The following is a 56,937-nucleotide window of genomic DNA, read 5'->3' on the forward strand; positions in this document are numbered from 1 at the left end:
TGTCTCTGACCCTGCACCAGACCCGGATCACGGCCCGGCACCGGCTAGAGGCAATGACCGATGCGTTGACAGGCCTTTGCAATCGTCGGGCCCTGTTCAATGCACATGGTACAAAAACCTTCCACGAGGATATGGCGATGTTGGTCTTCGACATCGACCGTTTCAAAACGATCAATGACCGCTACGGTCATGCTGTGGGTGACGAGGTCATTCGTAATATTGCTGCCGAACTGAAAGCAGCCATCGGTCTTTCCAGCGTCACCCGCCTGGGAGGCGAAGAATTTGCCGCTGTGCTGGAAAATGCTGCGCCAGGGCGGGCCGAGTGGATCGGCGAGCGAATCCGGCGCCAGCTTCAGGATCGCGAAGTCGTGGTGGATGGAGACCGTTTCGTGGCAACGACCAGTGTCGGCATTGCCTATGGCACGGCATCCGGCCTGACCTTCGATGAGATTCTCAACCTGGCGGACAATGCTCTCTATAACGCCAAAAGGCTCGGTCGCAACCGGGTGGAAACGGCAGTGGCAAACTGGGAGAGTGGCCCGTCGGTGGAAGCCGACAGTGCCTAGAGGTTGTCCAGAAAAAGCGGAACCGGTTTCCCGAAACGACAAAATGCCGCCGAAAACAAAGGGCGGTTCGGTCCTAAAACAAGCCCGCTTATCCCCGGATATATCCTCTGGCCTGCCTTCCAGCTTCCTGCTATGGGCATGGGATGCGTTAAAGCCGCGCGGTTAAAGGCAAGCTGTCTATTCCGTCGCAGCCCTCGCCATGTGATTGCCGGAGCGACTGCGGTCATCCCGGCTGAGCCATTTGCGCAGAAGACAGGAGCACCGATGACCCAGACTTCCTTTTCCGATCCGGCCGTCATGGCGGAATTGCTGGCAAAAATGCTCTGGGAAATCAAGGCCGTGCATTTCAATGCCGCTGAGCCTTACAAGCTGGCTTCCGGCATGCGCAGCCCCGTCTATATCGATTGCCGCAAGCTTCTCTCCTATCCGCGTGTCCGTTCTGCCGTGATGGATTTCGCTGTCGCCACGCTGCTGCGCAATGCCGGTTTTGAGCAATTCGACTGTATTGCCGGCGGCGAGACGGCGGGTATTCCTTTTGCCGCTCTGCTGGCCGATCGCCTGGCGCTGCCAATGATCTATGTGCGCAAGCAGCCCAAGGGCCATGGCCGCAACGCCCAGATCGAGGGTCATATGCCTGACGGTGCCAGGGTGCTTGTTATTGAAGACCTGACGACGGCGGGCGGCAGCATGTTTACCTTTATCGATGCCGTGCGGGCCGCAGGTGGTGTGGTTGATCATGGCATCGCTCTGTTCTTCTACGGCATCTTCCCGGAAGCTCATCAGCGTTTCGAAAACGGCAACGTCAAACTTCATTATATCGCCACCTGGCGTAATGTCCTGGCCGTGGCCCGCGACCAGAAACTGTTTGATGACAAAACCTTGTCGGAAGTGGAATCCTTCCTGGATGCTCCGCTGCAATGGTCCGGTCGTAATGGCGGGGTCAGTACGCTGGGCTGAAACCGGCGGCGAAGATTTGCCGACAAGGCTGGCATTTCTTCGCTTTCTGCTCTAAATCGATTGAAACCTATTCAAAAGCCCGGTTTGGGAGGCCAGAATGATCCTGTGTTGCGGTGAAGCCCTGATTGACATGTTGCCACGCGAAACGACGTTGGGCGAAAAAGGCTTTTCGCCCTATGCAGGCGGTGCCGTCTTCAACACCGGCATTGCGCTTGGACGCCTGGGCGTGGCCTCAGGCTTTTTTACTGGCCTTTCCGATGACATGATGGGTGATATCCTGCGCGACACCCTGCGGGCCAGCCATGTGGATTTCAGCTATTGTGCCACCTTGTCGCGACCGACGACCATTGCCTTTGTCAAGCTGGTCGATGGCCACGCCACCTACGCTTTCTACGATGAAAACACTGCTGGACGGATGATTACCGAGGCCGACCTGCCAGCCCTGGGCGAAGACTGCGAAGCGCTGCATTTCGGTGCAATCAGCCTGATCCCCGAGCCCTGCGGCTCGACCTATGAAGCGCTGCTCACCCGCGAGCACGAGACCCGGGTGATCTCGCTTGATCCCAATATCCGCCCCGGCTTTATCAAGGACAAGGCCGCTCATATGGCCCGCATCCGCCGCATGGCGGCACTTTCCGACATCGTCAAGTTTTCCGATGAGGATCTCGCCTGGTTCGGCCTGGAAGGCGACGAAGACACGCTTGCCCGGCACTGGCTGCATCACGGGGCCAAACTGGTTGTCGTCACCCGCGGTGCTGATGGTGCGGTCGGCTATACAGCCGATCACAAGGTCGAAGTGCCGAGTGAAAAGGTCACAGTGGTCGATACGGTCGGCGCTGGTGACACATTCGATGCAGGTGTTCTCGCCTCGCTGAAAATGCAGAACCTGCTGACCAAGCAACAAGTCGCAAAACTGACGGAAGACCAGATCGCCAAGGCCTTGGCGCTCGGCTCCAAGGCCGCAGCGGTGACGGTATCGCGAGCCGGGGCAAATCCGCCCTTTGCTCATGAAATCGGGCTTTGATTTCAACGGGTATTTCTAGGATTTGTCAGGTTCAATCTGAACCTGACGGACTCTATAACGCCCATGCAGAATTCTGGAGAACGACCCGGTAACCATCCGGGTCTTCGAATGTCCGGCCGAGGTTATCCCAATAGGGATTGTAGGATGTGACAGGTGGGAAACCGGCCTTCCGCATTCGGTTGACAACCGCCTGCCACGCATCCTCCTCCGGCAGATAAAAGACCAGCAGATTGTCCTGCGTTGGTGCCCGTCCGACTGAGTGCCCGATATGATGGGTGAATTCCAGGTGATATGGCCAGCGCTTATGGCCGAACATCACGCCGTTAAAGCCATTATGGTCGCGGAACGAGGCAATTTCCTCAAAGCCCATGCCAGATTGATAGAAGGGCCGAAGCCCTTCTATGCTGTCAGTCGGTCGCGCCACCCGCAAAATTGGGGCGGACATGATTATCGATCCAGATGGCTCAACACAGCCACCAGACCTGCCGTGGATGCATCTTGCCCATCGGTTCCGGCCTTGCCCTGCACCACCGGCAGCAGGCCGGTTGCCAGTTCCTTGCCCAGCTCCACGCCCCATTGATCGAAGGAATTGATGCCGAACAGCACGCCTTCGACAAATACCCGGTGTTCGTAGAGCGCAATCAGGCGACCGAGCGCGAAAGGGGTCAACTGTTCATAGACAAAGGTGATCGATGGGCGATTGCCGGTAAAGACCCGGTGCGGGGCGATATGATCGGCCTTGGCCTGGTCCATGCCGGACTTCAGCAACTGGCCCTTGGCCTCATCCAGCGTGCGGCCCTTCATCAGGGCTGCCGATTGAGCCAGGCAATTGGCGATCAGCAAATCGTGCTGATGGCGCAGTTCCGGCTCGAACCCCTTGGCGGCAATCATAAACTCAGCCGGGATCACGCTCGTGCCCTGGTGGATCAGCTGGTAGAAGGCGTGCTGGCCATTGGTGCCGGGTTCGCCCCAGACCACCGGACCGGAATTGCCCTTGACCGGGCTGCCATCGATGGTCACGCCCTTGCCGTTCGATTCCATGTCGAGCTGCTGGAGGTAGGCCGGGAAGCGGGACAGGCGCTGATCGTAGGGCAGGATAGCGCGGGTCGGGTAATCCAGCACGTTGCGATGGTGATAGCCAATAGCGCCGAGCAGCATCGGCAGGTTTTCCCGGAACGGCGCGGTGCGGAAGTGCATATCCATGGCATGGGCGCCAGCCAGGAATTCCACGAAATTATCGGCACCGACAGCAATCATCAGCGGCAGGCCGATGGCCGACCAGATGGAATAACGTCCGCCGACCCAATCCCAGAAGCCGAAGACCCGGTCGGAACCGATGCCGAAGGCAGCGACCTTATCGAGCGCGGTCGAGACGGCGGCAAAGTGATCACCAACGGCGTTTTCACCCAGCGCCGAGGCAATGAAGGCCCGGGCCGTTGCGGCATTGGTCATGGTTTCGATAGTGGTGAAGGTCTTGGAGGCGACGATGAACAGCGTGGTTTCCGGCTCCAGCAGTTTCAGCGTATCGGCGATATGGGCGCCATCGACATTGGAGACGAAATGCAGGCGCGGGCCGTCGTGAAACGGTGCCAGCGCCAGCGTTGCCATGGCCGGGCCGAGATCTGAGCCACCAATGCCGATATTGACCACATCGGTGATCTGGAGGCCGGTCGAACCGGTAATCGTGCCTTGGCGCAGGCCTTCCGCAAACGCCGACATGGCGTGCAGCACGGCATTGACATCCGGCATGACATTCTTGCCATCGACCACGACAGGCGTGTTGGCCCTGTTGCGCAGTGCCGTATGCAAGACGGCGCGGCCTTCTGTAAAGTTGATCGCTTCGCCGTTAAACATCGCTTCGCGCTTTTCAGCCACGCCACCTTGCGTGCAGAGCTTTTCCAGCAGGGCCATGATCTCGTCATTGACCGCGCATTTGGAGTAATCCATCAGCAGGTCGTCAAAGCGACTGGAAAACCGCTCGAAACGTTTGGGATCGCTTGCAAAAGCGCCGCGAATATCAGTGGCGGCGGTGGCCGCGACGGTGGACTTCAGCTGTTCGACGATAGCGTACATTCGCATACTCCAATCCAATCACGGACGGGAACCTACTGCATAATTCCCAAAACCGGAATGTTTTAAGGAGAAAAATAATCCGATAGAAATGAGGGGGGATTACGCTCTCTCCCTCGCAAGGCAGAGAAGACCGACGAGGGGGGCAGAATGCCCCATCTCGTCCCTGTCTGTGTGGTGTCTTTAAGGTCTCAGATCCTTACGCAGAATCTTGCCGACATTGGATTTTGGCAATTCTTCAAGAAAGGCCACATGGCGGGGGCGCTTGTAATTGGTCAGGTTTGCAGCGCAATGGTCCTTAACCTGCTGCTCCGTCAAGCTCGGGTCCTTGCGCACCACAAACAGTTTGACGGCTTCACCGGAATGCGGGTCCGGCACACCGATAGCCGCGGCCTCCAGCACGCCGGGATGCATGACCGCGACTTCCTCGATCTCGTTGGGGTAGACATTGAAGCCGGAGACCAGGATCATATCCTTCTTGCGGTCAACGATCTTGGTATAGCCGCGCGCGTCCATAAAGCCCATGTCGCCGGTGCGGAAAAACCCATCCTCGGTCATCGCCCGCGCCGTTTCTTCCGGTCGTTGCCAATAGCCTGCCATGACCTGCGGTCCGCGAATGCAGATTTCCCCGACCTCTCCCAAAGCCAGGCTTTGGCCCTGTTCATCACGGATATCGACATCGGTGGAGGAGATTGGCATGCCGATGCAGCCGCTGAAGTCCTTGTCGTTCATGCGATTGGCGGTTGCCACCGGCGAGGTTTCCGACAGGCCGTAGCCTTCGGTGATCGGGCAGCCGGTAATTTGGTGCCACCGCTCAGCGATCGGTCGCTGTACCGACATGCCACCGGCAAAGGTCAGTTGCAGATGGGAAAAGTCCAGCTTGCGGAAGGCCTCATTGTTCATCAGGGCGTTGAACAGCGTATTCAAGCCGATGATGATGTTGAAATCATAGCGGGACAATTCCTTGGCAAAGCCTGGAATGTCACGCGGATTGGCGATCAGGATATTGTGGCCACCGCAGGCAATGCCCATCAGGGCGTTCACGGTCAGCGCAAAGATATGATAGAGCGGCAAAGCGCAGATAAAGGTCAGCGTTTCGGGTCTTGGGCGGGTATCGAAAGCGGACCCCAACCACAGCGACATCTGCATGGTATTGGCGATGAGGTTGCCATGGGTCAGCACCGCTCCCTTCGAAACCCCTGTCGTGCCGCCGGTATATTGCAGAAAGGCGATGTCATTGCGGGAAAGGGGTTCTGGCCGAAATCTGGCGTTCCCACCTGCCGCCAGCACCGATGCGAAGCTTCGGGAATTGGCAATCGACCAGGCCGGCACGAGCTTCTTCACCTTGCGAACGATGAAATTCACCAGATGGCCTTTCAGGCCAAGCATGTCGCCCATGCTGGTCACGACCACGCGGCGTAGGGACACCTTGTCCATCACCGCCTGTACCGTGTGGGCAAAATTCTCCAGCACGAAAATCGCAACCGCGCCGGAATCCTTCAGTTGATGCGCCAGTTCGCGCGGTGTATAGAGCGGATTGACATTGACGACGATCATTCCGGCCTTGAGGATGCCAAACACAATCACCGGATTTTGCAAGACGTTGGGCATCATCACAGCGATCCGGTCGCCTTTGCTGAACCCTTCGGCTTGCAGCCAGGCGGCAATTTTCGTCGCCTGCTCGCCAAGCTCCTGAAAGGTCATGGAGCGGCCCATGCTGGTGAAGGCCTTGCGGGACGCGTAGGTCACGCAGTTTTCATCGAACAGTTCGGGTAGCGATTCGTGATCGAGGGGCGGCAGTTCCGCAGGCACCGAGGCGGGATAGTATGCAAGCCAGATTCGGCGCGCCGCAAAATTGCTTTCAGGCCTGGACAGAGTATTCATTCCTCACTCCCTTTTTCGACTTCCTGCCCCTCCCTCCTCAAGGTGATGACAGTGCGCCTGACCACGCACTCCAAATATGGAACTTTGAGCTCCAGGAATGCAAGTCCAACGTTATAGTAACTTTGACGTAAACGTCAATTAATCCCCAGCGAAAATAATGTGAAATCATTTTGTTCCATGGCATCGAAGATGCTCACGCATAGGCATGTTCGACAACAACCGATTGGCGACCAGTTTCGCATTGAACCAACCTCCCGGTGATGCGTTAGCTCCTATGAGACTTCACGCAAACAAGGAGGAAAGTGCCATGGTTTTCAAACCCGCTAAAACTTTCGGAGAGACCCCTGAGATCGTTGAGGAAAATCCGCCTCTGGCGGAGCTGGAAACGGCCGTTGCCTCCCAGCTTGCGGGTTCAGACGGTATCGATGCCTCTGATATCGAGGTGATAGCGATCGGCAATGAGATTTGCTTGCGAGGCCTTGTCTATTCCGAGAGTGAGGTCGACCGTGCCGTTGAAGTGGCTCTTTCGGTTCCCGGTGTTTTCAAGGTCTCCGTCGATCTTGAGATTGTCGACCGCACGATCCACTGACGCGGATCGCCATACGTAGCACGTGGACATGTGGCACCATCCCATACATATAAAGGCCCGGGAAAACCCCGGGCCTTTATTATTTCAGTTGTGATGCGCTATCGCAGATCAGGTTTGAATCGTCCGCAAAAGCGCCATGCTGCGCGGCAGCAGTTTGAATTTTTCGCCTTGCTTGACCTTTTCGCCCTGACGCTCCGGATCGCCGGTGATCAGTTCAAGCACCCGTTCTCCGCCGCTTTCCTTGGGAATGGTGAAGATGGTGTCTTCATCGAGCGGATTGAACAGCATCATGATATCCGACCAGATGCCTTCTTCGACCTGGAGGTCTTCGCGGTGAAGGCGGGTGATCAGCGCATTGCTGTTTTCCCAGTTTTCCGAGGTTTGACGGCCGCCGCTGACGCTGTACCAATCAATCATCATGCCATCGCGCCAGTTCTCCCGCCGCAGCAAGGGCTGCTCCTTGCGAAGGGAGATGACCCGCTTAGTGAAATCACGCAGGGCATCGGCGCTGTCGGGCAGATTTTCCCAATGCAGCCAACTGATTTCGCTATCCTGGCAATAGCCGTTGTTATTGCCCATCTGCGAACGACCGAATTCATCACCGGCCAGCAGCATCGGCGTGCCATGGGAAAACAGCAGAGTGGCCAGGAAATTGCGTTTCTGGCGCTCGCGCACCGCATTGGTGCCTTCGTCATCGGTCGGACCCTCATGGCCATAATTATGGCTGCGATTGTCGTTGTGACCGTCGTTATTATCCTCGCCATTGTCTTCGTTGTGCTTGCCATCATAGGAAACGAGGTCGTTCAGCGTAAAGCCATCATGGGCGGTGATGAAATTGACGCTGGCCCAGGGACGGCGACCGCGCTGGTCATAGAGATCGCCGGAGCCCAGCAGTCGCGCCGCGAAATCCGGAGCGCAATTGTCGCCGTTCAGCCAATACTCGCGGCAACTGTCACGGTATTTGTCGTTCCACTCCGCCCAACCCGGGGGAAAGCCGCCAACCTGGTAGCCACCTGGACCGATATCCCAGGGCTCGCCGATCAGCTTGACCCCGGCAAGGGTCGGGTCCTGGGTGACGGCATCGAAGAAGCCACCACGCTCATCGAAGCCCTCAGGTTCCCGGCCCAGAATCGTGCCAAGATCGAAGCGGAAACCATCGACATGCATGTCATCGGCCCAGTAACGCAGCGAGTCCATCACCATCTGGAGAACCCGCGGATGGGAGGTGTTCACCGTGTTGCCGGTGCCGGTATCATTGATGTAATAGCGGTGATTGTCCGGCAGGGTGCGGTAGTAGGAAAAGTTGTCGATGCCCTTGAAGGACAGGGTCGAGCCAAGTTCATTGCCTTCCGCCGTGTGATTGTAGACCACGTCGAGAATGACCTCGATGCCACCATCATGGAAGGCGCGAACCATGTCGCGGAAGCCCTGGATGCCGTTGGCGCCGTAATAGCGATGCGCAGGGGCAAAGAAGCCAATGGTGTTATAGCCCCAGTAATTTTTCAAGCCCTTGTCCAGCAGTGGTCCGTCATCCGGGAAGGCGTGGATCGGCAGCAGTTCGACAGAGGTAATGCCAAGGCTCTTGATATAGTCAACCGCCGCCTTGTGGCCGAGGCCTTCGAACGTACCGCGCAGTTCCTGCGGAATGGCGGGATTGAGCTGTGTGAAGCCTTTGACATGCGTTTCATAGACGATGGTGTCAGCCCAGGAAACCTGAGGACGGCGATCATTGCCCCAATCGATCTGATTGGGATCCACGACCCGGCATTTTGGCATGAAAGCCGCGCTGTCGAGATCGTTGAAGGACAGATCCTTGTCAGGATCGTCGAAATGATAGCCAAAGACTTCGGGCGACCAACGGATATCGCCCACCAGTTCGCGGGCATAGGGATCGAGCAGCAGCTTGTTATGATTGAAGCGATGGCCGTTTTCAGGCTCAAAAGGCCCATGGACGCGGAAACCATAGAGCGCTCCGGGCTTCAGCCCTGGCACAAATCCATGCCAGATCTCATTGGTGTAATCAGGCAAATCCATCCGGGCGATCTCGATGCTGCCGCTGGGATCATAGAGACATAGCTCGACGCGATCAGCATGGGCGGAAAACAGGGCGAAATTAACCCCTTCGCCAGTGTAGCGGGCACCCAGTCGTTGCCACTCGCCGGGAAGAATTTTGAAGTTACTCGTTTGGATGTCCATGGTCGCTCTCAGGGCTTGTCGCTGCGGTGCAACAGTAATTCCCTCGCCATGGCTTTGTTCCTTAAGGTCTTCAGGAACATTTGGCAGCTTGATCTGTTGGTCATTGCGCAGACGGCCATCGGCTTGCGGCGGCGCTCAACGCTTGCAGGGCGCCAATCCGGGTGCAATGGCAGAGGAGGTTGCATGCATCAGAATAAAATCGACAACGATAAACGTGTGGCGCTGGTCACAGGCGCGGGCTCCGGCATTGGGCGGGCAGCCGCGATCAGACTTGCCCAGGATGGTTGCGCCGTCGGGCTGCTGGGGCGCACCAAGGATGAATTGGAGCGTGTGGCCGAAGACATTGCGCACTTGGATGGCAAGGCCATAGTTCTTGTCGCAGATGTCGCTGAAACTGACTCTCTGCGGGCAGGGGTCGAAACACTGATCGCATGGCGTGGCCGGCTCGATATCGTGGTGGCCAATGCGGGGGTCAATGGCGTCTGGGCGCCGATTGATGAATTGCAGCCGCAGGAATGGGACCAGACGATGGCCATCAATCTGCGTGGCACCTACCTGACTATGCATCTGACCGTGCCGCATCTGCGCCGCAATGGCGGCGGCAGCATTGTCGTTGTCTCCTCTATCAATGGCACGCGCACGTTCACGTCTCCTGGTGCCACAGCTTATAGTGCCACCAAGGCCGGACAATTGGCCATGGTACAGCAATTGGCGGTGGAATTGGGCCCCGACCGCATCCGCGTCAATGCGGTTTGCCCAGGCGCCATTGAGACTGAGATCGATGACAACACAAACAAACGCTCTACCGAACGTCTCGACATCCCACAGCCGCCACCACATCAGGCCATTCCTCTGACGCATGGTGTGCCAGGCACCGCCCAAGAGGTTGCCGATCTGATCGGCTTTCTGACGTCCGATGCGGCCCGCCATATCAGTGGTACACCCGTCTGGATCGATGGGGCGCAAAGTCTGATACGATAGAATGCTATTGGTTTATTTTAGTCGAAATAAGTAAAAGTGGAGTTTGATGATGCAACTGTTTTAACTGTCGTTAAGATTTGCGTATTTTAATCATTTGTTAAGCATGAACTACTCTTTTTGATCCAAAGTTGAACAAAGACCGGGTTGGCGCGTTACCGGCTCAGACAAGGAGACAATGTCATGAAGCCAGAGCCTGAAACGATCCTGATTGTGGAAGACGATGCATTCATTTCGATGGATGCGGCCGATAGCGTTGCCCATGCGGGGGCCAATGTCGTGACCACGGAAACGGTCAGCGACGCGCTTCTCTGTCTCGAAGCCAACAGGATTACCGCCGCGATCCTTGATTTCCAGGTGCTGGACGGAAAGATAACGCCGGTGGTGGAAAGACTATGTCGCTCCGGCATTCCCTACCGGGTCGTATCAGGTTCGCCGCTTCAGGAAATCGTCGCCTGCGGCATTCCCGCCGACCGGATTATCGCCAAGCCGGCGGATTATGTGAATGTCATGGTCCAACTGGTGCGAGAGCGTCCGTGGTCGGCACTGCGGGCAACCAGCTATTAATATCGGTTTTCCCGAAACAAAGTCATAGATCAGGTTTTCGAATAAGGCCGCCAATTGCCATCGGTCGCGTAGTCGACCTGCAAAAAATACAGGCCCTGTGGCGGCGCCACCGGGCCACAGGCCTTGCGGTCGCGGGCCTCCAGCGCGGCGCGCACATCCTGCGGCGTCATCTTGCCTTCTCCCGCCCTTTTCAAGGTGCCAGCAAAAGATCTAATCTGGTTGTGCAGAAAACTCTGGGCGGAAGCGCGAATCTCGATGAGATCGCCGTTGCGGCTGACATCCAGACGGTCCAGCGTGCGCACCGGGCTGATGGCCTGACAATGAACCGAGCGGAAGGTGGTGAAATCGTGATTGCCAACCAGCATTTGCGCCGCCGCATGCATGGCTTCGTGGTCCAGCGGCTTTGATACCCACCAGGCGCGATTGGCCTCTAGCGCCAGCCGGGACGGGCGTGAGATGATCCGATAGAGATAATGCCGTTTCAACGCCGAAAAACGCGCGTCGAAGGCGTCAGGAACGGCTTCGCAAGCCAGAATTGAGATTGCTTCGCCAGCCTGTGCCAGATGCGCGTTCAAGGCATTGCGCAACTTGTACGGCAGCCATTGACGCGAAAGATCGACATGCGCCACCTGACCGCTGGCATGAACGCCGGAATCGGTGCGGCCCGCACCCCGGATCGCAACCGTTTCCCCCGTCAGGCCAAGCACTGCCACTTCCAGCGCACCCTGCACGGAGGGACCATTGTCCTGCCGCTGCCAGCCGACATAGGGCGTGCCGTCATATTCCACGGTCAGCTTATAGCGTGGCATCAGGTTCCGGCCTTTGCCGAGGTAAATACCGCGCCTGCGCTTATGGGCGTGCCGCGCAGGAATTCCACGGCATCTAGCGGTTTGCCGCCAGCTTTTTGCAGTCGGACAAGACGGACTGCACCCATGCCACAGGCAATGGTCAGGGCGTCGTCCAGCACGGTGCCCGGCACGTTTGCGGTGTCCGTGACCTCTGCCATCTGGCTGGCTAGAACCTTGATACGTTCCGGCTTGCCGTTGATGTCCGCCTCGAACCAGGCGCCCGGAAAGGGCGACAGGCCGCGAATGCCGTTGTGAACCTGCGTGGCGGGCTTTGAAAAGTCGATGCGGGTTTCGGCCTTGTCGATCTTGGCGGCGTAGACGGTGCCGTCTTCTGGCTGGGCTGTCAGCGGCAGGTCGCCTGCCTCCAGTTTGGCCATGGCTTCAACCATCGCCTCCGCACCGATCTGGCTCAGGGCGTCGTGCAGTTCACCGGCGGTCATGTCGGGGGGAATGGTCAGGCGGCACGTCAGCGCTATTGGGCCGGTGTCCAGCCCCTTGTCCATCTTCATCACCATCATGCCGGTTTGCGTATCTCCGGCCATGATGGCGCGCTGGATCGGCGCTGCACCCCGCCAGCGGGGCAGTAGCGAGGCGTGGCCATTATAGCAGCCCAGCCGCGTGCCGGTCAGGATGGCTTCCGGCAGCAGCAGGCCGTAGGCTACGACCACGGCGACATCGGCCTGATGAGCGGAGAAGGCATCACGATCGTCCTGCGCTTTGAAATTTAGCGGGGTCAGCACCGGCAGTCCGAGCTTTTCGGCCTGCTGATGGACGGGCGATTTGGTCAGATCCAGCCCCCTGCGTCCGGCCGGGCGCGGCGGCTGGCTATAGACCGCAACAATCTGATGGCCCGCGTCGTGGAGCGCATTCAGGATCGGCACCGAAAATTCCGGAGTCCCCATGAAAATCATGCGAAGAGCCATGGATCAAGACCGATCTTCTAGAGGTTATCGGGGAGGACGTCGAAACTGGATTTTCCAAAAAACACGAGCCAAGACGATAAGGCCTGCAACCTGCCGGATTCAAGATGAACCCTATCGATTCTAGACCGTCACCTTTGACTTTGCCGCCTTGGAGAATTTCTTGATCACCATCTCACGTTTCAGCCGCGAAATATGGTCGATGAACAGGGTGCCGTTCAGATGGTCGATTTCATGTTGCAGACAGGTGGCAAGCAGGCCATCGGCCTCGATCAGCTGTTCCTTGCCGTGGCGATCCAGTGATTTCACCGTGACGGCTGCCGGGCGCTCCACCTCCGCATAGTAATCGGGAATGGAAAGGCAGCCTTCCTCATAGGTGGAGCGGGCCTCAGAACTGCCAATGATTTCCGGATTGATAAAGACCAGCGGTTGCTTGTCTTCGCCTTCCTTCGAGACATCGATGACCAGAAGACGACGAGGTACGGCAATCTGAACGGCAGCGAGGCCGATGCCGGGCGCATCATACATGGTCTCGAGCATGTCATCGATCAGCCGCTCAAGGTCGGCATCGATCCGCTCAATGGGTTGGGAGACCTCGCGCAGCAGCGGGTCAGGCAAAATGATAATCGGCTTTGTCGTCATGAATCTCCCCATAAACCATCCCGGTTTTCAAGGAAATCAAAAAAATGCGGTAAAAGCCATGCCTTTGACTGGAGTGCGTGGTTGATCAGTTCAGGACTCGGCGCAGATCCGGGGTGTCCAGAGAAAAGGCGGGAATGGCGACGTCGAATGTTTCGGCATCGTCGGTTTCCATTTCGTAGCGACCGAACATGATGCCGGATGGCGTGTCCAGTGGACAGCCTGACGAATATTCAAAACTTTCACCCGGCGCCAGGCGTGGCTGTTCGCCGATCACGCCCGGACCGCTCACCTCGTCCACCTGGCCATTCTGATCTGTAATATGCCAGTAACGGTTGATAAGCCGCACGGCCACATTCGACTGATTGACGATGACGACCTTGTAGCCCCAGACATAGCGACTGTCTTCCGGGTCGGACTGTTCCGCCAGATAAAATGGCTCGACTGTGACCTCTATATCTTGTGTCAGCGCGCGATACATGAAAAGAGACTTCTTGACGCTTTGGTAAGCATACATTTGCAAAAGCCGATAAGGTTATGGTTTGTAGCAGTGTCGTTGCATGGAAATAATCCTGCGTTAATAAAGACCATTAACAGACTTAATTTCCAGTAAAAAATAAGGGTATTAGAAAATTTTTTAGAGTTTAAAAAAACTGCTGCGGCAAAATTAGGGAAAGACTGGCACCACTATATCAGGTTTCTCCATGAAGGATATGGGTGTTTCAGATCGGGCTACGGCGCGGCCCGTTTTATAAAATGCACAAAGGACGCTGTTGCACTTCATAACTGCTGCATCTTATGCGGTTCAGGTGGCGCGTCACGCCACCTGAAATCTTACAGCTTGAGAACATCTCAAGCCTTTCCGTCCTCGGTATTCGCGCCCATCACGCGGAAACGGCCTCCAGTGCCTGAGCGAAGTCCTCTACCAGGTCTTCGGCGTCTTCAATGCCGCAGGACAGGCGCAAAGTGCCGCCGGACATGCCGAGCGTTGCACGGGCCTCGTCCGTCAGGTTCTTGTGGGTGGTCGTGGCCGGGTGCGTGATCAGGCTCTTGGCATCGCCGAGGTTGTTGGAGATCTTCACCACTTGCAGAGCATTCTGGAGGGCAAAGGCCGCCGCCTTGCCGCCCTTCATCTCGAAAGCCACCAGGGTGGAGCCGCCCTTCATCTGCTTGGCAACGATGTCAGCCTGCGGATGGTCGGCGCGGCCTGGATAGATGACGCGGGCAATCTTGCTGTTGTCAGCCAGAAAATCGGCGATACGACCGGCATTTTCCGTCTGTTGCTTGACGCGCAGCGGCAGGGTTTCCACACCCTTCAACAGGGTCCAGGCGTTGAAGGGGGACATGGCCGGACCGGTATGGCGGAAGTAATCCTGGAGCTTTTCCTCAATCCATTGCTTGGACGACAGCACGATGCCGCCCAGGCAGCGCCCCTGGCCGTCGATATGCTTGGTTGCCGAATAGACGACGACATGGGCGCCAAGTTCCAGCGGGTTTTGAAAGAGCGGGGTGGCGAAAACATTGTCGACCACCACGGTCGCGCCGACCTGGTTGGCAAGCTTGGCGACGCCGGCAATATCCACCACTTCCAGGGTAGGATTGGTCGGGCTTTCCAGGAAGAATACCTTGGTATTCGGGCGGATGGCGTCTTCCCAATTCTTCAGGTCGCGGCCATCGACCAGGGTGAAATCCACGCCATATTTGGGTGCCAAGGTTTCGATTACCCAGCGGCAGGAGCCGAACAGAGCGCGGGCGGCGACAATATGGTCGCCAGCCTGAACCTGGCAGAGAATGGAGGCTGCAACGGCAGCCATGCCGGAGGCCATGGCGCGGGCATCTTCAGCGCCTTCCAACAGGCACATGCGCTTTTCGAACATGTCATTGGTCGGGCTGCCGTAGCGGGCGTAAATATAGCCTTCTGTCTCACCCTTGAAACGGGCTTCAGCCGCTTCCGAGCTGTCGTAGACGAAGCCCTGGGTGAGATAGATGGCTTCGGATGTTTCGCCATAAGGTGAACGCAGCGTGCCGCCATGAACGAGTTTGGTTGCTGGGCGCCAGTTGTTAGCCATGCTGTATGAGCCTTTCGAACACAAAAAAACCGGTCGCGAAATACGGACCGGTTTGCACGTGTCCGATCTTTTTAGCCAATTGTTTAACGTGGCTGCAAGCCGACCGGCCAAATCACCACGGGATAAGATTTGCTTACGCCGTTCTTTTGCTTGCGTCAATTCCCGGAGTTTGGTTTTGTCATATACTATATGCCGAGGTTTTACAGGCTGCGGCATGTTGCGCGCGCATTGTTCGGCGTCGGCGCTGCAAGGAAGACATAATGAAGCGGAATGCGGGCATATTGGCGGATCGCGCCATCGGCGACTTGTTTGGCTCGGGCTCACTTTTGAGCGAAACCATGCTCGATCAGGACCAGATCCAGCCGGCGAGCCTCGATCTGAGGCTGGGCTCCAAAGCGCTCAGGGTGCGCGCCAGCTTCATGCCCGGCCCCAACAGCACCGTGGCGGATAAACTGCAACGGTTGACCCTGCACGAAATCGACCTCGACCATGGCGCTGTCTTGGAAACCGGCTGTGTCTATATCGTGCCGCTGATGGAGAGCCTGGATCTGCCAGCGGATCTGTCAGCCTCCACCAATCCGAAAAGCTCGACCGGTCGCCTCGACATCTTTACGCGGGTGATGGTCGATTACGCTCAGGAATTCGACAAGATTCCGGCAGGCTATAAGGGCCAGCTTTATCTGGAAATCAGCCCTCGGACCTTTCCGATCATCGTGCGGCGTGGCTCTCGCCTGTCGCAGATCCGCTTCCGCATCGGCCATGCGATTCTGAGCGATAGCGAACTTCTGGATCTGCACAAGACTGAGACGCTGGTGGCCAGCGAGACGCCCAATGTCTCGGGTGGCGGCATCGCGCTGTCCATCGACCTGAAAGGGACGGGGCCGGACGGGCTGGTTGGCTATCGCGGCAAGCATCATACGGCGGTGATCGACGTCGACCGCAAGGCTGCCCATGATGTGCTTGACTTCTGGGAACCGCTCTACAGCCGTGGACGTGACGAATTAATCCTCGATCCCGACGAGTTCTACATTCTCGTTTCACGCGAGGCCGTCCATGTCCCGCCACTCTACGCCGCCGAAATGACCCCGTACGATCCGCTGGTCGGCGAATTCCGCGTTCATTATGCTGGCTTTTTCGATCCCGGCTTCGGCCATGCCGGGGCCGGTGGCACTGGTAGCCGCGCTGTGCTGGAAGTGCGCAGCCACGAAGTGCCCTATATCCTTGAGCACGGCCAGATCATCGGGCGCCTGGTCTATGAGCATATGCTCGAGCATCCCGCAGGCCTCTACGGCACGGGCCTCGGCTCCAACTATCAGGCCCAGGGACTGAAGCTCTCCAAGCATTTCCGTGCCGCCTGATCTGCGCTTTCATGCTTGACATCAACGCCCAAGTGTAGGAACTCTCGGGCATCAGGCGGGTGTAGCTCAATGGTAGAGCAGCAGCTTCCCAAGCTGAATACGAGGGTTCGATTCCCTTCACCCGCTCCAAACGTTTTTTCAATGACTTACGTCCGTTTTTCGCGGTCAATTTCCTGACGGTTTTACAGATGGTTTTACAAACTCTGTTCTCGATCTGGCCTCGTTGATTTGCCTGATCATCTCTTTGGTGGCTGCTGTTCCGCGCAAGTCGTGGAAGTGTAGATCGCGTTCCTGGAGGCCGGATTTTACCTTTGCAGTCCAGAACGAGCTTGCACGGCCGTCCTGCGTCCATGGCTTCTTGAATGAGTTGGTAAGGATGATCGGCGACCGCTTTGGGATGCTGGCCAGGATCTCATTAACGGTATCGTAGCGCGGGATGATGGCTTCGCGCTTGTGTCGGCTTTTGCCGGTGGAAATGATGATGGCATCTTCGCGGACATGCGACTAGCATAACTTGACGAGGTGCCGACGCGCAGGCCGGTATGCGCCGCAAGATCGACTGCCCAAGCGACTTCATTCGAGCATTCAGTTTTCAGCTGCTCGATGTCGGAATCGGTCCAGATGATCTCGGCGCGGTCGTTGCTGTAAAGATGCTTGATGCCTTCGCAGGGATTTGATGCAATCTTGCCCATGGGATCAACGCCATGGGACAGGATGCGCGATAGCACTTGCAAGCCTGTGTCTGCGCTTCTGGGTGTCTCGCTATATTGGCCGCGCCACCGACGGATGATGGGGCGGATACGCTCGTGACGGTTGAACTGGGCGATGCTGAGATCACCGAAATATTCGGATATGCGATCGATCCATGGCGTCCAAACGCGTCTGGTTGAGGCTGCCAGCTTGTTGAATTCAGACGCTTTGTAGTTGGTAATGATGGACCGGAATTTGCCGCTTTCCGGCGCGGCGCGTGTCGCGACGACCTCGTTATATGAGGCCATAAATTCGTGGGTGCCTGGCTCGCCTGTCAGTTTGGGGCCGCCGCGCCAAGCATAATAATAGATCTTTCCTTTGGACTTTACGTGGTGAATTCCCTTCAATTCAACTATGACCATGCCTTCGTTCAAACTCCGCAAGTTCCCTGTCCAGATCATTCTGCTCATTTTGAGAAGTAGGTGTAAAGTGCCAGCGAACCGTGCCATCGGGCATGGTGTCCATTGCGGTGGGTAACAGTCCGCTCTTCTGCAGCGCGCAGAGAATTGTTTTGATGTCGCTGGCTCGGAACGACTGGCGTCTGGTCATGTCCTAACGTCCTCGCATGTAAATGCCCGCTTTGCCTACTCACGGCGGCGGGCTTCGTTTTTCTGCTGACTAGCTCCAGGTGATCGGGATGCGGGCGGACACAAAGCCGGTTGCGGCATACGTGGTCGATCTCTTTTTTGCCGGGAATGAAACCGAACTCGTTGCTCCACATGACAAGATGGACGGCAACCGTCTGCCCACTGAGCGACATGCGCGGATAACCCGCGCCGCGTCCTTCGTTGCCGGAGGTCGGACCTGACCAGATCCAGCAACCCGTTCGCGGGTTTTCAATCACACGAGACATAATTCGTTCGCGGATCTCGTCGCGGCGGCTTGCATCAGGCATCGGAGGTTGCCTCCGGTGATTTGTAGCTCGATGATGATAGAACGGCGGCGGTTTTGTGAGCAGTGACGAGGGTCTTTAGCCGCTCGTTTTCCGCCTTGAGTGCGGCAACGCTTTCCCAGGCGGCAAAAGGATCGCTGGGCTCGCCAACTTCGGCTGCGTGAATGCGTCAGTGCACTAGCAGTAACTCTGCATCGATCTGCGATTTGGGACGCTGTTTCCAATTGTTAGTTAACTTGATTGCGTCAAACGAAATAACTGGCACATCTGGTCGTGCTGCTGCCAGTTGTGCCGCAAGATAGCTTTTGCCGGCTCCGTTCGGACCGGTTACAATCAATCTTTTCAACGTCATTGTCCTGACCAAGAATGCGGTTGATAATAATAAATTCTTGTTACCTTGCAATAACAACTTCTGGTAATGATTCGTGGCTATAGAATTCCTTTAGTTTTTATTTGATGCTTATCTAAAAATAAGGTTGCTTTGGTGTCACTGGCGGACCAATTACAAAATATCCACCTTAAATCCGCTTTCCTAGCTTTAGGATAAGTCTGTTATAAAACGGATCACTTGGCCGAGCACAAAGGTTTCCGCATCAATGCTCATTGCCTCGTGTTGGGGATTGGTTGAATATGGTTCTAACCTATCAAGATTTGACATAAACCGCTTGAAGGTAGCTGTTTCATCTTTTTGAAAGATATAAAATTTGCGGGGCAGCAGTTCTTTCGCAGATGCATTGACAATAATCGTAGTACCTTCCGGTGCAACGCTGATTCATGGAATCACCTTGTACGGTAAGTGCGAAATATGCCGGTGGCTTTCGGCCATGAACTGAAATTCGCTCTGCGCTGGCTTGATGTTCTATGAAGCCCCTCTCAGCAAAAGGGCTAGCTGCGACCCAGCTTATGAGCGGAATCTGGATCGGCTCCTGTCCAATATCAGAATTTTTCTCTCCGAAAGCCAGCCAGCCCGCTGATACATTCAGGACGTGTGCTATTTTTTGGATACTATCTAGCCTTGTCATTTATCGCCCTTACCTCAATATGCGGAGGCCACGCGATGATGTTGTCGTTAGGTCATCCCTTGAGCTTCCAATCGCGCAGGCTCTCCTCTCGGCCGCGCGCAGCCCGCACCCGGGGTGATGTTGGCGCCGTGCCTGGTGCGGGCAAGTTTCGGTTTGCATGCGGGCCTCCCTGAGTATCTGACGGCCCATTCCTCACATTTTTGATCAATTCCCACCACGGGAAAAACGCCGGAGATTTCCCGGCGCGGGAAAGGTTTTGTCTTATGCACACAAGCGCTTGGTTTCATTGCATCAAAGCGGCGCAACGCGACCTGATTAGGTTGGTTGGCGGTATCGAGCGGGCGTCGGAGATCTCGTCGGTGTCTGCCAGCCATATCGGACGGATGAACAACCCGCGTGATACGGACCTGATGCCGATTTCGGTTGTCTATGCCCTGGAGAGCGAATGCGGGGTGCCGGTCGTGACCTCGGCTATGGCGGAATTGAACGGTCGCCGGTTGACAGACCCGGCAAGCGACAAGGCCGTAGAGCAGGGTGTCGTCGTTGCCTATTCGGAGATGGTGCGCCGGGCTGGTGATCTGATTTCCGGTGGCGCGGTGGCGATCTCCGACATGGTGGTGACACCTGCCGAAGCCACCAAGATGGATCGGGATGCAGCGGAATTGGAAGTCGGTCTTGCTGCGCTTCGCAAGGCGCTGGCCGGTGTGAAGGCGAGGGGCGGCGATAAGCTTGGCCTGCGGATCGTGGGAGATCAGCCATGATCGACGCAACCTTGACCCCGCTGTTCGAGCGGCCCTTGAGTGCGCGGGCACGGGCCTTCCTGCGCAAGCTCAAAATCCATGGGGGTCAGCTGATCGTGCCTGATGGTCCTGAGCGGCAGTTGGCGAACGACTGCCGTGCCTGCGGCTATGTGTTGATCCGCGAGGATCAGAAGACGGTGCTTCTGACCGGTCTCGGGCAGGCCTATCTTGATCGTCTGATGAGGGCGAACTGATGGCCGGTTATGCGTCAGTCAAGTTTCCCAAGCCCGGCTCTGCCGGGCTTTCCCTTATTCTCGCAGTGAACACGGTGGCCGCATCATGCAAGATGTGAACCGCCAGCGCGAAGCCTCGACGGTGAATCGGCTCAAGGGGTCGGCTGAGCGTCTGAATAATTATGTCTGGACGCTGGAAGCCGATCGCGGCGGGTTGCGCCTGATCGTGCATCGGCTGATGGGCGAGCAGGTGCATATTGCCACCATTCATCCGGCCGCCTTGCATGACGAACGTGACCTTATCTTCTGGGCGCTCGATCATTTGCGCCTGTTCCTCCGTCTGTTTGATCGGGCAGCGATTGCGGTGCGCGATCTGCGTGGTGAGCTGGAGGCGCAGAACAATAGCCAGCCAGCGGGCCGATAGCACAAGCCGAACCACGCGGCGCAAGCCTCCATTCTGCTGTTCCATGCTGCCTTTCACCGGTTTCTGAGCGCGACTGTTGGTTTTCGCGCGGAACTGAGCCGGTTTTTCCACCGAGAAGTGAGCCAGCTCTAAGTATGGTTTTCTGATCAGGCTTTGGTCAAGAGGCTTGCCTTTTCTCCTCTCTTCTGTGCCGCTGCGGCCGAACTGGCCTTGAATCGGAAGCTGTCGTTACCGGTTTCCAGGATGTGGCAACGATGGGTCAGGCGGTCGAGCAAAGCGGTCGTCATTTTGGCGTCGCCGAAGACAGTTGCCCATTCGCTGAAGCTGAGGTTGGTGGTGATGATGACGCTGGTGCGCTCATAAAGCTTGCTTAACAGGTGGAACAGCAGCGCTCCGCCTGAAGCGCTGAACGGAAGGTATCCGAGCTCATCCAGGATCAGCAGATCGAGGCGAACCAGCGTCTCGGCAATCTGACCTGCCTTGCCCTTGGCCTTCTCCTGTTCGAGTGCGTTGACCAGTTCGATCGTCGAGAAAAAGCGGACCTTCCGGCGATGATGCTCGATTGCCTGGACACCGAGAGCGGTCGCAACATGTGTTTTGCCTGTGCCCGGTCCGCCGACGAGCACGATATTCTGGGCTTCGTCCATGAACTCGCACCGATGCAATTGGCGCACCGTCGCTTCGTTGATCTCGCTGGCGGCGAAGTCGAAGCCGGAGATGTCTTTGTACGCAGGAAAGCGAGCAGCCTTCATGTGATATGCGATGGAGCGGACCTCACGTTCAGCCAATTCAGCCTTCAGTAACTGGGACAAGATCGGCACGGCCGCATCAAAGGCTGGAGCCCCTTGCTCGATCAGGTCCGTGACGGCCTGAGCCATGCCATACATCTTCAGGCTACGCAGCATGATGACGACGGCAGCGCTTGCGGGATCATGACGCATGGCGACCTCCCGCGATTTGGACGCGCAGACCATCGTAGCGCTCTACATTGGCTTTAGGTTCGCAAAGCAAGGTCAGCGCCTGTGGCGTATCGATGTCAGGGCCGTCAGTCGTCTTACCGTCGATCAGCCGATGCAGCAGGTTCAGCACATGCGTCTTGGTCGCCACACCTGCATCCAAGGCCATTTCCACAGCCCTGACGACCACCTGTTCGTCGTGCTGAAGGACAAGAGCAAGGATATCGGCCATTTCTCGATCACCGCCGGGGCGGCGCAGCATCTGCGCCTGCAACTGTCGAAAGGCCAGCGGCAATTCCAGGAAAGGGGCGCCATTGCGCAGTGCACCAGGTTTGCGCTGGATGACGGCAAGGTAGTGCCGCCAGTCGTAAATCGTTCTCGGTGGCTTGTGATGATCGCGCTCAATGATCCGCACGTGTTCGCATAACACATTGCCCTCCGCCACAACGACCAGCCGTTCGGGATAAATCCGCAGGCTAACCGGGCGGTTGGCAAAAGATGCTGGCACGCTGTAGCGATGACGCTCGAAGGTGACCAGGCACGTTGGCGACACACGCTTGCTTTGTTCGACGAAGCCGTCAAATGCGGTTGGAAGCGCCATCAAGGATGCCCGCTCACCAGCCCAAACATCGGCAATCGTGCCGGGCAAGGCACCGTGCGGCGTCTCCCGCCACAGGTCGTGGCAATGCTGTTCCAGCCAGGTGTTCAATGCCGCAAGGTCCGCAAAGTCCGGCATCTGTTGCCACAGTCGGGGACGAGCATCTTGAACGTTCTTTTCGACCTGACCTTTCTCCCAGCCGGCCGCCGGATTGCAAAACTCAGGTGCAAAGACGTAGTGGTTCGTCATCGCCAGGAAGCGGACGTTGACCTGCCGCTCCTTGCCCCGACCGACACGATCGACCGCCGTTTTCATGTTATCGTAGATGCCGCGACCTGGTACGCCGCCGAAGACCCGGAAGCCGTGCCAGTGGGCGTCGAAGAGCATCTCGTGCGTTTGCAGCAGGTAGGCCCTGACCAGAAAAGCCCGACTGTGCGACAGTTTCATATGCGCCACCTGTAGCTTCACTCGCTCGCCACCAATGACGGCATAGTCTTCACTCCAATCGAACTGGAACGCTTCACCGGGACGGAAAGACAGCGGAACAAATATACCCCGCCCCGCCGTCTGCTGGTCAGCCCGCCACTCACGCGCGAAAGCAGCGACCCGGCCATAAGAGCCGGTAAAACCGAGAACCACCAGATCCGCATGAAGCTGCTTCAGCGTTCGGCGCTGCTTGCGCGACCGCCCTGCCTCGGTCTTCAGCCAGCCAGAAAGTTTGTCGGCAAAAGGATCAAGCTTGCTCGGTCGTTCCGGTACCGTGAACGTCGGCTCAATCGCACCAGCGCTCAAATACTTCGCGATCGTGTTGCGTGACAGCCCAGTGCGCCGGCTGATCTCGCGGATCAACTGCTTCTCGCGCAGCGCCATCCGACGAATAATATTTAAAAGTCCCATGTGGATCACTCCGTTGCCCCCGTCGCTCACCGCGTTGGGGGAAGGTTCACATGGCTCAATTCTCAATGGAAATTATCCGCCTAACCGGCTCAGTTCCGCGTGGAAACCAACAGCCTGGTACAAACTCTGGCCCAAGCCCGGCAGTCCCGAATTTGCCCGCAATGCCTGGTTTGCGCTGTCGGCTGAGGAGCGGGACGCCTGCAGTGAGCGAACACCAGCCTATCTGGCCTGGGCAAAGCGCGACGACCTGACAGCGCCCGCCGTTTACCTCAAAGCACGGACATGGACAGACCTGCCAGACCATCTGGCTGCCACACAGGAGCCAGCGCGCGTTGTCGCCAAGCCGTGCGGCAAGCTTTGGATGGGACGTCGCTTGGAGGCCCTGCTGTCAGACCCGACCGGCCCGTTCTTCATCACGGCTTTCGATGAGCGGCGGATTGCCACCGGTGCGATCAGCCGGGAAGCGCTGATCTGGGAAAAGCGCCGGGAGCACGGCTGGCCGTTGGTGGTCAAAATGCAGGACCGCGCCCTTCGCGGCGAACCGTTTGTCACCTCGGCGGATCTGTTGCCGCTGGTGGCAGGCTTTGTCGGGGTCAAGCCGGACAGCGACCTGTTTGCCGCTTGGCGGCGTCTCCATGAGCGGCGGGGATGGATGTTTATCGATGGTCGGTGCGAGTGGAATTACTTCCCGCCTGTCGACCCCGCAGAGCCCGATCTCGATGCGGCGGTCGAGGCCGCCCTTCAGCACTTCAAAATCAGCCTCAGCGAGGGACGCATCCATGATGCAGCATAACGGCAAACTTCTGAATAGCGTCTCGAACGAAAGGCTTGCGAAGCTGACGGACGCCAAAGCCCTTGAGGTCAAGCGCCAGCGCCAGATCGCCATGGCCAGGCGTGACCGGCCTGACTTCGACCAACTGGCTCGATGGGTGGTGGCGAGCTGCAAGATCGGCATGGAGCAGGTTATCCGCGATAGCCTTGGACAGCAGGCAATTGAATGCTGGTGCCCCTGCGAGCGGCTGAGACTACCACCCAGACGCGGCAAGCCAGCGATCGTCGTCCAGCGGGCGCTATTTCGGGGATACGTGTTCGTGCAGGTGATCTCGGACAATGAAGCCTATGTCGGGGGCATGCTGGCCTCCAAGCTGCGGAGCCTGATGGGCCAGGATGGTAAGCCCTACCTGATGCCGGAATCCTTGATGCGTCAGCTGCTCCTATCGGCCAAGACTGCGGAGAGAAAGCATATAGAAGCGGGCGACGTACCACCGATGCCGGATGTACTGGGCAAGCAGGTGGCGATCCGCTCTGGCCCGTTTGCCGACTTCGTGGTGACGGTGCGCAAGGTGCTGTCGAAGCGTGGTCAGGTGGTGGTTGACGTGCCGCTGTTTGGCGGCATGAGTGAGATCACCATGGGTATTGATGCCATCGCGACCTGAGGTCATCGCTTGCAAGGTGAAGCTCCCTTGGCCGATGGTCAGATAGCCCGGGGCCTCGGGGGCAGGGGGGTAGGTTAGCCTTGAACCCGATCCGCTTCCCGCACCGGCGTCAGTCATTCGTGTGTAGCGAGTGGAAATTGGAGGCAAAAAGCCATTATTCAGAAATGGGTTGGTGTAAATCTGGACGGGCGATCAGCCAGTAGGTCGCTCCAACCAATAGGCCGATTAACCCCGGTGCCAGTAGGCGCATTGGCTCGTGGAGGAACGCATCGCTGAGCTCTCTTCCGACAATGTTTATTTCAAGGTTATTTCGATATGCAAACGAGAACCAAACTGTGGCGATCCCAGTGCATCGAAGTATGACGCCCGAACAAAACCCACTGACGATGTAAGGCGTTACACGTCTCAGCCCTCGGGCGTTAAGCGCCAGGCCAATTGGAACGCCAACTATCAACATGATGAGATAGGCCGCTGGTGCGCCAACTGCCAAACTCAAAGTAACAGCTTCTGTCCTCGACATGGTCGATAAAATCGGATCCGAAGATGCCGTGAGGACGATGGTTCCGACAACGCATATGGGCAACCACAGCGGGGCGACGATCAAGGCGATCCACGTTCTCTTAGTCATATTTTCCTGCCCATGGTGAAGCCAGATGTTGAGCCGACCTTGGTATAATAGATTTCGGTATTGGATAGCCGCCAATAGGCGGTATTGGTTATCTCGTTATGATCCTCGTCCTGAGGTGGGCCAAGGACGGCTTTCATCTCTGCGAACAGGGTATCTTTGTTGGTGAGGCTGTAATTGCACGCTTTGCCGGGATTAACGCCTTTGGCGATCCAGAAACTTAAGCTGCTTCCTGCGGTCTCGTCGCGCCATCCGACGACCTCGACGGTGACCTTGTTATAGGTCTCGTAAGACGACTTCCAATTCTTATCTTCCGGCATCCGAGGCCAGCCAAGCAGATCTCCCTTTTGCATTGCTTCTTGGACAGTTGCTGATCGGCAGACATCGAGGGCCTGCGCGACGGTCACCTCATTCGCCGGGGCTTCGATCGCTGCAATCAGACTGATCACGACACTCTCAGTCAGCCGGAACGGGAGGCGATGAGAAATTGCTGCAAACAGTGCCAATGTCGGTCCTCACGGATGCCGGGAAGAAGAAGTCTCTAATCACCGCTATCGTCACAGGTAAGTTTTTGGTGCAGCGTCACGGCCTGCGGACTGCGCAGGGCAGGATCTTCGCCGTTTTGACGGCCAGCACCATGCGGATGCGCTCCTCCTCGGCCATGCGCCGCGCTTCTTCGTAACCATATTTGGCGACATTGAACGAGCGCGTGAACTGCCGGCGACGGCGCTTTCCCGCAGGGACCGGTGTGTTATCATCAACGGCGATCTCGATACGGGCCATCCAGATGTCGGATCTATGCGCCCCGGCGCGTTCGATATAATAGACGCCCGGCACGCTGCTGCCTTCGGACCTGTTCTTGCGCACCAGCATGCGCATATCCTTGTTGGTCAAAGGAGGCACGACCCTCAGAACTGCATCGCGGTAAGCTTGTGCCACCTCCAGCGCCTGTTCCTTGCCGCCATAGGTTCTATCGCTAAACGTCATCTGGATCGTTTTTCCACCGCGGGTTAGATGGACCAACCATGCATTTTGACGATGGCGGTTCGTATCCACCCGATGGATCGCGTACATTGCCTCATCGTGGAAGCGGGTTTCTGGAGAAATTTTTGGTCCTACTCTGGTCATCGTCTATTCTCAGACACTAGGCCAATTAAATTCGAAGCGGGCCAGTCATCGACTGGATTTCTTTCTGCCATGGCTGATGCTGCGACAGTGACTAGATCTGCCATCATCAGAGACTGGGGCCTTATGCAAAGAAGTCATTAGATTTAGCCCTATCTGAACGTGATGGTCGTGAAGTCGTCTGTTAGACCATCCCACGTACCAGTCGCAAAAGCAGTGATCGAGTGCCCTGTGCGTGGTTCTTCATCTAATCGTCCTGTAGTGACCCCGATGTTTCCGAACAGCACTATACCAACTGATAGGCTGGCTCCCCCATTCATTTCCTCTAGTTGTCGAAGGACATCAATCCCGTTCCCTTGGAAAATCTGAACGCCCCTGAGAGTAACATTCTCGAGATCGTAAAAGGCTTCAATTTCTCTCACGCGGTTTTCGCGATAACGAACGATCGGAGCCTTGGTGCCTCGTTGCTCATTGAAGCTTCCGGGTCGTAGGCCTCGACTTGATCGGTCGGGTGCGCCTACTATTGCTGAGACCTCTTCGGCTGTCATACCGAAACGGATCGGCCCCATCCTTTCGAAAGGTATCACGTCCCAATTCATCTACAGTTATCCAATAGTCCGACTTTAACAATTAACGGCCATCCCTTCTGCCCGCGTTGTTTTTGCCATTTTCTCCATAGATTCAGAGCGATTTAGCGGACCACACATCGGTCTTATACCTTGAGTATCAGGGCGCGCCTACGTTCAGTGCTCTAGAATCGTCCCCGCAATAATATCCACATAGTGTGTAACGTTCGCTCGCGACCTCTCTTCATCAATTTCAGCATCGGAAAATCGGCGCTCTCGAGAGATCTTCAGTGTTATAGCGAAACTGGTTTGAAAATGCTCCGTCAATCGACACGGACTTCACCGACTCCCTCGGCAATTAAACCGCCATGAGCGGTTGCATCCGCTACACGGGCAATGGCACGACCGTTAATTCGTGCAATACTGGAGCCAGACGTAATCTTATCGACATGTCCGCTGCCAGTGCAAATGGCATCATCTCCAACAACGGCGATCGGGACACCATTGAGGCGGACAAATCCTTGTCCGGTGATTACAGGCCCCCCCATATGGCGCGTCGGCCCTGGCTCAACCTTAGGACATGAATGCATGCTACCTATAACAGCTATCGGATTACCCATTTCAAACCTCTCGCGTTGGTTTTCTCACTCTAGATCTATCCAGCGCTGTCTATTGTCTTCACCGAGGACATTTTTCTCAACCAGATCCATTCTGGTGGTCTCGTTAAGACCCGTCTTCAACAATATTGAATAAAAATACTGTCTGTCTGAAGCGTTCATGGATGATGAAACTAAATCAAATCGGTAGAAACGGAACGTATTTCTCGGGCTGTTGATCCGTAAAAGCGAGAGACCTTCATGCATCTTCTTGATGTGTCTTTTCCACCGATCAGGATCTCCCAAAAACCCTTCCTCCTGCAGATACTTGACCATTCTAGGGATGTAATTTCTCTCCAAATATATCAATTCTATTTGCTGCATTTGATCCGCAGATAGCATGTCACAACCTCAGGCATAGGTTAGCAGCGTGTCAGGATGCGGCAAATCGATCGGCGGCTTTTGATGACCGATAACCGCTATTGCCTGCTCGAATTCGATTTCGCTCTCATATTCACCACGCATTGAACGTATAGCGCTCTCGTCCATCGGTTGATGCATGCTGGCCCACACACGTTTTCCTAAATCCCACACAACTTCCTTGGCATGCTGGTCGAGTTCCGCAGAAACGTCACCCCAAAACCGCGCAAGTTCTCGGCGTTCGGATCCCAGAGTTAGTAACGTGAAAAATTCGATCTCAAATATCATATCTTCATTCGAATAATGTCCGAAGCACCTCTTGTCCCATTCTGTTAGGGGCGCAGTTAGTCGTTGCGTAAGCATATCCTCGACAATCGGATGTCTTACCATCTGCCAATAGCGGCTTGCGACGTCTTCACCCCAGGATTTAGCGGACACCGAGGTTTTTAAGGCGTTCGCAAGGTCTGGCCAGGTACGCTCCCATGCGTTCAGTTCTGGGAGAACAGAATCGGGATCGCACGGGAATTTCTCTGCCCATTCAACAAAAGCACCCGATTGTCCGACGCCAAGTTTCTTCTGCAGATCATCAATAGCGAGATCCCACAATGACAATGATTTATCAGCGCTGAACCCGGTCCGTTCGATCGCGAAGCGTAACGACGGCCTTAACTGCGTGACATTGAAATCTGTCAGGCCAATTTTTGATATAATTCCATTATCTATGACGTCCATGCTGAGAACGACAATTATTTTTTCCCATATCCAAGACTGTTCTGAGCGTCTCATAATTCGTCTTCCTCATGGCACTGGAATAGCGTTTCGTGGTGGAAAGAGCCGGGATCCTTCGGAAATCACTAGGTACGTGATCAGTGCAGCTCCGGTAAGGCCAGTGATCTGCTCCCAACGCTTCATATCGAACAGACCCGGCTCCTCGACGGCATCCATTTTCAGCTGATCAATAGTAGGATTCGGATGGTTGATCCACGCTTTGGCATCGTTTCCGATCGGGGCCTTGTCACCACAATTGTTATCGGAAAAATCCTTCATGACTTTCGCGATTTGATTTTTTAAATTGGTTATAGCCTCGTCGTGCCCGGCCCAGCCAGCCCGGGTCCCGTTCAACTGATCCATAATCCGCTCTGCTAATCCGCGCGTCCCTGTTTCCGCCTTTTTTTGAAAAACCAGTCGGCGAACGATTTTTCTTAGCTCTTCACATACATCTTCGGGAGGGCAGTTCGGACAGAACTTGCTAGAGGCGGCCGCGGCCATTCAAACTATCTCCGCTTCTTTGTTGACAAATCGGCAAAGCGCATCATCGTACTGAAAGAATTCGATACTGTTATCACCGGACGGCACCAGAAAACGAGGCGCAACAGTGCCCAACAGTTTAGCCTGATCTTCGTTCAGAACTTTCATAAACGAGGAAAAATACATTGCGTCCGCAATTCGCGCGTACACATGGTGCCTTCCATGACGCCAGTAGTAGAATTTGAATAGGCGGGACCTAATCCGCTCGATCGTATGGTTCGATTCCAACCAGACCATAGCGCCGGCGGAAGCCGCATCTTCTATCAAGAGCTCAAGACGAGGACAGACACCGTCAATCTTCACCAGAAAAGGTGCAACACGCAAATATGATGTTGATGACCAACCGTTGAGCAAACTTACGAATGGACTGTCGAGCGCTTCCAATCGAGCATACAAATTAGGTACGTTTATTGCGTCGATTAGCGCATGTGATTGCTTCTGATCAGTCAGCCTTAAAAACTGTTGGAGCTTACTCACCGAACACAATCCCCCTAGAGGTTTTCATACAACTTTCACTTTTCAATCCGCTTTCAATATCGAGTGAATTCGTGATGATGCGGACTGTTTTTCCTGAGATTATCACTCCCTTATCATTTATCTCTATCATTCCGCCCGGAGTTGATATGACTACCTTTTCTTCTGAAACAATTATATTCTTTGCAGCAGTTATTTGGACAACGCGCTTAGCGTGTATATCTATATCTTTATCGGACTGCATTAGACGATAGACACCGGTCTTCTCCTGGTACTCTTTACCAACAAGTGTCTTTTTAGCCTCGCCGACATTTTCGATCGAGATCTGCCCGACATTCGTCACCTTGCTCACCCCGATCTGCTCGGCGCGAGCAATACCGACGCTGTCGGACTTAAAGCTGCTGACGATGGTGTTCATGATGCCGGGCAGCGGGAACAGGTTGGAGGCGTCTGAACCGACGCCTGTTCCGGATCCAGCCAGCGCCGTACCGGCGTCCGCGCGTGGGCTCGGGCCAGAGACGACGCCTTCGCGGGCGGAAAGACCACCGGCGCCGAGAAAGCCAAGGGCGGAGGAGGCGAGTGACGTGGCAAAGCTGGCAATGCCGGGACCACCACCCGCGATCTGGGCGGCCTGTGCTAGCAAGCCGGCGGTCTGGCCTGACAGCGCCTGCACGCCTGCCATGGCCAACATCGCCATCGGCCCCGTGCCGCCAACGACGGTGTTCACAGAGCCGCCGATTTCGTGCTTCTGGTTGCCCGCGACTTCCACGGCGCGGTTGCCGCCGATGGAGGCGACCTCATGCCGGTCGACGCGCTTGGTGCGGTCATTGAGCACTCGGGTCGTCTGATCCTTCTGGGCATGGAAGAACATGTTCTCCTTGCCGTTCTCGTCCTCGAATGTCATTTCGTTGAAGCCGCTGCCTTTGTGGGTGTTGGAGCGCAGCACCATCCGGGTCTTGTTGGCCGGCAGATCGTAGGGGACGGGATTCTTCGGATTGGGCACGACCCCAATGACCAGAGGCCGGTCTGGATCGCCGTCGACGAAGGAGACCATCACCTCCATGCCGATGCGGGGAATGACCTGCGCGCCCCAGGTGCCACCACCCCAGGCCTGGTTGACGCGGATCCAGCAGGTGTCGGAACCATCCTTCTTGGCTCGCCGATCCCAGGGATACCAGACCTTGATGCGGCCATACTGATCCGTGTGTATCTCTTCGCCGGAGGGACCGGCCACGATCGCCACCTGCGCGCCTTCGATGCGCGGACGTTTGGTGTCACGATGCGGGGTTAGCGGCACGCGCGAGGGAATGGCTTCGAATTCGTTGCGGTATTCCGGATCGTTCTCCGTCGTCTCATAGGAGCGGTCGACCACCCAGTGGGTGATCCTGGTGATCACATGCTCTTCGTATTGATGTTCGGGATGCGGCTCCTCATAGGCCGTGAAGCGCCGGCCGGCTTCGAGAAAGCGGACATTGGACTTGCCCGTCACCCGCTCATGATCGGCCTCCACCGCCTGCATGCGGAAGGTCTCGGCCTGTTCGGCTTCCTTCACATCGCTGATGCGGGCGGGATATTCGTAAAGCTCGCGCTTGGCGGCCCCAGGCATCTGGATCAGCGACGGCGTGACGTTCAAAGGCACGGTGCTCGGCGTCTCGAAATTCCAGTCGGCGCCGGCGCGCTGGCCGGGGATGAAGGCAAACTGCCGCATCCACTCGTTGATATGGTTGCGATCCGATGAGCCTTGCGCTAATCTCACCTTGTCGACGCCTTCTGCGGAGGGCGAAGGCTGACTCCAGGCGACCTTGCTGTCGCTGACTTTGATGCGGTGGACACCCACCTCATGTTCGAACCAGTAGAACAACCCGTCCTCTTCGAACCGGCGCAGCAGGTAATCGAGGTCTGTCTCGTTCCATTGCACGCTGTACTCACGCGCAGGCGGCACTTTGTGTAAAGGGGCATAGGCAGCCGCGGGAAGCCCATGTTCCGATAGCAGCGTCTCCAGCACCTGCATGGAGGTCATGTTCTGCCAGATGCGGCAGTCGGAGCGACGCGACAGCAGCCAGAACTGCGGCTGGATGGTCAACGTATAAGACCGCAACCCTCGTGTGACCGGCGGCCCTTCGGACAGATTGGTGACCAGGCCGTTGAACGGCCGGCGCACGCCGCCCTCATCGAATTCGCCCTGACGGATCTCCAGTGACACATCGACCAGCTTGCCGATCAACTCTTCTGGCTTGACGGCCTCACGCTTGGCGCGCACAGATATAGTGATCTCGAACAGGCGATTGACGCCTTCGTCCACCGTCATCCGCTCCGGCAGAAGCTGGTCTTCGCCCAAGGGAGAGGATAGTCTCAACACACGGCTAGCCTGGATGAAGTCGGTCGGCGACAGAACGTCGTCCATGGATGCCCCCATATAACGTCATCGAAAATCGTCAAAACAGCCCGGTGGCGCGAGCCCACTGTTTCAATCGCGCCATTGATGACGACAATAGGTCAGCCTCCCAAAAGGTCAAGGTCTCGACGGTGGTTTTTGTTGATGCAGCGCGTATGGGTTGAATGTCTACCGATAGGTGGGGCAGACCGGATTCCGGATAATTTCCCAAGGATCAATCCCCTGACTCGATCTGTCGGCTCCGGAAGTGTTTTTAACACGGTTTTCGAAATGGCGAGTGGCGCACGTTTAGGCCCCGAGGAGGCAGAGTGGTTTATGTTGCGTGTGTCAAATGCGAAGCGCCGGTTCCTGTCGGCGTTATATGCCCGCGCTGCGGGGCAAAGCAGCCGGAACCGCATGAGATACGTGCCCAAAACAGGCGTATAATTTTGGCAATAGCGCTATCGGTGATGGTGGTCGTGCTTTACTCTGTACTGCATCAATACCTACGCTAAGGTCTCCGGGCGGTCGCCGGAAACTTATGAAAGAGAGTTTGGCCTGACGTTGGATTTCCAGCCACGTTCTCCCAAGAGCTGACGTGCACCCCGATTTTGGGCCAGCGGGAGCTGGAATTTTCCGGGGTTAAGGCTCATGTTGGCGCAGGTGCCGATGAGCCGTTCATGAGCGAAATCGGCACCTTGTTGCCGATCGCGCTGTGTGGCCGGAACTCGTTATAGTCTCTACGCCAATCCTCCATCTTTGCTCTTGCGTCGTCAAGGCTCATAAGCCAGTGGGCGTTCAGGCACTCTGCCCGCAACTTGCCATTAAAACTCTCGATGTAGCTATTGTCCGTCGGCTTGCCCGGCCGCGAGAAGTCAAGCACGACGCCTCTATGATAGGCCCAGAGATCGAGGTCACGAGAGATGAATTCGCTGCCGTTGTCCACCCGAATGGTGGCCGGGTAACCGACCTGCCGGCATATGCGTTCGAGGGTCTGCACGACGTCCTTCCCTTTATAGTTGAAGCGGGCATCTACCGCCGGAGAGAAGCGCGAGAAGGTATCGACAACCGTGAGAACCCTGATCTTGCGACCAGTGGCCAGTTGGTCATGCACGAAATCCATGGCCCAGACGTCGTTCGAACGGGTGGCTGCGGTGCGGTCCGATCGCAGCTTTGCTTTGACGCGCCGTTTTGGCACCTTGTTGCGCAGTTGCAGGTCCATCTCCTTGTAAAGACGATAGATTCTCTTCGGATTCACCACCCAGCCGTCACGCCTGATCAAGACATGCACACGACGATAGCCATAGCGCACACGCGTCTGGCAGGTATCCTTGATCTTCAGCTTCAGTTCGGCCTGATCGCCGCGCTTGGACTTGTAGACATAAAGGGACCGGTCGATCTTCAACACGGCGCATGCGCGTCGGATCGAAACCTTCCAGTCCGTCTTGATCCTGTCGACAAGATTACGCTTGCCGTCAGGCCTCAGAGCTTTTTTGACAGCACATCCTGGAGCATGGCCTTGTCCAGCGAAAGGTCGGCGACGATCCGCTTCAGCTTGGCATTCTCTTCTTCGAGTTGACGCAGGCGCTTCATCTCCGAGGGCATCATGCCGGCGTATCTTTTGCGCCAATTGTAGAACGTCACATCGGAAATTCCTGCCTTGCGGCAGACCTCGCCAATGGGCGTTCCATCTTCCGCCTGCTTCAACACAAACGCGATTTGCGCTTCCGTAAACTTCGAGGCCTTCATCAAATTCTCCTCTTCTTCCCAAAAGGGATCATAAGTGGAAAATTCCAGTTCAAAATGGCCCAATTTATGGGGGGCACGTCAGTTCAATGCCGTCGATCCCGGTGCGGTGGGGGCGATGATTGCGATTGGTCCGGAGTTTGCCGCAGGCATAGCGGAAGGCGTTTGCGAGGATGGATTACTGCGCATGACGCACCTCCTCTACCTTGGCGGACGGGTCGATCAAGGCTCCATCATCGGCAGGCACGTATTTTCCAAACCGTGGATCCATATATCTTGCATTGAGATACATGAGGCCGGTTTCGGGATCGAAGCGCTCGCCGATATAGTTTTTCTGGGTGGTCATCGCCTTGTTGCTGGTCTCGCCATAGGCGGCATAGTCGGTGCTTTCGACGACCTCGCCCGCTATGTTGGTCACGAAGCGGACCGAAGACAGATGGTCACGGTGCAGGAAGTAGGCATTGTTGCCGACCAGCTTGATGTCCATATGAGGATAGCGCGTGAAGGCGTTCGCGGCCATGTCGAACTCGACATCCGCATTGTAATATAGAGTTGTGCCGTTGCTGCCGATCTTCTTGGCGCGACGCTCCGTCGGGGCCATAAGCAAAGCTGGTCGTGGAGCCGTATAAAAAGTACGGCAAGGCCAACGTGACATCGCTCGTTGAGCGGGTGAGCCGCTTTACGGTTTTGCTAAGCAACAATGATCGGCAGTCTCGTCCGGTCATGGATGGCATCATCCGGGCACTGAAGGGGCTCCCTCACCTCGCCCGGCGAGCGCGGAAATGGCTTTAGAGAGACGTCGACCCCTTGTCCTTAGCCGACGCCGATCTGATGGAGATCTGCAATCGGCTCAACACCACGCCGCGCAAATGCCTTGGCTATCGAACGCCGGCTGACGTATTCCGCAAGAAACTAATCGCTCAGATTCGACATGACAGGTAGCTTGAAAGCCCCGCAAGTCGCGCTTCAGCGTGAACTCACAATCTTATAATTCCGGTGCTGGATAGTGCTCAAGAAAAAACACCTCACCAACTGGGCATGCTGGATAAATCCATTCGGCCCAATTTTCCTTAAGCCACGCAGTCGAAAGCATTTTTGTGCCTGTCAAAATTGCTTCAGGTGGTGGCCTGACAAAGGTATGGCCAGCACTATATCCGGTCGCTACCATGATCCCCAGAGGTCGTTCAGATACGGAAGTCTCTACGACCATAAAATCCACGACATTCTCATATGGATATTGTCCGCGTACCCGAAAAATCGCACCACGGGCGATCGCTTCAAAATTGAGCTCTATAAGTTTCTGCATCTAAATCTTCAGATCGTGTCTGCCTTTTGTGTCCGGCTTTCCTGTTTGATTACCGTCAATGTCAAACTCTCCTAAATGTTTACCCCTTTTGTCTGCTTTTTCGAATCTACCCTTTTCAGTATCTATTGACCAATAATCTTTCTTCTTATCTTTATATACATCTCTACCATTTACTTTACTTATTTTTGCATCTCTCTGCCATCCATTTTTAGAGGCAACATCTTTTAGAGTATCCTTAATTCTAGCTACCCTTTCACCCGTACTATAACCCTGAATGCTTTTTTCAAAATCTTGAGCATTATCATAGCAGTTGCCATTATGTACCCAAAGCGCTGTTTTGCCTGCGAAAAAAGTATGGTCTTTTTCAATCTCAAGATTAAAGGCATGCAAAGGCTTAGAAGATAAATATTTATGTGCACTAATCCTTGCAGTTTTTCCGCCAGATACCACCAGAAGCTGCCCAACGGAAAGACTTCTCGCACGGACAAAACCTACGCCATCTACAAAAAACGGATGGCGACCATCGGAAAGAATTGTCTCCGTGACATCTGTTCCATTTTTCTTTTTCGTCACGGTCAAAATGGTGGTGTCTGGATCGACGTTCTCATAAGTTTTGAGAACTCTCTGAAAATTCTCCTTGCCAGACCCCTCATTGCGGGCAAGGACAAAATCGCCAACCTTAATTTCGGAAATAGGAACTAGGCCAAATTTAGTAACTACAGGAGTTTCAGGTGCTAGACTGCATGCTACACCCCACATCTCTCTAGCAACTTTGCGCTCAACGGATATTCCATCCTCAGCTCTCTTGGCAAGCTTTGCGGCCGTTGCATAATCACCTGGGCCAGGCATTGCACCGAATAACGAAAGGCCAGCACCAACCAAATCACCCCTCGCCAAACTAACGGCTGCATTAACAGCGTCGATAGGAGCGCCTACGACTGGCGCCATCCCCCCAATGTCCAACGCAGTTTGAATGTCATTCAAAGTGTCTTCAATTGAGGGAGGTTGAAAACCCGTGTTCCAAGATCCATTTCCCATGTGCCCATTCGGGTCGCTCTTGTTGACCGGGTCATTTGACGCATATGCATATCGGTTAGTGCCGACCCCTTCCTTTGTCGGATCCCAGTCATCTGGCGAAATAAAGCGACCGAACCGTGGATCCATATATCTGGCATTGAGATACATAAGGCCTGTTTCGGGATCGAAGCGCTCGCCGATATAGTTTTTCTGGGTGGTCATCGCCTTGTTGCTGGTCTCGCCATAGGCGGCATAGTCGGTGCTTTCGACGACCTCGCCCGCTATGTTGGTCACGAAGCGGACCGAAGACAGATGGTCACGGTGCAGGAAGTAGGCATTGTTGCCGACCAGCTTGATGTCCATATGCGGATAGCGCGTGAAGGTGTTGGCGGCCATGTCGAACTCGACATCCGCACTGTAGTATAAGGTCGTGCCGTTGCTGCCAATCTTCTTGGCGCGCGCTCCGTCGGGGCCATAAGCAAAGCTGGTCGTGGAGCCGTTGGCTGTGACCGAGGCGACACGATTGGCGAGGTCGTAGTTCAGCTGGCGGCTACCGTCATTGATCATATTGCCGTTGGCATCATAGCTAAAGGCGACACCGTTGAGCGATGTCGGTGCATGCGGTCGGGAGGAACCGGCTGACGGATAGGCAAAACTGCCGGCCAGACGTGAGCGGCTGATCAGATTGTCATTGTCAGCGTAGGTGAAGGTTTCGCTATAGGCGGGATTGTTGGCCCGGATGGCTGTCGCGACCCGACCGAAACGGTCGTAGCTGTAAGTCCAGTCATTGGCCGTGCCGTCTTCATCAATGCTCGTGATACGACCGGCGGCATCGCGGCTGTAGCTCGCGCCCAACAGCCGGGTGCCGGCGGAATTCTGGGTGACGATACCCGTCAGCCAGCCACGCTCGGGCGAATAGCTGAAGGTCGTTGTCACGCCATTGGCATAGCTGATCGAGGCCGTCTGCCCATCCGGCATATAGGTCGTGCTGTTGATGTAGCCCGGGATCGTCAGCAACTGACCCTTGCGGTCGTAGATCCAGTGGGAAGACGAGGAGCCAATCGTCAAGCTTGGCCGATCATTGTAGATCTTATAGATCGGCCGCTTGCCTTGGTCGTAGGCAGTCGAATCGTCGTGGGCGATTGTGTCAACGGCATGGAACTTCTGAACCTCCAGGCCATCAGCATTATAGTTAAACTTCTGCACCATGGTCGGGCTTTGTGCAGTCGTCAGTTGGCCGAGGTTATAAACGCCAACTCTTTGCTCATCATAGCTGTTTTGAGCGAGCAAACTTCCGGCATCACCGGCAATGTTTACATTATAGGCCTTTTTCTGAACGATCCTCCCGATCGAATCATAGCTGATGGTAATCCTGGCGCCGCGGGCATCCAGCTGACTAGTCAGTCGGTTCGCATTGTCATACGCATAGTACCAGGTGCCCATATCCGGATCGGTGACAGAGAGGCGATTACCCAGCAGATCGTAGCCATACCACCATGTGGCACCATTATTATCCTGAACCTGGATCATTCTATGGGCATCATCGAAGGTTGCGGCATGGATCCAGCGCGCAACGATACCTCCGTCCGTGGCGGGGGCCGAACGCTGGACAATGCCGACCGTATCGCCCGCCGTTGACGTGAACGTCTGGGTCTGGATGCCGATCTCATCGGTGACATAAGTTCCGAAGATCGTGACATTCGAGGATCGGTCGATTGAGCCGACAAGGGCATAGTCGTAGATTTTTGCTGTTCCATCTGGATTTGTCGCCCTGAGTGGGCGTCCATTCCAGTCATAGGTGGTCGTGGTTGAGTAGGCTGTCGTGCCTTCTGCGAAGGGTCGGGTGACGCGGGAAACGTTACCGCGGGCGTCGTAATCCGTGTCGACGATCGTTGATGGATTGATGGAATCACCGAACGTATAGGTTCGGCGAATGCGGCCGAGGCCATCAAAATAGGAATCGACCTGTGAATCGCTGGCACCATTCGGCATGCTGGTCATCTTAGCGATGTGCTGCGACGATGTTCCCCAATTGTAATAGGCCGTGCGTTCATAGGCGCCAGTGACCGCGTTAATCGACTGGGTCTGCCTGCACAACGCGTCATAGGTGTAGCCGGTCCCAACACCGTTAAAGTCATAGGTATTGGCAGGAGCCGAGCAAATTCCATTATAGTTCGCGGTCTTCAACAGGCCATTCTGATAGCCGGTTCCGGTGAGGAACTGGTGATAGGTGTCGTCGTAACTGTAAGTAATTTTGTCGCCGGCCCCATTGGTTTCAGAGACCTTGTTGCCATAGCTGTCATAGGTGAAGGTGTTTGTCTGGTAGTTATTTAAATCGACGTAATCACGGCGTGTGGTTAGATCGCCTTTGGTTGGCGAGGCCCCAAAATCCAGACCGTCATATGCGTAAGTCTGATAGCTGAGAAGCGTGCCACTGGTTGTTGCGCCCTTGTAACTCGCCTTCCCACTGAGAGTCGAGACGATATAGCTTCCAGGGTTGTATGCTCTGTGAGAAACTGTTGTTGTTTCGTCACCGTTGATGGCTGGCCTGCCGAAGTTGGTTTCCTGAGCAACATTCCCATAGGTGTCGTAGGTCCATTCGGTTCTGAGGCGCAGTGCCGCTGCCTTTTCTGTATATTGCGTCTCTGTCGCTTGTTTCAGTGCGGTGTAGGGTATGGAGGCGTTGTTGGCTGTGTAGTTATTGGAAACCACTTTACCGGCATTGGCATCATCACCAGTATAGGCGACGGTTGCTGGCAATCCGACGGTTGCCATATCCTGAAGGTATGTCGTCTTGACGGTGTTGCGTGCGGATTGACCGTTGGCGAGCGGCAGGGTCTTTGTGACCTCGCCAAAGCCCATGAACTTGCGCTTTGCTGACAGATAAAGGCCCTTGGGATAGGAATAATCGGTGGTGGCCGCCGTACCATGAGCGTCGTTGAGCGAGATCGAGCTGACGGTCTGGAGCGCGAAGGGAAGATAGGTATTCTGCCATTTGGTCGAAGGCGTATAGCGCACCGAGACCTTCGCCCCCTCTGGCGTCGTCATCCCCGTCATCAGGTTCGGGAAGTCACCCGTCGATCGACCGTAACTGACATAATGAGGCTTTCCTTTAAAGGCCTTGGTGCAATCTGGACCGTGATACGTATAGCTACCATCTCGCTGATTGTATGTGCGACCTCCGCAGGCTATATCCGGCGCGCTTAACAGATCAGAAAGACCATCGCCATCGAAATCGCCGATGGTCGCAAAACTACTGTTCAATTTAAGACTATCGAACGCAATATAAGATTTATTGGTCTTATTCCGTATCCGCATGAGCAACCAGTTTCTCGCGCCATAAGCATCATAATCTTCAGTGCTTTTAACCCCAACCCCAACCTCTGCTTTCTGATCGCCGTCAACATCTGACGCGAAAATGCTGATAGCGCTGTAATATGTATTGTCTGCGCTTGCTGGCGTATAAGTTTTGCCATAGCTCCCAGTCCATGCCTGATACGTCTTGCCATTGAAGAGGTACCCGGAAACGGAAACGCTATAGGACGGATTTCTGTAATTATTGTCACTTGTATTGCCAGCGTCGTAGACAACCGAATATTGAACCAGGTCGTCCAGGCCATCGCCGTTTAGGTCGATGAACAGGCAGTTTCTGACGCAAGGGGAACTGAGCAGCTTGCGCTTGACCCAAACACCGTTTTCAAACGAGTCGGCTCGCAAAGAGGTGTCACCTGTGTACATTCTCTGGATACGTCCATCGCCGAACAGTTCAGCCATGCCGACCGTCTGATCCGTCACCTTCACAAGCTTGTCCGTACCACTTCCATCGTAGTCAACCGGGGTTTTGTAATCAGCGCCAAGGCCGCACATTGCCTTGGTTGCGCTATTGGTGATCATAGCGTCGCCAGATGTGGCGCTGCAGGTATTTACCTCAACGCTAAAGCCTGCGCTGTTCCTGGTCAGGACGACTTCATCGCGAATTTTTGAATTGTCCCCCCTAAGCAACATTTGCTTGCCGGTTTCCCCGGTCCGAAACCGTCCAACGTGGAATTTAGGCGCAACCTTCGTGCATTTAACCGCTGACATGTCAGCAATGGCAAAGCTCGTAGAGCCGGCCTGACTGAATACCATTCCGCAATCGCTCGTCAGGATTTCGGAAACTCCGTCATCATCGACATCGACTGGAATATAATTGGGAGACAAATCCTCTGCCATTGCCTTCGCGGCGATCGCGCTTGTTGACACGGTCTGGCTAAAGTCGGTTCCGTTTGCATAAGAGAATGTGGTGGCCGGCAGAGAGGTGCCGCCGGTAATGGCATTGACACTGCTCAAGGTGAGATCGGAGCCGTACTTCTGCACCGATGTCAAACGCGATGCATCGTTCTCCGGCGCCTGATCGTAATTGAGAGCGTAGCCGCTGATGGTGCTGCTACCGGTCTTGACGACGATGGTCTTCAGGCGGCGCGTCGTCTGCGCCAACGAATTGCCGGTTGCCATGATCAGCGGATCGGGCCGCGCCTCATAAAAGAAATTGACCGTCCTGTTGTTGTAGCTGATCACCGAGGGATAGCAGACCGGAAGCGTATCGCAGGTGTAGCTGTAACTGGCCGTGTTGCCATGGGTATCGGTGACACTTTTGACTAGCCAGCGATAATTGGTCGCCTCGACAGCTGTGCTGGTCGAGCCCATCAACGATGCGGTGGAGGCCAGCACCGTCTTGGTGCCGTCGCGTGCCGTGATCTCCCAGGTGTTGGAGGAGGATACGTAAAGGATCCGCAGATAGTTCTCGGTCTCGCCAACCCAGTTGCCGCCAACCTGGCAGGAGACACCGGCATTGTTGGTCGAGGTGCAGCTGGCAAGCGGCTCGCCGTTAAGCATGTAGACGTCGTTGGCGTCATAGGCCGGAATACCGCGCGCTGGCCGCGCCCGCTCGATAACGGCTACGCCTTCGAGGCCCCAGCCATAGCCGAGCCAGCCTTGATAAAGGCCATTAACCTTGGTGCGGCGGGAGCTATCGTACTTGAAGGACAGTTTAGGCTCTACACCAAAACTCGTGGGTACATCGATCGGGTATTCCTGGACGAAGGCACCGGAACTGGAGACATCGCTAGCCTTGGGGGCGACGGCAATCTGCTGGGGATCACCAAGCGCTGTATCGGCATATGCGCAATTACTTATAAATAAAGAAAGGCATGCAGAAGCCACGGCCAAAGCAACGGTCCGTCCGGTCATCATTTAAGTGTCCCCACACTAAAATAGAAATATATGAAATACCCAAAATGTCACCGCTATCCCCGGCAATGACATATAAACCTGTATTCAGGATTTTGAAGATGTAAAGAGGCAAGCTGAAATATTATTTCAAAAATAGCTTATAGTTATTAAATATAACTATTTTCCAAGGAAAAAACTAAAATTAAACTGTGGACCAAATGCACGGCAGCAAGGATTCAGACTCCTTATTCCACAATCATAACGATAGGGTTGCAGGGGCATAGGGTGGGATCATGCGGTGGATATCAAAAGCGTTGTTTTCAGCTTAACGGCTGTTTTGTTGTTTGGCTGCGCGTCTGAAAACAGCAACGACCGCTGGGACTCGTTGATGGAAGGTGTGGGCACGGATGGGCGTCAACACACGGTCATCGCCTCAAAATCTGCTCCTATCCTGCCTTCTAACGGTGGACAATCCGTTTCAGGCTTCGCCGTTCCCGGAACGGGTCAGTTTACCGCAGCACAGCAGCCTGGTGTCGTGGAAGAGGCCACATCAGGTGGCGGACAAAGCTACACAATCAATTTGGTAAATGCTCCCGTTGCTCAGGCCTCAAAACGGGTTCTGGGCGACATCATGGGCTATACCTATGTTATCGACCCAAATGTGTCGGGCAACGTAACCGTTCAAACCAGTGAACCCGTCGATAAAAAAAGCCTTCTGAACATCTTTGAAGTGGCTTTGTCGATGAACAACGCTGCTCTTGTTCAAAAAAATGGTCAATACGCCATCGTTCCCTCCAGTAGCGCCCTCTCCAACACGTCCGTTATGTCTGGCTCTGCATCGACCAAGGGGCCCGGAACCAAAATGGAAGTCATTCAGCTGAAATACATTTCGGCGGATGATATGAAGGACATCATCGAAAAAACCGGGCGCCCGAATGCGGTCCTGAGAACGGATCCAGAAAGAAATTACATTATTGTCGCCGGTGACGGCAGTGAGCTCTCGGCTCTTCGCGACACGATTGGGGTATTTGACGTCGATTGGATGAAGGGAATGTCGACGGCGATCTATCCTTTAAAGACATCAAAGCCTCAGGACGTAGCCAAGGAACTCACCTCTGTTTTTGGGGCGGGGGACGGGCCAAATGGAAAGGTGATAAGATTTATCCCGAATTCCAGATTGAATGCCGTTCTGGTTATTACCTCAAGACCGGCTTACCTCAGCAAAATTCAGGCATGGATCGCCAAACTCGACGCTGTTGCTCAAAACAATGACGAACAACTTTTCGTCTACCAAATCCAAAATCGGTCCGCCTCTGAATTAGCGGAGGTCTTGCAGAACGTCATAAGCCAGAAAGGCAAGGGAGCGGCATCAACAAGCAACGTAGCGCCGAATCTTGCAGCCACGACTGACACTGCAACATCTTTGGCGACGACAAGCGGCGACATGCTGGCTGAGGTCGCTGGCATGAGCACCGAAAGCGTCCCGAAAATCGTCGCCGACAATCAGAACAACTCTTTGCTGATTTCAACGACTCCACGCCAATATAAGCGGATAGAGCAAATTCTCCGTCAGGTCGATGTGATGCCTGTGCAGGTTTTCCTTGAGGCCATCATTGCCGAGGTCACTCTGAATGATCAACTTCAATTCGGGATACGGTGGTATCTCGATCACGGTCCAAACGGCGTTGGCTTTTCCGATCTTGCTTCAGGCGCGGCATCCGCAGCCTATCCTGGCTTTGCCTGGACACATATTTCCGGAGACGTACAGACAGCCTTGAATGCACTGTCCACGGTGACGAAAGTCAAAGTGATATCTTCTCCGAGCCTCATGGTGATTAACAACCAGGCAGCGACACTCCAGGTCGGCGATCAGGTGCCGACCATCACGCAGTCGAGCGCCAGCACGACGTCTGCCAACTCCGCTATCGTCAATTCGGTCGAGTTAAAAGATACAGGTATCATTCTCGCCGTCACGCCGCGTATCAACACGTCGGGGCGCGTGACGCTCGATATCAAACAGGAAGCAAGCAACGTCACGCAAACAACGACGTCAGGCATCGACAGCCCGACGATCCAGCAGCGTAAGATTTCCACCCGCGTAGTCGTGAGTGACGGTGAAAGCATTGCCCTCGGCGGACTTATTCAGGAGCGGAAAAGCATTGCCGATAAAAAGGTTCCGGTGTTCGGGGACATTCCTGTATTAGGTTCGGCATTCAAGTCCAAAACCGACACGATTTCCCGCACAGAACTCGTCATCTTTATAAGACCGAGGATTGTACAGGATGTCCAACAGGCCCGAGACATCACCGCTGAATTCCGTGGTCAATTCGAACGGGGGCAATTGCAAACCAATGGTCAGCGAATGCGTCAGGACATCAAACGGATCGCACAATGACAGCTTTTGATTGGATAAGCGTTTTGTTCGTGGGGCAATTGCTCGTCATCAGCGCGATTGACATAAAGACGCTGCGCATCCCCCAGGTGTTGAGTCTTTGCCTCGGGTTGACTGGTGCTACGATTTCTTTTGAGCAGGGATTTAGGACATATATCGATATCGGATTGTCGATGTTGGTCTTCGGCGGACTGTTTTTGATCATCCGACTTGTTCACAGCAGATTGACGGCGCGTGTTGGCCTAGGGATGGGGGACGTTAAACTTGCAGCGGCAATCGGTTGCTGGATTAAATTGGACGCACTTGCAATGTTCCTGGCAATTGCCAGTTGTTCGGGACTTTTCGTGGTCTTAGCAGCAAAGGTCAGACGACCAGCCTTAAATCTGCGGACGTTTCGGCTTCCTTTTGGTCCCTTCCTCTGTGCTTCCGCAGCCAGTGTATGGTTTACGCAATAGATGGCTATCGACTAGCCTTTTTTACCAGGTGGCATTCATGCAAGCGATATCAGCCGACATCAAGACGAACAGATCCAACCAGGATGAAAGTTATTCGGACGCAGGATTTTCCCTCGTCGAATTGCTTGTTGTCGTCGCGATTATGGGGCTGTTGATCGGCCTTGTTGCGCCTCGGGTGCTACGTTATCTCGACACAGCAAAAGTCGAGAGCGCAAAGACACAGATACACAACATTCAATCGGCCCTGGAGCTCTATTATCTCGATACCGGAACCTATCCTTCGCAGAGCGAGGGACTCTCAGCACTTTCCGTAGCGCCTGCCAGTGCGAAAGTCTGGAACGGCCCGTATCTGAAAGGCGCTGATAGTCTCAAGGATCCTTGGGGGCATGTCTACGTTTATAAGCCTGCAGAAGCAGGCCAGGGACCTCTTGTGATTTCTTTTGGACGCGACGGAAAAGAAGGGGGCGATGGTGAAGATCACGATCTTCCCTGATTGGATGACGTCTGGCTCAGGGCTTTGGTCTGATTTGTGCGACGGACTAGCATACTTCAGCGCAGCTTTGCGTCGAACGGATCAATCTTTGCAAAGCGAAGGCGATCTGGTTGTCTTAGTGACACATACCGCCATCACTAAGACGGGCGCGCGACATCAAGAAGGGCGCTCGGCACTCGGTTGGCGAGGGCACATTCGGGCGATTTCGGAAACGATGGTCGATGTCGTTCTGGATGAAGACGTCGTTGTCAGGCGCGATCTTCTTGAGCACAGGCTGCCATCGTCGATTTTGCTGCCGATGGCCGAACTGGACATTTGCAACAACACGCCTTTTCGGCCCGAAGCGGTTGTTATTATTTTGGAGCGGTTTTCCTCCAAGAGTGCAGGGAAAGGCTATTTCCTCGCAAAAAGACGAGTTTTTGAGAGACTCGACACGTTTCTTTCCGAGAACAAGCTGAAAGTTCGCCGCATATTTGTGAAGCATGGTTCGCAAATTTATCGGGTAAAGGCGACCGCAGGCCTCCCGAACAAACCATCTGTTGTCGGTGACATGATGCAGATGTCGCGACGGTTTCTCATGCCAGCCTTCATCTGTCTTACAATCGCCGCCGCAGTATTTACCTTTGGCATTCGTGTAAATGCCCGTCTTTACGAATTGCAGTCTGCGATAACGGAGATTGAACCGAAGGCGAAAGCGGCGCGCAAGATAATCGACACAAGCCAAGAGAGGAGAAACCTCGTCGTCGCGCTTCGGGCACGCAGCGTTACCAATGGCGATGTGTTGAAAACAGTCGAAGCGCTGACACGTACATTGCCAGATGATACCTTTTTGACCGAACTAAAAATTGCCGACGCCAAGGTTGAGATTGCCGGCCTTTCGAAATCGGCAGCGTCGCTTCCCGGACGACTGCAAAAGACCGGCTTATTCTTCGATGTGACGTTTTCCTCCGGTATCGCTCGCGCAGTCGGATTTGATGCGGATCGTTTTTCGATGAACATGAGGCGTTAAACGATGCGGCAACGGTTCACGGCGTTGGTTCTCAGTCTCGATATAAGACAGAGGCGTTTGATCCTCCTGATATGTGGCCTCGCCGCCGCTATATGCGCTCTATCGATGGTTCTTGGTGCGGTTGAGAGTGCAATTTCAGGTCTTTCGCAAATCGACGACGCTCGCCGCCGTCTGGGTCTCTACCAGACGATTGTCGCATCCGCAGAGCAGCTGAAACTGACGCCGACCGAGCCGACAGATCAGATCAGCGGGTTTGTGTTTCGCGGGGAAACCGATGAAATCATTCGTGCGGAGATCAATGGCATCTTGAAAGCGTCGGCAGTGCGGCACGGTTTGCAGATCAACACGATCAATGACATTCCGTCCAAGGGGTTGCCGAACGTCAAGTTGGTTGGACTAAGGGTCAACGCTTACGGTTCGTTCGAACCTATACAATCCGTTTTGCTTGAGCTTGAGCAAACAATCCCTCCCGTGTTCATCGGCTCGTTGACGCTGGGCTCGAGTTATACACCCGGCGGTGTGGAAGGTGATTTGAATATCAATGTCACACTGGATCTCTTCGGTGCGGCAAATGCCTTTCCGCCTGGGGATAGATAGAATGCACCAGCGTCAGATTCTCATGATAGGTGCTTTCGGCCTCGCAATTCCATCGCTCCTCACAGCGATCGCCTTTCCGATCACCATATCTCCGCTTCAACCAGTATCAAAACGAGAAACGACTTCACTGACATCTGCCGCCGGCCCTGTCGATCAGGAACTCAATCTCCTTGAAGTAACGGCTCGTCCTTTGATGTCTCCCACGCGCCGGCCGTTTGTAAAACCACAACCACCGCCGATGGTCGTTATGGCGCCGCTCCTCGACACCGGCGCCAACAATGCTGTCTTGAACCCACCTCAACGCATGGCACCCGACATCAATTTTGAGCAAAACGTGAAGGTTCTCGGAATATCCGGTGACGATCGGATTTGGATGGCTCTATTGGCGTCGGCAAATGGTGAGCTGCGATGGTTGCAGGTCGGGGACGAATTTGCGGGGGCAAAAATCGTCCGCATTAATAGGAACGCCGTTGAGCTTCAGCCGGTCAATCTGTCCACTTCGACCGTTACTCTTTACCTCTATCCCGACCTCATCAAGTGCGAAGGTTGTCCCTGAACGTGGCGAGGTTTCTTGTTCCATCACGAGCCTGGAAAATTGGCGCAAAGAGCCGTGATGAGGGGTTTGCACTCGTCGCCGTTCTGTTGTTTGTCTTATTAATCGCTTCGGTCCTGGCAATCCTTTCGCAGACGAACAGGGTCTCCGTTTCAGCTGCGATATCTGCACAGGAACGATTTGAGATGAGGCAACAGATCATCGGCGTAGCACGGGTCGCCTATCTCTTTGAAGACAAGCGCAGGCCTGGTCAGGTGTGGTGGCAGTGCAAATTGCAAATGTCCGACCTTCTCGTCTCCTTTCAACAAACAGCGAGCCTTGTTGACTTGAACGCCGGTCAACCGCAACAAATCACCAGGGCCTTTACTGCTTTGGGCAGAAGTGAAGATTTGGCGAATGCGGCAGCACAGCGACTGGCTGGCATGACCGACGCATCAGGCGGGGGCGCGGGACAATCCATCCAACAGGGCACTCCCTCCAAAGAATTCCTGTCGGTCGTCGAGCTCGAGGACATTATCATGATGAGCGACTTCGAGAAATCCTTGGTTCCATTGATTTTCACGGTCGACAATAAAACTGGTGGCATAAGCCCCGCTTCATTGGATGGACGTTTGGCTCACGCTTTATCCCAAAGCAACACGGATTTGGTTTCCGTATTTAATGCGGAAAGCGCGACAGTTAACATCATCGAATTTTCTCCAGGTCGCGACTTTGGGACCCAGTATACATTTGTCTTGTCCTTGCCTTCTGGCAAAGCCCGTGTTCCCTTCATGAAGCAGAACGTTCAGCGTCCAATTACAAAGGTGGCTCGAGATCAATTGACCCTGAGCGTCGCTTCATGCCCCCGCGACCTTCAAACTTTGCTGAAAGGAACGGGCTGAATGGCCGCACAGGCTGGATACGACAGCTTTTTCAAGTTTCTTGAAGCGGAGGGGGGACTGGGAAACGAGTCAATCAGTCGTCTTAAGACGGTTGTAAGGACAAGCCGACTACCTCTCGATGTCATCATCACTGAACTGGGTGTGGCAACGGATGTCAGGCTGGTGGAACTGCTGTCCGCCTATCTTCGTAAGCCCGGTATATCGCTCGCAAGCGCAAATGAAGCACTGCTCGCAGACTACAATCTGGACTATGCTCGTTCGACTGGTCTTCTGCCGGTGGAGGTCGTGGATAACCGTGTGGTGATGGCTATGGCCGATCCTCTGGATCAAGGCGCAATATCTCTCAACGAACTGTATTTTGAAAAGCCCATCGATGTCAGAGCCGCTACCCGCAAAGCTATCCAAGATGCTGTGGAGGTCTTGAAACGTGAGACCGAGATGCCCCCTGCAGCTCCGACGATAGAAAGCCAAGCGATGGAGAGCGATGATGTCGCCCGCTTGAAAGATCTTGCGCTGGAGGCACCAATTGTAAATCTCGTGATACAGATGGCTCAGCTCGCTTACGAGACCGGCTCGACTGATATTCACATTGAACCCCTGAGCGATCAGATCAGAATCCGCAACCGAGTGGATGGGGTCCTTCATATCGTTCAGACATTGCCCAAACCGATGCTAGCCGGCTTGACGACGCGAATAAAAATTCTGTCTTCTCTCAACATTGCCGAGCGGCGCATTCCTCAAGATGGGCGCATGCGGCTATCAATTCGTGGGCAGGAGGTGGATTTTCGTGTGTCTACTGTTCCCTCCGTGCACGGAGAAACTATTGTGCTCAGGCTTTTGCGCCACTCTGCTGGCGTCACGACGCTAGAAGGCCTCGGTTATCGAACGGCTGACATCGACAGGCTTAGGAAGGCTAGTCAGTCGCCGAATGGTCTGATTATCGTTACTGGTCCAACCGGTAGCGGTAAGACAACGACACTTTATGCGCTCATCGCTACTTTGAACCGGCCGGGCGTTAAAATCTTTACCATCGAAGACCCGGTTGAATATCGGATGGAGGGGATTACGCAACTTCAGGTCAACCAAGACATTGGACTGGACTTTCCAAAGGCTCTGCGATCGGTGCTACGACAAGATCCAGATATTATCCTTGTGGGTGAAATTCGAGATCGAGAGACGGCGCAAATCGCCCTACAGGCTGCTTTGACAGGCCATCTGGTTTTGACGACCCTTCATACCAACGACGCTGTCGGCGCGGTCACACGCTTACAAGATATTGGCGTCGATCCGTATCTCATTTCTGCAACGACTAAATTGGTCATTGCGCAACGCCTTCTAAGACGATCTTGCAAACATCTAAATGTTGTTTCGGGCGAGAGCTGTGACAGATGCGGAGGAACCGGATATTCTGGTCGCACCGTCGCCTATGAAATTGTCGAAATCGATGCTGAGTTGAAATCTATGATCGACCGACGTGCAACAGAGCAGGCCCTGCGGACCGCAGTTCAAGCCTCGGGTACCAAGTCGCTGAATGCTTTCGCGAACGATCTTGTCGAGCAGAATGTGACAACACGAGACGAGGTGTTGCGTGTCATTCAACAGGATCCAACTGATGGCTAGAATTTTTGGCCGGGTGCGGAAGGATGACATCAGGTCGGGATGGTCAATCATATCGCAGATAGGTTTACCATGACGGGTTCACGGTTTCGATATGTATCGATTACATCTGAAGGACGAGAAGAACGCGGTTATATAGATGCTGTTGATCGTGCTGATGCCGCACGCCTGCTGTCGACGAAAGGGCTGCAGCCCTATCTTCTCGAACCGGCGGGAGATGCGGAAAAGGCACATTCTGGCCCAAGGCGAGGGGCATCAGCACGCGCAATGGACGTGGAACGGCTTTTCGCGTCCATACACCTGCTGCTTGGCGCAGGTTTGACCGTCAACGCAGCATTCAAACTGGCTGCCGAAACAGAGCCCAAGAATCGATATCGGGCCATATACGCCGAAATTTACAATGCTGTAGCCAGCGGCCAAAACCTATCGAAAGCTCTTTCGGAACGGCTTGATGTCGATTCTACGGTCACCGCGTTGCTGATGGCTGGGGAGGCGAGCGGACGAATGCATGAAACGGTTGGGGCGATCTCAACCATGTACGCTGACTTGCGCCTTCAACGGTCGGAATTTCAAAGTGCGCTTGTATATCCGGCTCTCCTTCTGACCGTTTTGATCGGCGCGCTTTTAGTTATTACGTTCACGTTGGTACCCACTCTTCAGCCTCTGTTCGAAGGAACGGGCACAACGCCACCTGTATTGTTGGCCTTATTGGCCCATGTCCACAGGATGCTGACAGATAGTCCCGTCCTTAGCCTGCTCACGCTGTTTTCAAGCTTAGCATCATGTGGATGTTTGTTGATGACCGCTGGCGGTCGAGCTTGGATTAAATCTGTCGGACTCAAATCTCCAGGATTGGGGCCGGTCTTGTTAAGTATTGCGCGGTCGCGGTATATGCAAACGTTGTCGCTGCTGCTCGAGAACAAGGTCAATATGGACTTGTCCCTGAATTTAGCGGCGCAGGTTGTTACCCATCCCGCTCTTCGGACTGCGCTCATTCAAGTCAGAGATGACGTCTTGACTGGGCAATCGCTTTCGAAAGCGATTGCAAGTTCCGGGACGCTCGACCGTATTAGCGTTTCATTTGTTCAGGCAGGTGAAGAGGCGAACCGATTGCCAAAGGCGCTCGCGGATGCAGCTCGCGCTGTAGACGCGGTTACGAAGCAGAAAATCGACCGCTTCATGACACTACTTAGTCCTGCAATTACTATCTTTATGGGGCTCACCATTGGAACCCTTGTCGTTTCCATCATGGACTCTCTGCTCAGCATTAATGATCTGGCACTTCAATGAGTTTTTCGGTCGGCAGTCGTTTAGCACGATCAGAGAACGACGGGTTTTCTCTGCTAGAAATGCTTGTCGTCATGGTGATTGTCTCGTTGGCTGTCGGCTTGGTTTCGTTCCAGAAAAGTCGCAAAACTCAGTCTGTCGCTGACACCGCTCGGGCAATTGTCTCGGTGCTAAATAATGCGCGGATGGACGCTGTGATGCGTAAAACAGAGGTCAATGTCGAAGTGGACCTTCAAACAAGGACGGTGAGTAAAAAAGGACAGGCCTCCTGGCAGGTGCAAATTCCAGATAACGTGGCGTTGGAGGTAAGAACCGCAGACGAGTTCAAGCACGGAAACAGCCGGCGCATAATTTTGTTTTTGCCGGATGGTACGTCATCTGGTGGCCGGATTCGGCTTCAAAACGGCAGCGCCGCTGTATCCGTTGAAACACTTTGGCTTACCGGATTGAGCACCTATGACGAAACACATTGACAATACCGTCACCGATGACGGGTTTTCGTTGTTGGAGGTTCTTGTCGCATTTCTCATCGTGTCGCTTGCGCTCATCGGATTAAACAAGACGCTCCAAGTGGTTGCGCGGAGCCAAATTCTGATTGTTGATCATCATAAAGCGGTATTGGTCGCGCAACGCATTTTGGACGATCCGAACGTGCTCGAGCGAACCGACGAAAGTCATTGGTCGAAAGACAACGACGATGAGCCGTCTTGGCAGCTACACCGCAGCATAGTCTCAGAAAACAGGGACAGCGGGGTTAGGATCTTGCAACTGGATCTGGACGTATTCTCGGGCCGGACACATCAGATCATTGGCCACTACAGAACATTCATGCCTGAGGCAATGAAGTGAATGGAACGCCAAACAGGACAATTGGCAAGTGACGGAGACCGCGACGCAGGCTTCAGTTTGATTGAAGTTCTTATCGCTCTCGTCCTTATCGCAATGATGACTTCGATCTTGACGTCAGCCATCGGCCAACTTCGAAAAATCGGTGAGGTTAATCAGAAGCTGGTATTGCAGCAGGAAGCAGACACACTTGCTGATCAAATCGTTTTCGACCTACAAACGCCGTTCCGTAGGCCTTTGCTTGTCGCAACGAGCGCTGGAAAGCAAGTTGTTTTTCGCGGATCTGGTGATGCAATCGAGTTTGTCGCAGCCGTCCGGACCGGCTTCAAAAGCCTTGGAGTTCGGCAGGTGAGGTACGATATCATCGACAACGGTGGACGGCTTTCTTTGCGGCGAAGGTTGATGCCCTACCGTCCCGTAGTAGGAAGCGAGGCCAGCGACGTGGTTTCAACTCATATTGATATGATTCAGTTTCAATACCTTGGCGACAAAGAAACTGTTTGGCGAACGAACTGGGATGCTGCGAACCAACTTCCTGCAGGCTTGCGGTTTAGTTTGATCCTTGAGGAAGAGAAGATCAAAGCTGCGGCAACACGGCAAATTTGGTTGCCCCATGTCTCTCTCTCCATGATTTTGCCAGATCTAGATCACTGTGGATTGCAGACAGTGTTTTATTCGTCTTATTGTCAATAAAGGTCCATGAGGTCGTTTGTCCTTCCCTCTTATGGTCCTGGGTCGGTGCGTGCGCGTGACAACGAAACCATCAATGACGCGCGCTGCGTCACAAACTTCGGGTCGAGGCTCAAATAGTGATTAAGCCCATTTCGATTGCTTTAGCCTCATTTTTGATAATGACGGCGCATTCTGTCGCCGAAGACAGCCCTATCCATCTCGTGCCACTGCCAAATGCACATATCTCCTTTCTTGAGGCAAAGCTCCGCATCGATAACGACATAGCACCGCAGGACGTCGATGCAGCTCACGAGGTAAAAAAGATCGCTCAAATCGTGCGTGGCATGGCTGGCGAAGACGCAACATCAACTCAGAAGCTAACGGCGTTGAAAAAATATTTGTATGAAAGCGGTTCCTGGAACGATTTCCGCCCATACGAATACGATCAGAGCGATCCACTCGGGCGCAACCTCCGTAACCAACTCCTCTCCACCTATCTCACTACCCGCCGCGGTAATTGCGTGACAATGCCATTGCTGATGCTGTTTGCAGGTCAGGAAATCGGCTTGAAGATGACTCTGGCCGAAGCACCATCCCACATGTTGATCAAATATACGGATGATGATGGCAGGACATGGAATCTGGAGGCCACAAGTGGTGGCGGATTTACGCGCGATGTTTGGTACCGACAGAAATTATCTATGTCGGATGCAGCGATTGCCCATGGTGTATATCTGCGAGCGCTCGATCACGATGAAGCTGTGGCTTTGATTTCATCGACGCTACTTGAATACATGATGGAACAAAAATCCTATGAGGAGGCGATCGTCATTGCGGATGACCTACTGCAACTTCATCCCAAGTTTGTGTTCGCTCTTGTCATGAGAGGTAGTGCTTATGCGGGTCTTCTACGCCGGGAAACTGCTGGCCGTTATACGCAGATGGATCAGATTTCCGAGCCGGATCGTACCAAATTCGACACCTGGTACCAGCTTAACCAGGAGGCTTTTGCGAAGGCTGAAGCATTAGGTTGGACGCCTGAAGACGGTAAATGACTGACGCAGGCGCTGTATATCGCTTTATGTTTTTATTAGAATTTAATATCGATGCAACGTAACTACTCTAGAAAATTCAACTATTAATTTCAGGCTCCCTCTTTACATCTCCAAAATCCTGAATACAGGTTTACCGTAAGCGTCCGGTAACCGGTTAAACTCGGACCCACATCTTCCGTAGCGTAGTTCCAAGGCAATCAGCGATCTGCTGGTCCTGTTCTTCTGATGTGTCGGCAATATTTGGATTTCGGGCCTCAATAGCGAAGCGGCCAAACGCGGCTGGCCAGAGGTACCGGAGATTGTTCAAGGATACGGTGGTGCCGCAGCAGGGAGCCTCCACAGTGAGGCTTGTAAACTCACTGGCGTAAGCTATGTCCATGGCATCTCCCCACCATTTCTCTGCATCAGCACCACAAGAACTGCATTCCACCCCCAACCAGTTTTGGCCGGGATCATAAAACGTGACCTTGTCTTCGAAGATCGGCCCCACGTCGTCGGCCTCCGGCGCAATTGATTTCAGCAGGGAAATCGCCTTTCGTGCATCAGCTGGAGACGGTTGCCAGAGTGGATCGGTTGGAACGTAGCGCAGAATACTATCGGACATTGTTGCTCCCTTTATTGAGATTCCACGGCAATAGTTCATCGATCCTGTTGATCGGATGGTCGGCAATGCGGGTCAGGACCTCACGGAGATAGGCCTCCGGATCAAGACTGTTGAGCTTGGCAGTTTCGATCAGCGACAGGATCGCGGCGGCGCGTTCACCACCTTTGTCCGATCCGGCAAACAGCCAGTTCTTTCTGCCGAGCGCGATTGGCCGGATGGCCCGTTCGGCGGCATTGTTGTCGATCTCAATGCTGCCGTCATCAACGAAGCGCGAGAGGGATGCCCAGCGGGAAAGCGCGTAGCGGATCGCTTCTGCCGTCCCGGATTTGTGGGGCAGGCGCTTGAGATTGTCATCCAGCCATAATCGCAAAGCTTCGATCCTGGGCTTGCTGGTTTGTTGCCGCGCAGCTTTGCGCATATCCGGCGGCTCGCTTCGAATGGCTTTCTCGATATCGTAGAGTTCGCCGATCCGGCGCAGGGCTTCCTCGGCAATCGGTGCCGGATTGGACGTGGTCAGATCGAAGAACTTGCGCCGCACATGTGCCCAGCAGGAGGCTTCCAGAATGGTCGGTGCTTCATCGGGCTTGCGTGGTAGATAGAGATCACGAAAGCCTGCATAGCCATCGGCATGCAACACGCCGGAGAACGCGGCCAGATGCTCTTTCGGATGCTGGCCCTTGCGATCCGGGCTGAAGAAGTAGCAGGTCGCAGGTGGCGTCTTGTCTCCCCAGGGGCGGACGTCGCGAACATAGGTCCACAATCGCCCGGTTCTGGTCTTGCCCTTTCCTGGCTCCAGCACTGGAACCGGCGTGTCATCACCGTGAAGACGGTAGCCTGCAAACACATGATCCCGGAGCTTTGCAAGCAGCGGGTCCAGCAATTTGCTGGCCTTACCGATCCAGTCGGCCATGGTCGAACGGCTGAGATCGACGCCTTCCCGGCTGTAAATCTCAGACTGGCGATAGAGCGGCAGGTGATCACAATATTTGGCGACCAGCACATGGGCAACGAGGCCCGGTCCCGGCTTGCCGCGCTCGATGGGCAGTGATGGCATCTCGGCCCTGACCTGCGTGTCGCAGCCCTTGCAGGTAAAGCGCGGCTGGACATGGCGCACGACGCGGAAAGAGGCCGGGACATAGTCCAGCACTTCACTGACCGTCTCGCCGCTGCGGATGAAGTCGGAGCCACCACAGACCGGGCATGAACAGGCCGCCTGATGTACGACATCATGGCGCGGCAGATGATCGGGCAATGGCTGGCGGCTTGGCCTGGCTTTCGCCGTGCCAGCATTCGACGCGGACAGCGGTAGCGTTATCTCCGCCTCCGTCGCCTCGATATCCTCCAGTGCCAATTCGAGTTGCTCGATAACCCGTTCGATCTTCTCCGAAGACGCACCGAACCGTGCCCGTTTGAGAACGGCGAGCTGCGCCTTCAGTTTGTCGATCAGGGTGTCGCGTTTGGCCAATTGCAGAGCCTGCGATGCGATGATGGCTCGCAACGCATCCACGTCATCCGGCAGGTTGGAATGGCTCTGTTCCATGGCCGGATTTATAGCTGATTTGATGCCGGATCGCCATATATGTCGCTGTAAATGTTGCGCTTTATGTCATGCGACGCGTGTCGGGGCGGAGGTCCAGGCGGGTCGTCGCCAATCGATCCCTTCCCACAACATCGCCAATTGCGCTGCCGTCAGCCGCGCCGTGCCATCGGTTGCCGATGGCCAGGGAAAGCGGCCCTTCTCCAGAACCTTGTAATACAGACAGAAGCCCTGTCCGTCCCAGAACAACAGCTTGATGCGATCACCCCGCCGTCCACGAAACGCGAACACCGAACCGTATGCAGGCTTCTGGCGTAATGACGACTGCACCAGCGCCATCAGGCCATCGATCCCCTTGCGCATGTCGGTCGCGCCGCAGGCAAGATAGACCCGGACATTTGCGCCTGGCACCATCATGCCTCCTCCACCGAGCGGATCAGCGCCTTCAGCACGTCAGGTGCGATATCAGCCTCGACCTTCAAAACACGACCGCCCTTGCAGCCGATCTCGATCCGCATTGGCTTTACCGACCGCCTCAAAGCGGCAGGCTTGTCCGCCGCGCTCCGTGCGACTGGCAGGAACGACACCACCGGGTTGGTCTGGGCGGCCGCGAACTTCCTGCGCCAGCTGTAAATCTGCTGAGGATGGATATCATGCCGACGGGCGACATCGACGATCCTTGCGCCGTCGACGGCAACTCCTTCCAATATCGACAGCTTGTCGTCATCGGACCAGTCACGCCGACGCTTGACACCCGTCAAAATCTCCATACGGCCCATAGTTCATCCCTGATGACGGAATTAGGGACGTAACTTCAGGTGTTCGATGGAAATCTCAAAGGCAGGCTCACAGGACGCTTACGGTTTACCTGTCATTGCTGGGGATAGCGGTGACATTTGGGGTATTTAATATATTTCTATTTTAGTGTGGGAATTACCGGGACTAAACACCTGGATCGACTGGCACTACATCGTACCGGGAAAGCCGATGCAGAGCGGCTATACCGAGTCTTTTAACAGGCGTATGCGTGACGAACTCTTGAACGAAAGCTTGTTCTTCCAGTCTGGATCATGCCCGCACCGTCATCGCCAAATGTGCCGGAGGTTACAACCGTTTCCGACGGCACTCATCGCTCGGATATCAGATCCTGGCAGGCTATGTCGGGATCATCGCCGCGCGAGTTGAAGGTTGCGCGCTTCGAGGTTGATGTCCCCTCAGCGGTGGAGTGGTCGCAGCGCTATCGCGCGACTGGATCGGTTCATGCCGGCAAAATAGCTGGCGACCGCAAACATATTCTGGAATTCTATGGTGGCTTCATTGTTGGGTGGTTCGATCAGAACCTGCATCTGACGCCGCATGGTCTAGAGGCTGAACTTGCGTCACGAAGCATTGCCGTCTCCCACAGCACGATTTGGGAATTCATCCACAGCGAGGGCATCTGCAGGAAAGCTAGCTATTCGAAGACGATGAGGGTCGACAATGGCAGGGGAGTGGTATCTCCGGTGATCCCGATCTGTGGTCCTATGTCAATAATGTCACTCTGGACTTCTCGCGGCCT

54 protein-coding genes, 1 tRNA gene, 5 pseudogenes and 1 riboswitch (2 of these 61 cut by a window edge) are annotated in these 56,937 nt (G+C 54.9%); of the genes and pseudogenes, 29 read left to right on the forward strand and 31 right to left on the reverse strand.

The features are described from left to right. The 3 genes from ASB66_RS06995 to ASB66_RS07005 form a co-directional block, all read left to right on the forward strand. Positions 1–566, forward strand: partial view of a GGDEF domain-containing protein gene (locus ASB66_RS06995; protein WP_060719582.1) — the 3' portion only. Its footprint begins 529 nt before the window's first position; 566 of the gene's 1,095 nt are visible here — the last part of the coding sequence; the start codon falls outside the window, past its left edge; its stop codon occupies positions 564–566. Between the two features lie 264 nt (positions 567–830). Further along, entirely contained in the window at positions 831–1,523 is a 693-nt protein-coding gene (locus tag ASB66_RS07000; protein ID WP_060719581.1) for an orotate phosphoribosyltransferase, read from the forward strand. A 97-nt stretch (positions 1,524–1,620) separates the two neighbouring features. Continuing rightward, positions 1,621–2,547, forward strand: a complete 927-nt coding sequence (locus tag ASB66_RS07005; RefSeq protein ID WP_060719580.1) for a carbohydrate kinase family protein — start codon at positions 1,621–1,623, stop codon at positions 2,545–2,547. A gap of 52 nt (positions 2,548–2,599) precedes the next feature. Here the strand turns inward: ASB66_RS07005 and ASB66_RS07010 are convergent, their stop codons facing one another. The 3 genes from ASB66_RS07010 to ASB66_RS07020 all read right to left on the reverse strand — a co-directional run bounded on the left by ASB66_RS07010 (position 2,600) and on the right by ASB66_RS07020 (position 6,501). Then, on the reverse strand, positions 2,600–2,992 hold the full coding sequence (locus ASB66_RS07010; protein WP_060719579.1) for a VOC family protein: 393 nt from the start codon (positions 2,990–2,992) through the stop codon (positions 2,600–2,602). 2 nt (positions 2,993–2,994) lie between these two features. After that, the gene (pgi, locus tag ASB66_RS07015; RefSeq protein WP_060719578.1) at positions 2,995–4,620 is read right to left on the reverse strand and encodes a glucose-6-phosphate isomerase; all 1,626 of its coding nucleotides are present in this window, start codon (positions 4,618–4,620) and stop codon (positions 2,995–2,997) included. 180 nt (positions 4,621–4,800) lie between these two features. Then, positions 4,801–6,501 (reverse strand): long-chain-fatty-acid--CoA ligase, encoded by a 1,701-nt coding sequence (locus ASB66_RS07020; RefSeq protein ID WP_060719577.1) that lies wholly within the window; start codon positions 6,499–6,501, stop codon positions 4,801–4,803. Positions 6,502–6,808: 307 nt separating this feature from the next. On the opposite strand from ASB66_RS07020, the gene ASB66_RS07025 reads away from it, so the two are divergent. Next, positions 6,809–7,090, forward strand: coding sequence for a BON domain-containing protein (locus ASB66_RS07025; RefSeq protein ID WP_060719576.1), 282 nt, complete (start codon positions 6,809–6,811; stop codon positions 7,088–7,090). A 108-nt stretch (positions 7,091–7,198) separates the two neighbouring features. Here ASB66_RS07025 and glgX read toward each other — a convergent pair whose 3' ends face one another. After that, positions 7,199–9,286 carry a glycogen debranching protein GlgX gene (gene glgX / locus ASB66_RS07030; protein ID WP_060719575.1) on the reverse strand — a complete coding sequence of 696 codons (2,088 nt, stop codon included), beginning with the start codon at positions 9,284–9,286 and terminating at the stop codon, positions 7,199–7,201. Between the two features lie 183 nt (positions 9,287–9,469). On the opposite strand from glgX, the gene ASB66_RS07035 reads away from it, so the two are divergent. After that, positions 9,470–10,267 carry an SDR family oxidoreductase gene (locus ASB66_RS07035; protein WP_060719748.1) on the forward strand — a complete coding sequence of 266 codons (798 nt, stop codon included), beginning with the start codon at positions 9,470–9,472 and terminating at the stop codon, positions 10,265–10,267. Between the two features lie 180 nt (positions 10,268–10,447). Beyond that, entirely contained in the window at positions 10,448–10,831 is a 384-nt protein-coding gene (locus ASB66_RS07040; RefSeq protein WP_060719574.1) for a response regulator, read from the forward strand. A 29-nt stretch (positions 10,832–10,860) separates the two neighbouring features. On the opposite strand, the gene truA is transcribed toward ASB66_RS07040, so the two are convergent. From truA to ASB66_RS07065, 5 genes are all read right to left on the reverse strand, one after another. After that, entirely contained in the window at positions 10,861–11,640 is a 780-nt protein-coding gene (truA, locus tag ASB66_RS07045; protein WP_060719573.1) for a tRNA pseudouridine(38-40) synthase TruA, read from the reverse strand. Next, positions 11,640–12,602, reverse strand: coding sequence for a methionyl-tRNA formyltransferase (fmt, locus tag ASB66_RS07050; protein WP_060719572.1), 963 nt, complete (start codon positions 12,600–12,602; stop codon positions 11,640–11,642). The genes truA and fmt overlap by 1 nt, the downstream gene beginning before the upstream one ends. Before the next feature lie 120 nt (positions 12,603–12,722). After that, positions 12,723–13,241: a peptide deformylase gene (def, locus tag ASB66_RS07055; protein ID WP_060719571.1), complete on the reverse strand. Its 519-nt coding sequence runs from the start codon at positions 13,239–13,241 to the stop codon at positions 12,723–12,725. 85 nt (positions 13,242–13,326) lie between these two features. After that, positions 13,327–13,719 (reverse strand): Co2+/Mg2+ efflux protein ApaG, encoded by a 393-nt coding sequence (apaG, locus tag ASB66_RS07060; protein WP_060719570.1) that lies wholly within the window; start codon positions 13,717–13,719, stop codon positions 13,327–13,329. Between the two features lie 403 nt (positions 13,720–14,122). Next, the gene (locus tag ASB66_RS07065; protein WP_060719569.1) at positions 14,123–15,307 is read right to left on the reverse strand and encodes an O-succinylhomoserine sulfhydrylase; all 1,185 of its coding nucleotides are present in this window, start codon (positions 15,305–15,307) and stop codon (positions 14,123–14,125) included. A gap of 50 nt (positions 15,308–15,357) precedes the next feature. After that, positions 15,358–15,436, reverse strand: a riboswitch (SAM riboswitch). A gap of 131 nt (positions 15,437–15,567) precedes the next feature. Between ASB66_RS07065 and ASB66_RS07070 the strand changes: the two genes are divergently transcribed. Beyond that, positions 15,568–16,665, forward strand: coding sequence for a 2'-deoxycytidine 5'-triphosphate deaminase (locus ASB66_RS07070; RefSeq protein ID WP_060719568.1), 1,098 nt, complete (start codon positions 15,568–15,570; stop codon positions 16,663–16,665). A 55-nt stretch (positions 16,666–16,720) separates the two neighbouring features. Beyond that, positions 16,721–16,794, forward strand: a tRNA-Gly gene (locus ASB66_RS07075). Positions 16,795–17,070: 276 nt separating this feature from the next. Here ASB66_RS07075 and ASB66_RS07080 read toward each other — a convergent pair. From ASB66_RS07080 to ASB66_RS27105, 4 genes and pseudogenes are all read right to left on the reverse strand, one after another. Further along, positions 17,071–17,777: pseudogene (locus tag ASB66_RS07080) on the reverse strand (tyrosine-type recombinase/integrase); the annotation flags it as partial. Then, the gene (locus tag ASB66_RS26030; protein WP_147274015.1) at positions 17,764–17,964 is read right to left on the reverse strand and encodes a hypothetical protein; all 201 of its coding nucleotides are present in this window, start codon (positions 17,962–17,964) and stop codon (positions 17,764–17,766) included. The gene ASB66_RS26030 and the pseudogene ASB66_RS07080, both read right to left, overlap by 14 nt. A 35-nt stretch (positions 17,965–17,999) precedes the next feature. Then, positions 18,000–18,310, reverse strand: a pseudogene (locus ASB66_RS07085) (HNH endonuclease signature motif containing protein). 535 nt (positions 18,311–18,845) lie between these two features. Beyond that, positions 18,846–19,079 carry a S24 family peptidase gene (locus ASB66_RS27105; RefSeq protein ID WP_420094378.1) on the reverse strand — a complete coding sequence of 78 codons (234 nt, stop codon included), beginning with the start codon at positions 19,077–19,079 and terminating at the stop codon, positions 18,846–18,848. A gap of 513 nt (positions 19,080–19,592) precedes the next feature. Between ASB66_RS27105 and ASB66_RS07095 the strand changes: the two genes are divergently transcribed. From ASB66_RS07095 to ASB66_RS07105, 3 genes are all read left to right on the forward strand, one after another. Further along, positions 19,593–20,090 carry a hypothetical protein gene (locus ASB66_RS07095; protein ID WP_060719566.1) on the forward strand — a complete coding sequence of 166 codons (498 nt, stop codon included), beginning with the start codon at positions 19,593–19,595 and terminating at the stop codon, positions 20,088–20,090. Further along, positions 20,087–20,323 (forward strand): hypothetical protein, encoded by a 237-nt coding sequence (locus ASB66_RS07100; protein WP_060719565.1) that lies wholly within the window; start codon positions 20,087–20,089, stop codon positions 20,321–20,323. The genes ASB66_RS07095 and ASB66_RS07100 overlap by 4 nt, the downstream gene beginning before the upstream one ends. A gap of 85 nt (positions 20,324–20,408) precedes the next feature. After that, positions 20,409–20,726, forward strand: coding sequence for a hypothetical protein (locus ASB66_RS07105; RefSeq protein WP_060719564.1), 318 nt, complete (start codon positions 20,409–20,411; stop codon positions 20,724–20,726). A gap of 146 nt (positions 20,727–20,872) precedes the next feature. Here the strand turns inward: ASB66_RS07105 and istB are convergent, their stop codons facing one another. Both istB and istA read right to left on the reverse strand, forming a co-directional pair. Further along, positions 20,873–21,667, reverse strand: a complete 795-nt coding sequence (gene istB, locus ASB66_RS07110) for an IS21-like element helper ATPase IstB (RefSeq protein WP_114386338.1) — start codon at positions 21,665–21,667, stop codon at positions 20,873–20,875. After that, positions 21,657–23,177, reverse strand: a complete 1,521-nt coding sequence (gene istA / locus ASB66_RS07115; protein WP_060719562.1) for an IS21 family transposase — start codon at positions 23,175–23,177, stop codon at positions 21,657–21,659. Before istA ends, istB begins: the two co-directional genes overlap by 11 nt. Before the next feature lie 13 nt (positions 23,178–23,190). Between istA and ASB66_RS07120 the strand changes: the two genes are divergently transcribed. Together ASB66_RS07120 and ASB66_RS07125 are read left to right on the forward strand one after the other, a co-directional pair. Beyond that, the gene (locus ASB66_RS07120) at positions 23,191–23,970 is read left to right on the forward strand and encodes a hypothetical protein (RefSeq protein ID WP_147274016.1); all 780 of its coding nucleotides are present in this window, start codon (positions 23,191–23,193) and stop codon (positions 23,968–23,970) included. Beyond that, positions 23,957–24,613, forward strand: coding sequence for a transcription termination/antitermination NusG family protein (locus ASB66_RS07125; RefSeq protein ID WP_081089032.1), 657 nt, complete (start codon positions 23,957–23,959; stop codon positions 24,611–24,613). The genes ASB66_RS07120 and ASB66_RS07125 overlap by 14 nt, the downstream gene beginning before the upstream one ends. A 154-nt stretch (positions 24,614–24,767) precedes the next feature. On the opposite strand, the gene ASB66_RS07130 is transcribed toward ASB66_RS07125, so the two are convergent. The 10 genes from ASB66_RS07130 to ASB66_RS07185 all read right to left on the reverse strand — a co-directional run bounded on the left by ASB66_RS07130 (position 24,768) and on the right by ASB66_RS07185 (position 34,448). Then, positions 24,768–25,241 carry a hypothetical protein gene (locus ASB66_RS07130; RefSeq protein ID WP_060718014.1) on the reverse strand — a complete coding sequence of 158 codons (474 nt, stop codon included), beginning with the start codon at positions 25,239–25,241 and terminating at the stop codon, positions 24,768–24,770. Beyond that, entirely contained in the window at positions 25,238–25,744 is a 507-nt protein-coding gene (locus tag ASB66_RS07135; RefSeq protein WP_081089031.1) for a hypothetical protein, read from the reverse strand. Before ASB66_RS07135 ends, ASB66_RS07130 begins: the two co-directional genes overlap by 4 nt. Before the next feature lie 76 nt (positions 25,745–25,820). Continuing rightward, positions 25,821–26,225 carry an AP2 domain-containing protein gene (locus ASB66_RS07140; RefSeq protein ID WP_234614346.1) on the reverse strand — a complete coding sequence of 135 codons (405 nt, stop codon included), beginning with the start codon at positions 26,223–26,225 and terminating at the stop codon, positions 25,821–25,823. 1,027 nt (positions 26,226–27,252) lie between these two features. Then, entirely contained in the window at positions 27,253–27,549 is a 297-nt protein-coding gene (locus ASB66_RS07150) for a PAAR domain-containing protein (RefSeq protein WP_081089030.1), read from the reverse strand. A 387-nt stretch (positions 27,550–27,936) separates the two neighbouring features. Then, positions 27,937–28,731, reverse strand: coding sequence for a hypothetical protein (locus tag ASB66_RS07160; protein WP_060718009.1), 795 nt, complete (start codon positions 28,729–28,731; stop codon positions 27,937–27,939). A gap of 12 nt (positions 28,732–28,743) precedes the next feature. Beyond that, on the reverse strand, positions 28,744–29,214 hold the full coding sequence (locus ASB66_RS07165) for a hypothetical protein (RefSeq protein ID WP_060718008.1): 471 nt from the start codon (positions 29,212–29,214) through the stop codon (positions 28,744–28,746). Next, a complete protein-coding gene (locus ASB66_RS07170) occupies positions 29,215–29,730 on the reverse strand; it encodes a DUF4123 domain-containing protein (protein WP_060718007.1) in 516 nt (171 codons plus the stop codon). Further along, positions 29,723–32,131 (reverse strand): type VI secretion system tip protein TssI/VgrG, encoded by a 2,409-nt coding sequence (gene tssI, locus ASB66_RS07175; protein ID WP_060718006.1) that lies wholly within the window; start codon positions 32,129–32,131, stop codon positions 29,723–29,725. Before tssI ends, ASB66_RS07170 begins: the two co-directional genes overlap by 8 nt. A 619-nt stretch (positions 32,132–32,750) precedes the next feature. Further along, a protein-coding gene (locus ASB66_RS07180; RefSeq protein WP_420094377.1) for an IS3 family transposase occupies positions 32,751–33,850 on the reverse strand; the annotation gives its coding sequence in 2 pieces (ribosomal slippage) (positions 32,751–33,598 and positions 33,598–33,850; 1,101 coding nt in all). 175 nt (positions 33,851–34,025) lie between these two features. After that, positions 34,026–34,448, reverse strand: coding sequence for an RHS repeat domain-containing protein (locus tag ASB66_RS07185; RefSeq protein ID WP_060718005.1), 423 nt, complete (start codon positions 34,446–34,448; stop codon positions 34,026–34,028). A 26-nt stretch (positions 34,449–34,474) separates the two neighbouring features. Here ASB66_RS07185 and ASB66_RS26665 point away from each other — a divergent pair. After that, positions 34,475–34,789 (forward strand): annotated as a pseudogene (locus tag ASB66_RS26665) (IS30 family transposase); the annotation flags it as partial. 43 nt (positions 34,790–34,832) lie between these two features. Here the strand turns inward: ASB66_RS26665 and imm45 are convergent. Both imm45 and ASB66_RS07200 read right to left on the reverse strand, forming a co-directional pair. Continuing rightward, a complete protein-coding gene (imm45, locus tag ASB66_RS07195; protein ID WP_060718004.1) occupies positions 34,833–35,153 on the reverse strand; it encodes an Imm45 family immunity protein in 321 nt (106 codons plus the stop codon). Then, positions 35,154–41,399 (reverse strand): polymorphic toxin-type HINT domain-containing protein, encoded by a 6,246-nt coding sequence (locus tag ASB66_RS07200; RefSeq protein ID WP_206781795.1) that lies wholly within the window; start codon positions 41,397–41,399, stop codon positions 35,154–35,156. Between the two features lie 280 nt (positions 41,400–41,679). Here ASB66_RS07200 and gspD point away from each other — a divergent pair, with 280 nt between their 5' ends. The 13 genes from gspD to ASB66_RS07265 all read left to right on the forward strand — a co-directional run bounded on the left by gspD (position 41,680) and on the right by ASB66_RS07265 (position 53,238). After that, positions 41,680–43,776, forward strand: coding sequence for a type II secretion system secretin GspD (gspD, locus tag ASB66_RS07205; protein ID WP_234614323.1), 2,097 nt, complete (start codon positions 41,680–41,682; stop codon positions 43,774–43,776). Next, entirely contained in the window at positions 43,773–44,228 is a 456-nt protein-coding gene (locus tag ASB66_RS07210; protein ID WP_060718002.1) for a prepilin peptidase, read from the forward strand. Before gspD ends, ASB66_RS07210 begins: the two co-directional genes overlap by 4 nt. A gap of 37 nt (positions 44,229–44,265) precedes the next feature. Then, the gene (gene gspG / locus ASB66_RS07215) at positions 44,266–44,721 is read left to right on the forward strand and encodes a type II secretion system major pseudopilin GspG (protein WP_060718001.1); all 456 of its coding nucleotides are present in this window, start codon (positions 44,266–44,268) and stop codon (positions 44,719–44,721) included. Beyond that, complete coding sequence (locus tag ASB66_RS07220) at positions 44,696–45,730, forward strand: PilN domain-containing protein (RefSeq protein WP_147274017.1); 1,035 nt, start codon at positions 44,696–44,698, stop codon at positions 45,728–45,730. Before gspG ends, ASB66_RS07220 begins: the two co-directional genes overlap by 26 nt. 3 nt (positions 45,731–45,733) lie before the next feature. Next, a complete protein-coding gene (gene gspM, locus ASB66_RS07225) occupies positions 45,734–46,327 on the forward strand; it encodes a type II secretion system protein GspM (protein ID WP_081089026.1) in 594 nt (197 codons plus the stop codon). Between the two features lies 1 nt (position 46,328). Next, positions 46,329–46,883, forward strand: a complete 555-nt coding sequence (locus ASB66_RS07230) for a hypothetical protein (protein ID WP_060717998.1) — start codon at positions 46,329–46,331, stop codon at positions 46,881–46,883. A 2-nt stretch (positions 46,884–46,885) separates the two neighbouring features. Further along, the gene (locus tag ASB66_RS07235) at positions 46,886–47,761 is read left to right on the forward strand and encodes a hypothetical protein (RefSeq protein ID WP_060717997.1); all 876 of its coding nucleotides are present in this window, start codon (positions 46,886–46,888) and stop codon (positions 47,759–47,761) included. Next, positions 47,762–49,381: a GspE/PulE family protein gene (locus ASB66_RS07240; RefSeq protein WP_060717996.1), complete on the forward strand. Its 1,620-nt coding sequence runs from the start codon at positions 47,762–47,764 to the stop codon at positions 49,379–49,381. A 39-nt stretch (positions 49,382–49,420) separates the two neighbouring features. Continuing rightward, positions 49,421–50,668, forward strand: a complete 1,248-nt coding sequence (locus ASB66_RS07245; RefSeq protein ID WP_081089025.1) for a type II secretion system F family protein — start codon at positions 49,421–49,423, stop codon at positions 50,666–50,668. After that, positions 50,665–51,138, forward strand: coding sequence for a GspH/FimT family pseudopilin (locus ASB66_RS07250; protein ID WP_060717994.1), 474 nt, complete (start codon positions 50,665–50,667; stop codon positions 51,136–51,138). The genes ASB66_RS07245 and ASB66_RS07250 overlap by 4 nt, the downstream gene beginning before the upstream one ends. Next, positions 51,122–51,514 carry a type IV pilus modification PilV family protein gene (locus tag ASB66_RS07255; protein WP_060717993.1) on the forward strand — a complete coding sequence of 131 codons (393 nt, stop codon included), beginning with the start codon at positions 51,122–51,124 and terminating at the stop codon, positions 51,512–51,514. Before ASB66_RS07250 ends, ASB66_RS07255 begins: the two co-directional genes overlap by 17 nt. After that, entirely contained in the window at positions 51,515–52,204 is a 690-nt protein-coding gene (locus tag ASB66_RS07260) for a PulJ/GspJ family protein (RefSeq protein WP_060717992.1), read from the forward strand. 116 nt (positions 52,205–52,320) lie between these two features. Further along, the gene (locus ASB66_RS07265; RefSeq protein WP_234614320.1) at positions 52,321–53,238 is read left to right on the forward strand and encodes a transglutaminase family protein; all 918 of its coding nucleotides are present in this window, start codon (positions 52,321–52,323) and stop codon (positions 53,236–53,238) included. 154 nt (positions 53,239–53,392) lie between these two features. Here ASB66_RS07265 and ASB66_RS07270 read toward each other — a convergent pair whose 3' ends face one another. From ASB66_RS07270 to tnpA, 4 genes are all read right to left on the reverse strand, one after another. Then, a complete protein-coding gene (locus ASB66_RS07270; protein WP_060717991.1) occupies positions 53,393–53,842 on the reverse strand; it encodes a hypothetical protein in 450 nt (149 codons plus the stop codon). Then, positions 53,832–55,382 (reverse strand): IS66 family transposase, encoded by a 1,551-nt coding sequence (gene tnpC, locus ASB66_RS07275; RefSeq protein ID WP_060717990.1) that lies wholly within the window; start codon positions 55,380–55,382, stop codon positions 53,832–53,834. Before tnpC ends, ASB66_RS07270 begins: the two co-directional genes overlap by 11 nt. Positions 55,383–55,448: 66 nt before the next feature. After that, entirely contained in the window at positions 55,449–55,796 is a 348-nt protein-coding gene (gene tnpB, locus ASB66_RS07280; RefSeq protein WP_060717989.1) for an IS66 family insertion sequence element accessory protein TnpB, read from the reverse strand. Next, positions 55,793–56,158, reverse strand: a complete 366-nt coding sequence (gene tnpA, locus ASB66_RS07285) for an IS66-like element accessory protein TnpA (RefSeq protein ID WP_060717988.1) — start codon at positions 56,156–56,158, stop codon at positions 55,793–55,795. Before tnpA ends, tnpB begins: the two co-directional genes overlap by 4 nt. A gap of 175 nt (positions 56,159–56,333) precedes the next feature. Between tnpA and ASB66_RS07290 the strand changes: the two are divergent. Together ASB66_RS07290 and ASB66_RS26670 are read left to right on the forward strand one after the other, a co-directional pair. Next, a pseudogene (locus tag ASB66_RS07290) lies at positions 56,334–56,556 on the forward strand (integrase core domain-containing protein); the annotation flags it as partial. A gap of 277 nt (positions 56,557–56,833) precedes the next feature. After that, positions 56,834–56,937: pseudogene (locus ASB66_RS26670) on the forward strand (integrase core domain-containing protein) (its annotated part continues 85 nt past the right edge of the window); the annotation flags it as partial.

It is taken from the genome of Gillisella vitis, from assembly GCF_001541345.2.
Taxonomy (GTDB): domain Bacteria; phylum Pseudomonadota; class Alphaproteobacteria; order Rhizobiales; family Rhizobiaceae; genus Allorhizobium; species Allorhizobium vitis.

Bases quoted from the DNA above. Each gene is read 5' to 3' on its own strand.
- ASB66_RS07065 (WP_060719569.1), bottom strand. From the start codon at position 15,307: ATGGCTAACAACTGGCGCCCAGCAACCAAACTCGTTCATGGCGGCACG.
- gspG (WP_060718001.1), top strand. From the start codon at position 44,266: ATGCAAGCGATATCAGCCGACATCAAGACGAACAGATCCAACCAGGAT.
- ASB66_RS07105 (WP_060719564.1), top strand. From the start codon at position 20,409: ATGCAAGATGTGAACCGCCAGCGCGAAGCCTCGACGGTGAATCGGCTC.
- ASB66_RS07035 (WP_060719748.1), top strand. From the start codon at position 9,470: ATGCATCAGAATAAAATCGACAACGATAAACGTGTGGCGCTGGTCACA.
- ASB66_RS07130 (WP_060718014.1), bottom strand. From the start codon at position 25,241: ATGACTAAGAGAACGTGGATCGCCTTGATCGTCGCCCCGCTGTGGTTG.
- ASB66_RS07100 (WP_060719565.1), top strand. From the start codon at position 20,087: ATGATCGACGCAACCTTGACCCCGCTGTTCGAGCGGCCCTTGAGTGCG.
- ASB66_RS07255 (WP_060717993.1), top strand. From the start codon at position 51,122: ATGACGAAACACATTGACAATACCGTCACCGATGACGGGTTTTCGTTG.
- apaG (WP_060719570.1), bottom strand. From the start codon at position 13,719: ATGTATCGCGCGCTGACACAAGATATAGAGGTCACAGTCGAGCCATTT.
- ASB66_RS07010 (WP_060719579.1), bottom strand. From the start codon at position 2,992: ATGTCCGCCCCAATTTTGCGGGTGGCGCGACCGACTGACAGCATAGAA.
- ASB66_RS07020 (WP_060719577.1), bottom strand. From the start codon at position 6,501: ATGAATACTCTGTCCAGGCCTGAAAGCAATTTTGCGGCGCGCCGAATC.
- ASB66_RS07220 (WP_147274017.1), top strand. From the start codon at position 44,696: ATGGTGAAGATCACGATCTTCCCTGATTGGATGACGTCTGGCTCAGGG.
- fmt (WP_060719572.1), bottom strand. From the start codon at position 12,602: ATGGCTCTTCGCATGATTTTCATGGGGACTCCGGAATTTTCGGTGCCG.
- ASB66_RS07005 (WP_060719580.1), top strand. From the start codon at position 1,621: ATGATCCTGTGTTGCGGTGAAGCCCTGATTGACATGTTGCCACGCGAA.
- ASB66_RS07200 (WP_206781795.1), bottom strand. From the start codon at position 41,399: ATGACCGGACGGACCGTTGCTTTGGCCGTGGCTTCTGCATGCCTTTCT.
- glgX (WP_060719575.1), bottom strand. From the start codon at position 9,286: ATGGACATCCAAACGAGTAACTTCAAAATTCTTCCCGGCGAGTGGCAA.
- ASB66_RS07250 (WP_060717994.1), top strand. From the start codon at position 50,665: ATGAGTTTTTCGGTCGGCAGTCGTTTAGCACGATCAGAGAACGACGGG.
- ASB66_RS07185 (WP_060718005.1), bottom strand. From the start codon at position 34,448: ATGGCCCCGACGGAGCGTCGCGCCAAGAAGATCGGCAGCAACGGCACA.
- truA (WP_060719573.1), bottom strand. From the start codon at position 11,640: ATGCCACGCTATAAGCTGACCGTGGAATATGACGGCACGCCCTATGTC.
- ASB66_RS07230 (WP_060717998.1), top strand. From the start codon at position 46,329: ATGCACCAGCGTCAGATTCTCATGATAGGTGCTTTCGGCCTCGCAATT.
- ASB66_RS07125 (WP_081089032.1), top strand. From the start codon at position 23,957: ATGATGCAGCATAACGGCAAACTTCTGAATAGCGTCTCGAACGAAAGG.
- ASB66_RS07240 (WP_060717996.1), top strand. From the start codon at position 47,762: ATGGCCGCACAGGCTGGATACGACAGCTTTTTCAAGTTTCTTGAAGCG.
- ASB66_RS07270 (WP_060717991.1), bottom strand. From the start codon at position 53,842: ATGTCCGATAGTATTCTGCGCTACGTTCCAACCGATCCACTCTGGCAA.
- tnpA (WP_060717988.1), bottom strand. From the start codon at position 56,158: ATGGGCCGTATGGAGATTTTGACGGGTGTCAAGCGTCGGCGTGACTGG.
- def (WP_060719571.1), bottom strand. From the start codon at position 13,241: ATGACGACAAAGCCGATTATCATTTTGCCTGACCCGCTGCTGCGCGAG.
- istA (WP_060719562.1), bottom strand. From the start codon at position 23,177: ATGGGACTTTTAAATATTATTCGTCGGATGGCGCTGCGCGAGAAGCAG.
- tnpC (WP_060717990.1), bottom strand. From the start codon at position 55,382: ATGGAACAGAGCCATTCCAACCTGCCGGATGACGTGGATGCGTTGCGA.
- ASB66_RS07210 (WP_060718002.1), top strand. From the start codon at position 43,773: ATGACAGCTTTTGATTGGATAAGCGTTTTGTTCGTGGGGCAATTGCTC.
- ASB66_RS07165 (WP_060718008.1), bottom strand. From the start codon at position 29,214: ATGGCCGCGGCCGCCTCTAGCAAGTTCTGTCCGAACTGCCCTCCCGAA.
- istB (WP_114386338.1), bottom strand. From the start codon at position 21,667: ATGCGTCATGATCCCGCAAGCGCTGCCGTCGTCATCATGCTGCGTAGC.
- ASB66_RS07140 (WP_234614346.1), bottom strand. From the start codon at position 26,225: ATGACGTTTAGCGATAGAACCTATGGCGGCAAGGAACAGGCGCTGGAG.
- ASB66_RS07260 (WP_060717992.1), top strand. From the start codon at position 51,515: ATGGAACGCCAAACAGGACAATTGGCAAGTGACGGAGACCGCGACGCA.
- tssI (WP_060718006.1), bottom strand. From the start codon at position 32,131: ATGGACGACGTTCTGTCGCCGACCGACTTCATCCAGGCTAGCCGTGTG.
- ASB66_RS07070 (WP_060719568.1), top strand. From the start codon at position 15,568: ATGAAGCGGAATGCGGGCATATTGGCGGATCGCGCCATCGGCGACTTG.
- gspM (WP_081089026.1), top strand. From the start codon at position 45,734: ATGCGGCAACGGTTCACGGCGTTGGTTCTCAGTCTCGATATAAGACAG.
- ASB66_RS07095 (WP_060719566.1), top strand. From the start codon at position 19,593: ATGCACACAAGCGCTTGGTTTCATTGCATCAAAGCGGCGCAACGCGAC.
- ASB66_RS07160 (WP_060718009.1), bottom strand. From the start codon at position 28,731: ATGAGACGCTCAGAACAGTCTTGGATATGGGAAAAAATAATTGTCGTT.
- ASB66_RS07040 (WP_060719574.1), top strand. From the start codon at position 10,448: ATGAAGCCAGAGCCTGAAACGATCCTGATTGTGGAAGACGATGCATTC.
- ASB66_RS07000 (WP_060719581.1), top strand. From the start codon at position 831: ATGACCCAGACTTCCTTTTCCGATCCGGCCGTCATGGCGGAATTGCTG.
- tnpB (WP_060717989.1), bottom strand. From the start codon at position 55,796: ATGATGGTGCCAGGCGCAAATGTCCGGGTCTATCTTGCCTGCGGCGCG.
- ASB66_RS26030 (WP_147274015.1), bottom strand. From the start codon at position 17,964: ATGACCAGACGCCAGTCGTTCCGAGCCAGCGACATCAAAACAATTCTC.
- pgi (WP_060719578.1), bottom strand. From the start codon at position 4,620: ATGTACGCTATCGTCGAACAGCTGAAGTCCACCGTCGCGGCCACCGCC.
- ASB66_RS07245 (WP_081089025.1), top strand. From the start codon at position 49,421: ATGGTCAATCATATCGCAGATAGGTTTACCATGACGGGTTCACGGTTT.
- ASB66_RS07150 (WP_081089030.1), bottom strand. From the start codon at position 27,549: ATGGGTAATCCGATAGCTGTTATAGGTAGCATGCATTCATGTCCTAAG.
- ASB66_RS07025 (WP_060719576.1), top strand. From the start codon at position 6,809: ATGGTTTTCAAACCCGCTAAAACTTTCGGAGAGACCCCTGAGATCGTT.
- imm45 (WP_060718004.1), bottom strand. From the start codon at position 35,153: ATGCAGAAACTTATAGAGCTCAATTTTGAAGCGATCGCCCGTGGTGCG.